The 56,654-nt window shown below is 67.5% G+C and carries 52 protein-coding genes and 1 tRNA gene (1 of these 53 only partly in view); 20 read left to right on the top strand and 33 right to left on the bottom strand.

The features are described from left to right. The 3 genes from thrS to F787_RS0101750 all read right to left on the bottom strand — a co-directional run. Positions 1 to 1,602, bottom strand: the 5' portion of a protein-coding gene (gene thrS / locus F787_RS0101740) for a threonine--tRNA ligase (RefSeq protein ID WP_028491132.1). Its footprint begins 321 nt before the window's first position; 1,602 of the gene's 1,923 nt are visible here — the first part of the coding sequence; the start codon lies at positions 1,600 to 1,602; the stop codon falls past the left edge of the window. A 156-nt stretch (positions 1,603 to 1,758) separates the two neighbouring features. Further along, complete coding sequence (locus tag F787_RS0101745; RefSeq protein WP_081694065.1) at positions 1,759 to 2,604, bottom strand: flagellar motor protein MotB; 846 nt, start codon at positions 2,602 to 2,604, stop codon at positions 1,759 to 1,761. Then, a complete protein-coding gene (locus tag F787_RS0101750) occupies positions 2,605 to 3,414 on the bottom strand; it encodes a motility protein A (RefSeq protein WP_018869315.1) in 810 nt (269 codons plus the stop codon). Between the two features lie 103 nt (positions 3,415 to 3,517). Here F787_RS0101750 and F787_RS0101755 point away from each other — a divergent pair, with 103 nt between their 5' ends. Beyond that, a complete protein-coding gene (locus tag F787_RS0101755) occupies positions 3,518 to 4,513 on the top strand; it encodes a serine/threonine protein kinase (RefSeq protein WP_028491134.1) in 996 nt (331 codons plus the stop codon). 36 nt (positions 4,514 to 4,549) lie between these two features. Here the strand turns inward: F787_RS0101755 and ppk2 are convergent, their stop codons facing one another. Continuing rightward, positions 4,550 to 5,383, bottom strand: coding sequence for a polyphosphate kinase 2 (ppk2, locus tag F787_RS0101760; protein WP_028491135.1), 834 nt, complete (start codon positions 5,381 to 5,383; stop codon positions 4,550 to 4,552). 138 nt (positions 5,384 to 5,521) lie between these two features. On the opposite strand from ppk2, the gene F787_RS0101765 reads away from it, so the two are divergent. Both F787_RS0101765 and F787_RS0101770 read left to right on the top strand, forming a co-directional pair. Beyond that, complete coding sequence (locus F787_RS0101765; RefSeq protein ID WP_018869312.1) at positions 5,522 to 6,046, top strand: NfeD family protein; 525 nt, start codon at positions 5,522 to 5,524, stop codon at positions 6,044 to 6,046. Next, on the top strand, positions 6,043 to 7,038 hold the full coding sequence (locus tag F787_RS0101770; RefSeq protein ID WP_028491136.1) for an SPFH domain-containing protein: 996 nt from the start codon (positions 6,043 to 6,045) through the stop codon (positions 7,036 to 7,038). The genes F787_RS0101765 and F787_RS0101770 overlap by 4 nt, the downstream gene beginning before the upstream one ends. 66 nt (positions 7,039 to 7,104) lie before the next feature. Here the strand turns inward: F787_RS0101770 and F787_RS0101775 are convergent, their stop codons facing one another. Next, complete coding sequence (locus tag F787_RS0101775) at positions 7,105 to 8,184, bottom strand: biotin/lipoate A/B protein ligase family protein (protein ID WP_028491137.1); 1,080 nt, start codon at positions 8,182 to 8,184, stop codon at positions 7,105 to 7,107. Positions 8,185 to 8,250: 66 nt separating this feature from the next. Next, entirely contained in the window at positions 8,251 to 10,404 is a 2,154-nt protein-coding gene (locus tag F787_RS0101780; RefSeq protein WP_028491138.1) for a TonB-dependent siderophore receptor, read from the bottom strand. 146 nt (positions 10,405 to 10,550) lie between these two features. Here F787_RS0101780 and F787_RS0101785 point away from each other — a divergent pair, with 146 nt between their 5' ends. The 3 genes from F787_RS0101785 to F787_RS0101795 are packed head-to-tail and all read left to right on the top strand — an operon-like array spanning position 10,551 to position 13,036. Further along, complete coding sequence (locus F787_RS0101785) at positions 10,551 to 11,051, top strand: RimK/LysX family protein (RefSeq protein ID WP_028491139.1); 501 nt, start codon at positions 10,551 to 10,553, stop codon at positions 11,049 to 11,051. Then, positions 11,048 to 11,953 (top strand): 30S ribosomal protein S6--L-glutamate ligase, encoded by a 906-nt coding sequence (gene rimK / locus F787_RS0101790; protein WP_018869307.1) that lies wholly within the window; start codon positions 11,048 to 11,050, stop codon positions 11,951 to 11,953. Before F787_RS0101785 ends, rimK begins: the two co-directional genes overlap by 4 nt. Further along, positions 11,954 to 13,036, top strand: coding sequence for a succinylglutamate desuccinylase/aspartoacylase family protein (locus F787_RS0101795; RefSeq protein ID WP_018869306.1), 1,083 nt, complete (start codon positions 11,954 to 11,956; stop codon positions 13,034 to 13,036). A 26-nt stretch (positions 13,037 to 13,062) separates the two neighbouring features. Here the strand turns inward: F787_RS0101795 and F787_RS0101800 are convergent, their stop codons facing one another. Next, positions 13,063 to 13,656, bottom strand: coding sequence for a CBS domain-containing protein (locus tag F787_RS0101800; RefSeq protein WP_018869305.1), 594 nt, complete (start codon positions 13,654 to 13,656; stop codon positions 13,063 to 13,065). 428 nt (positions 13,657 to 14,084) lie between these two features. Between F787_RS0101800 and F787_RS0101805 the strand changes: the two genes are divergently transcribed. From F787_RS0101805 to F787_RS0101815, 3 genes are read left to right on the top strand one after another with little or no spacing between them, the layout of a single operon-like run. Then, a complete protein-coding gene (locus F787_RS0101805; RefSeq protein ID WP_028491140.1) occupies positions 14,085 to 16,808 on the top strand; it encodes an EAL domain-containing protein in 2,724 nt (907 codons plus the stop codon). A gap of 15 nt (positions 16,809 to 16,823) precedes the next feature. Next, positions 16,824 to 18,539: an ATPase domain-containing protein gene (locus F787_RS0101810; RefSeq protein WP_028491141.1), complete on the top strand. Its 1,716-nt coding sequence runs from the start codon at positions 16,824 to 16,826 to the stop codon at positions 18,537 to 18,539. Continuing rightward, on the top strand, positions 18,536 to 18,847 hold the full coding sequence (locus F787_RS0101815; protein WP_028491142.1) for a circadian clock KaiB family protein: 312 nt from the start codon (positions 18,536 to 18,538) through the stop codon (positions 18,845 to 18,847). The genes F787_RS0101810 and F787_RS0101815 overlap by 4 nt, the downstream gene beginning before the upstream one ends. A gap of 9 nt (positions 18,848 to 18,856) precedes the next feature. Here F787_RS0101815 and F787_RS0101820 read toward each other — a convergent pair. After that, a tRNA-Arg gene (locus F787_RS0101820) sits at positions 18,857 to 18,933 on the bottom strand. 164 nt (positions 18,934 to 19,097) lie between these two features. On the opposite strand from F787_RS0101820, the gene F787_RS0101825 reads away from it, so the two are divergent. After that, on the top strand, positions 19,098 to 19,430 hold the full coding sequence (locus tag F787_RS0101825; RefSeq protein WP_018870782.1) for a hypothetical protein: 333 nt from the start codon (positions 19,098 to 19,100) through the stop codon (positions 19,428 to 19,430). 9 nt (positions 19,431 to 19,439) lie between these two features. Here the strand turns inward: F787_RS0101825 and F787_RS0101830 are convergent, their stop codons facing one another. Further along, a complete protein-coding gene (locus F787_RS0101830) occupies positions 19,440 to 20,141 on the bottom strand; it encodes an arylesterase (protein ID WP_028491143.1) in 702 nt (233 codons plus the stop codon). Here F787_RS0101830 and F787_RS0101835 point away from each other — a divergent pair. Further along, on the top strand, positions 20,140 to 20,850 hold the full coding sequence (locus F787_RS0101835; RefSeq protein WP_019590269.1) for an ABC transporter ATP-binding protein: 711 nt from the start codon (positions 20,140 to 20,142) through the stop codon (positions 20,848 to 20,850). The genes F787_RS0101830 and F787_RS0101835 overlap by 2 nt on opposite strands. Beyond that, on the top strand, positions 20,847 to 23,366 hold the full coding sequence (locus tag F787_RS0101840) for an ABC transporter permease (RefSeq protein ID WP_028491144.1): 2,520 nt from the start codon (positions 20,847 to 20,849) through the stop codon (positions 23,364 to 23,366). Before F787_RS0101835 ends, F787_RS0101840 begins: the two co-directional genes overlap by 4 nt. 9 nt (positions 23,367 to 23,375) lie before the next feature. Here the strand turns inward: F787_RS0101840 and F787_RS0101845 are convergent, their stop codons facing one another. Then, positions 23,376 to 24,254 (bottom strand): undecaprenyl-diphosphate phosphatase, encoded by an 879-nt coding sequence (locus F787_RS0101845; RefSeq protein ID WP_028491145.1) that lies wholly within the window; start codon positions 24,252 to 24,254, stop codon positions 23,376 to 23,378. A 101-nt stretch (positions 24,255 to 24,355) separates the two neighbouring features. On the opposite strand from F787_RS0101845, the gene F787_RS0101850 reads away from it, so the two are divergent. Next, positions 24,356 to 26,062, top strand: coding sequence for an ExeM/NucH family extracellular endonuclease (locus F787_RS0101850; protein WP_042805568.1), 1,707 nt, complete (start codon positions 24,356 to 24,358; stop codon positions 26,060 to 26,062). An 8-nt stretch (positions 26,063 to 26,070) separates the two neighbouring features. Here the strand turns inward: F787_RS0101850 and F787_RS0101855 are convergent, their stop codons facing one another. The 9 genes from F787_RS0101855 to F787_RS0101895 form a co-directional block, all read right to left on the bottom strand. After that, positions 26,071 to 26,970: a mechanosensitive ion channel family protein gene (locus F787_RS0101855; RefSeq protein ID WP_028491147.1), complete on the bottom strand. Its 900-nt coding sequence runs from the start codon at positions 26,968 to 26,970 to the stop codon at positions 26,071 to 26,073. A 9-nt stretch (positions 26,971 to 26,979) separates the two neighbouring features. After that, a complete protein-coding gene (locus tag F787_RS0101860; protein WP_028491148.1) occupies positions 26,980 to 27,792 on the bottom strand; it encodes a hypothetical protein in 813 nt (270 codons plus the stop codon). 93 nt (positions 27,793 to 27,885) lie between these two features. Continuing rightward, a complete protein-coding gene (locus F787_RS0101865) occupies positions 27,886 to 28,965 on the bottom strand; it encodes a PA0069 family radical SAM protein (RefSeq protein WP_028491149.1) in 1,080 nt (359 codons plus the stop codon). Further along, entirely contained in the window at positions 28,955 to 29,335 is a 381-nt protein-coding gene (locus F787_RS0101870; RefSeq protein ID WP_028491150.1) for a DUF1992 domain-containing protein, read from the bottom strand. The genes F787_RS0101865 and F787_RS0101870 overlap by 11 nt, the downstream gene beginning before the upstream one ends. A gap of 4 nt (positions 29,336 to 29,339) precedes the next feature. Beyond that, positions 29,340 to 29,825 (bottom strand): hypothetical protein, encoded by a 486-nt coding sequence (locus F787_RS0101875; RefSeq protein ID WP_026279570.1) that lies wholly within the window; start codon positions 29,823 to 29,825, stop codon positions 29,340 to 29,342. 101 nt (positions 29,826 to 29,926) lie between these two features. Then, positions 29,927 to 30,961 (bottom strand): dihydroorotase, encoded by a 1,035-nt coding sequence (gene pyrC / locus F787_RS0101880; RefSeq protein ID WP_028491151.1) that lies wholly within the window; start codon positions 30,959 to 30,961, stop codon positions 29,927 to 29,929. 12 nt (positions 30,962 to 30,973) lie between these two features. Next, on the bottom strand, positions 30,974 to 31,240 hold the full coding sequence (locus tag F787_RS0101885; RefSeq protein ID WP_028491152.1) for a DUF167 domain-containing protein: 267 nt from the start codon (positions 31,238 to 31,240) through the stop codon (positions 30,974 to 30,976). Between the two features lie 6 nt (positions 31,241 to 31,246). Next, a complete protein-coding gene (locus F787_RS0101890) occupies positions 31,247 to 31,993 on the bottom strand; it encodes a class I SAM-dependent methyltransferase (RefSeq protein ID WP_018870769.1) in 747 nt (248 codons plus the stop codon). 74 nt (positions 31,994 to 32,067) lie between these two features. Beyond that, positions 32,068 to 35,403 (bottom strand): bifunctional diguanylate cyclase/phosphodiesterase, encoded by a 3,336-nt coding sequence (locus F787_RS0101895; RefSeq protein WP_028491153.1) that lies wholly within the window; start codon positions 35,401 to 35,403, stop codon positions 32,068 to 32,070. 252 nt (positions 35,404 to 35,655) lie between these two features. On the opposite strand from F787_RS0101895, the gene F787_RS0101900 reads away from it, so the two are divergent. Both F787_RS0101900 and F787_RS0101905 read left to right on the top strand, forming a co-directional pair. Next, on the top strand, positions 35,656 to 35,880 hold the full coding sequence (locus F787_RS0101900; RefSeq protein ID WP_018870767.1) for a hypothetical protein: 225 nt from the start codon (positions 35,656 to 35,658) through the stop codon (positions 35,878 to 35,880). A 28-nt stretch (positions 35,881 to 35,908) separates the two neighbouring features. Continuing rightward, on the top strand, positions 35,909 to 36,112 hold the full coding sequence (locus tag F787_RS0101905; RefSeq protein ID WP_026300836.1) for a hypothetical protein: 204 nt from the start codon (positions 35,909 to 35,911) through the stop codon (positions 36,110 to 36,112). Between the two features lie 61 nt (positions 36,113 to 36,173). Here the strand turns inward: F787_RS0101905 and F787_RS0101910 are convergent, their stop codons facing one another. The 7 genes from F787_RS0101910 to F787_RS0101940 all read right to left on the bottom strand — a co-directional run bounded on the left by F787_RS0101910 (position 36,174) and on the right by F787_RS0101940 (position 43,684). Beyond that, positions 36,174 to 38,249, bottom strand: a complete 2,076-nt coding sequence (locus tag F787_RS0101910) for a DUF1631 family protein (protein ID WP_028491154.1) — start codon at positions 38,247 to 38,249, stop codon at positions 36,174 to 36,176. Positions 38,250 to 38,280: 31 nt separating this feature from the next. Next, the gene (locus F787_RS0101915) at positions 38,281 to 38,610 is read right to left on the bottom strand and encodes a non-heme iron oxygenase ferredoxin subunit (protein WP_018870764.1); all 330 of its coding nucleotides are present in this window, start codon (positions 38,608 to 38,610) and stop codon (positions 38,281 to 38,283) included. Positions 38,611 to 38,646: 36 nt separating this feature from the next. Further along, positions 38,647 to 38,976 carry a hypothetical protein gene (locus F787_RS0101920; protein ID WP_018870763.1) on the bottom strand — a complete coding sequence of 110 codons (330 nt, stop codon included), beginning with the start codon at positions 38,974 to 38,976 and terminating at the stop codon, positions 38,647 to 38,649. Between the two features lie 107 nt (positions 38,977 to 39,083). Continuing rightward, positions 39,084 to 39,794: a sensor histidine kinase KdpD gene (locus F787_RS0101925; RefSeq protein ID WP_028491155.1), complete on the bottom strand. Its 711-nt coding sequence runs from the start codon at positions 39,792 to 39,794 to the stop codon at positions 39,084 to 39,086. Continuing rightward, positions 39,791 to 41,059 (bottom strand): tetratricopeptide repeat-containing response regulator, encoded by a 1,269-nt coding sequence (locus F787_RS0101930; protein ID WP_028491156.1) that lies wholly within the window; start codon positions 41,057 to 41,059, stop codon positions 39,791 to 39,793. The genes F787_RS0101925 and F787_RS0101930 overlap by 4 nt, the downstream gene beginning before the upstream one ends. 384 nt (positions 41,060 to 41,443) lie before the next feature. After that, complete coding sequence (locus F787_RS0101935; protein WP_028491157.1) at positions 41,444 to 42,970, bottom strand: BCCT family transporter; 1,527 nt, start codon at positions 42,968 to 42,970, stop codon at positions 41,444 to 41,446. A gap of 51 nt (positions 42,971 to 43,021) precedes the next feature. After that, positions 43,022 to 43,684, bottom strand: a complete 663-nt coding sequence (locus tag F787_RS0101940; protein WP_028491158.1) for a TVP38/TMEM64 family protein — start codon at positions 43,682 to 43,684, stop codon at positions 43,022 to 43,024. Positions 43,685 to 43,751: 67 nt separating this feature from the next. Between F787_RS0101940 and F787_RS0101945 the strand changes: the two genes are divergently transcribed. The 4 genes from F787_RS0101945 (at position 43,752) to F787_RS0101960 (ending at position 48,658) form a co-directional block, all read left to right on the top strand. After that, positions 43,752 to 44,231, top strand: a complete 480-nt coding sequence (locus F787_RS0101945; protein ID WP_028491159.1) for a DUF302 domain-containing protein — start codon at positions 43,752 to 43,754, stop codon at positions 44,229 to 44,231. Between the two features lie 129 nt (positions 44,232 to 44,360). Beyond that, positions 44,361 to 45,566 (top strand): tryptophan synthase subunit beta, encoded by a 1,206-nt coding sequence (gene trpB / locus F787_RS0101950; protein ID WP_028491160.1) that lies wholly within the window; start codon positions 44,361 to 44,363, stop codon positions 45,564 to 45,566. Between the two features lie 93 nt (positions 45,567 to 45,659). Then, positions 45,660 to 47,294: a BCCT family transporter gene (locus F787_RS0101955; RefSeq protein WP_028491161.1), complete on the top strand. Its 1,635-nt coding sequence runs from the start codon at positions 45,660 to 45,662 to the stop codon at positions 47,292 to 47,294. A 140-nt stretch (positions 47,295 to 47,434) separates the two neighbouring features. Further along, positions 47,435 to 48,658, top strand: a complete 1,224-nt coding sequence (locus tag F787_RS0101960; RefSeq protein ID WP_019591308.1) for a bifunctional alpha/beta hydrolase/OsmC family protein — start codon at positions 47,435 to 47,437, stop codon at positions 48,656 to 48,658. On the opposite strand, the gene F787_RS0101965 is transcribed toward F787_RS0101960, so the two are convergent. Both F787_RS0101965 and F787_RS0101970 read right to left on the bottom strand, forming a co-directional pair. Beyond that, complete coding sequence (locus tag F787_RS0101965; RefSeq protein ID WP_019590289.1) at positions 48,633 to 48,938, bottom strand: hypothetical protein; 306 nt, start codon at positions 48,936 to 48,938, stop codon at positions 48,633 to 48,635. The genes F787_RS0101960 and F787_RS0101965 overlap by 26 nt on opposite strands. A 53-nt stretch (positions 48,939 to 48,991) precedes the next feature. Then, complete coding sequence (locus F787_RS0101970) at positions 48,992 to 49,828, bottom strand: alpha/beta hydrolase (RefSeq protein WP_019021945.1); 837 nt, start codon at positions 49,826 to 49,828, stop codon at positions 48,992 to 48,994. Between the two features lie 86 nt (positions 49,829 to 49,914). Here F787_RS0101970 and F787_RS0101975 point away from each other — a divergent pair, with 86 nt between their 5' ends. Continuing rightward, complete coding sequence (locus F787_RS0101975) at positions 49,915 to 52,170, top strand: bifunctional (p)ppGpp synthetase/guanosine-3',5'-bis(diphosphate) 3'-pyrophosphohydrolase (RefSeq protein ID WP_028491162.1); 2,256 nt, start codon at positions 49,915 to 49,917, stop codon at positions 52,168 to 52,170. Here the strand turns inward: F787_RS0101975 and F787_RS0101980 are convergent. The 5 genes from F787_RS0101980 to F787_RS0102000 form a co-directional block, all read right to left on the bottom strand. Beyond that, a complete protein-coding gene (locus F787_RS0101980) occupies positions 52,109 to 52,432 on the bottom strand; it encodes a flagellar protein FliT (RefSeq protein WP_028491163.1) in 324 nt (107 codons plus the stop codon). The genes F787_RS0101975 and F787_RS0101980 overlap by 62 nt on opposite strands. A gap of 5 nt (positions 52,433 to 52,437) precedes the next feature. Beyond that, positions 52,438 to 52,860 carry a flagellar export chaperone FliS gene (gene fliS / locus F787_RS0101985; protein WP_028491164.1) on the bottom strand — a complete coding sequence of 141 codons (423 nt, stop codon included), beginning with the start codon at positions 52,858 to 52,860 and terminating at the stop codon, positions 52,438 to 52,440. Between the two features lie 33 nt (positions 52,861 to 52,893). Further along, positions 52,894 to 54,225 (bottom strand): flagellar filament capping protein FliD, encoded by a 1,332-nt coding sequence (gene fliD / locus F787_RS0101990; protein WP_028491165.1) that lies wholly within the window; start codon positions 54,223 to 54,225, stop codon positions 52,894 to 52,896. 283 nt (positions 54,226 to 54,508) lie between these two features. Then, positions 54,509 to 54,964: a flagellar protein FlaG gene (locus tag F787_RS17090; RefSeq protein WP_231373384.1), complete on the bottom strand. Its 456-nt coding sequence runs from the start codon at positions 54,962 to 54,964 to the stop codon at positions 54,509 to 54,511. Between the two features lie 71 nt (positions 54,965 to 55,035). Beyond that, positions 55,036 to 56,271, bottom strand: coding sequence for a flagellin (locus tag F787_RS0102000; RefSeq protein WP_028491167.1), 1,236 nt, complete (start codon positions 56,269 to 56,271; stop codon positions 55,036 to 55,038). Positions 56,272 to 56,654 lie beyond the last annotated feature (383 nt).

Here is a 56,654-nt window from a genome sequence, read left to right on the forward strand (position 1 = left end):
GAAATGCCCGGCGTAGTGCTCGATCAGCACGCCGAAGAAGCGTTCCACCGATCCCAGCAGGGCGCGATGGATCATGATCGGCCGGCGCCGCTCATTGTCCTCGGCGACGTACTCCATGTCGAAACGCTCGGGCAGATTGAAGTCGAGCTGAATGGTGGAACACTGCCACTGGCGACCGATCGCGTCGTGGATCTTGATGTCGATCTTGGGACCGTAGAACGCACCGCCACCTTCGTCCAGGGTGTATTCCAGCCCCTTCTTCTCGATCGCGCCGCGCAGGGCCCGGGTCGCGTGATCCCAGATCTCGTCCGACCCGACCGCATCATCCGGCCGGGTCGACAGGTTCACGTCGAAATCCTCGAAGCCGAAGGTCCGCAGGGTCTCCAGCGTGAGGTCGATGACGCCCATGACCTCGTCCTCGATCTGATCCTCGCGACAGAAGATGTGGGCGTCGTCCTGGGTGAACCCGCGCACGCGCATCAGGCCGTGCAGCGCCCCGGACATCTCGCGCCGGTACACCGTGCCCATCTCGCCCCAGCGGATCGGCAGATCGCGATAGGAATGCAGCCGGTCCTTGTACATCAGCACATGGAACGGGCAGTTCATCGGCTTGAGCTGGAACGCCTGGTGCTCGTCCTGCATCGGCTCGTACATCGAGTCGGCATAGAACTCGGCGTGGCCGGAGGTGTGCCACAGCTCCAGGTTGGCGATATGCGGGGACACGACGAAGTCGTAGCCGGCCTTCTCGTGCATCTCGTACCAGAAGTTCTCGATCTCGCGGCGGATGCGCGCGCCCTTCGGGTGCCAGAACACCAGACCGCCGCCGGCCTCGTCCTGGATGGAGAACAGGTCCAGCTCCGCGCCGATCTTGCGATGGTCACGGCGTTCGGCTTCCTTCAGGCGATGAAGATGCTCCTCCAGCTGCTGCTTGTTCGGCCACGCGGTGCCATAGATGCGCTGCAGCATCTCGTTGTCGGAATCGCCGCGCCAGTACGCCCCGGCCACGCTGGTCAGCTTGAAGGCCTTCAGCTTGCCGGTGGACGGGATGTGCGGGCCCCGGCACAGGTCGATGAAATCGCCCTGACGGTACAGCGAGATGGTCTCGCCCTGCGGGATGGATTCGATGATCTCGGCCTTGTACTCCTCACCCATGTTGCGGAAGTACTCCACCGCTTCGTCGCGGTCCATGGTCGAGCGCTCCACCGGCAGATCCTGCTTCGCCAGCTCCTTCATGCGCTTCTCGATCTTTTCCAGATCTTCCGGCGTGAAGCCGCGGTCATACGCGAAGTCGTAGTAGAACCCGTTCTCGATGGTCGGGCCGATGGTCACCTGGGCATCGGGAAAGAGTTCCTTGACCGCCTGCGCCATCAGATGCGCGGTGGAGTGGCGGATGATCTCCACGCCTTCCGGATCGCGGTCGGTGACGATCGCGACCTCGGCGTCGTCGTCGATCTCGTGGCGCACGTCCACCAGTTCGCCATTCACCTTGCCGGCGACGGCCGCCTTCGCCAGGCCGGTGCCGATATCCTTCGCCACGTCCATGATGGTGACGGGTTGATCGAACTCGCGGCGGCTGCCGTCGGGGAGGGATACTGCAGGCATTGCGAAACTCCTTCGCCGACCCATACGCGGGGTCGAACGTCGCTGATTCAGAAAATGAAATAAATTCGGATAACCTTCATGCAAAGGTTATCACGAACCCTGCCCGCCCCGACACGAATCCCGTGCCGACGGCAGGGCGGCACCCCTGTGCCGCGGCTAACCATCCGGCGTTCCGTCGGCCTCGGGCACGGCCTCATCCAGCGGCACCGGCCCATTCGTCCCCCTGTCTCCCTCGATGATATCGGTCGATCCCCCGCCCGGATCGGCGTCGTCATCATCCATCAGCAGCACGTCCACCCGCCGGTTGCGGGCGCGGCTTTCGGCATCCACGTTCGGGCGCAGCGGGCGGGTATCCGCATGGCCGGTGGCACGCATGCGGGCCGGCTCCACCCCGGTGTCCTCCATCACGTGCACCACCGAGACCGCCCGCGCGGTGGACAGATCCCAGTTGGAACGGAAACGTTCGCTGCGGATCGGCAGATCGTCGGTATGCCCGGCAATCACCATCTGGCCCGGGGTCTCGGCCAGCACTTCGGCCACCCGTTCCAGCACCGGCACGAAGTCCACGTTCAGGTCCTTTTCACCGATCTCGAAGGCGGCCTGCTCCTCGAAGCGCAGCAGGATACCGGCGTCGTCTTCCGCCATGTCGATCAGCCCCTGCTCGAGCTCGTCCTGCAGGGCCTCGCGCAGGGCCTCGGTGATCTCGTCCTGCTCGCGGTATTCCGGTTCGGGTTCCGGCTCCTCGACGGTGCGCGGCTCCGGCGAGCGGCCTTCGAGGTCGATAACGGTGGGTTCCGGAATGGCGGGCACTTCCTCCTGCACCTCGGTGGAGCCCAGCACCTCGCGCAGCGAATCGGCCATCTGCTCGTACTTCTCCGCGTCGATGGTGGAAAACGCGTAAAGCATCACGAAGAACACCACCAGCACCGCCATCAGATCGGCGAAGGTGGTCATCCAGCGCGGTGCGCCGCCCTCGCCTTTCTTGCTCCTGCGCACGGCCATCTACGAAGACGACCCCTGAGGCTGCCCCTCGGCCTGTCCCTGCTTTTCGAGCTCCTCGGCCGCCTTCTCGCGCTGCTTGCTGGGCAGGTACGGGAGCAGCATCTCCTCGATCATGCGCGAATTGAAGCCCTGGTGGATGCAGTTGACCGCATCCACGATCAGGTTCCGGGTGATGTGTTCGGAGCGCGCCCGCATTTCCAGATTGTCCGCGATGGGCAGAGCCACAAGCTGCGCGAAGATCGCGCCGTAAAGCGTTGTCAGAAGTGCCACCGCCATGCCGGGGCCGACCGCTTCCGGGCTCTCCAGGTTGCCCAGCATCTGCACCAGCCCGACCAGGGTTCCGATCATGCCGAAGGCGGGCGCCTGCTCGCCGATGGACCGGAACACCTTCTGTCCGGTCTCGTGACGCTCCAGCGACAGCTCCAGATCCTCGCGCAGCACGTGCTGGATACGCTCGGGCTCGAAGCCGTCCACCGACAGCTGCAGGGCCTTGGCGTAGAACTCGTTGGGGGTCTCCTCGTCCTCCAGTGCCAGCAGCCCCTTCTTGCGCGCGACCTGCGCCAGTTCCTTGGTGCGCTCGATCAGGGCACGGGGGTCATCCTCCTGGTGATAGAGGGTCTTCACCGCCACGCGGAACGAGCTCATCACGTGGCGGAAGGGGAACTTGATGAACGTGGCGGCCATGGTGCCGCCAAACACGATCAGCACCGCCGGAAGATGCCAGAAATCCGCCGCCTGACCGCTCAGGACAATGGCGCCGAAGATCACCGCCAGCCCCAGCACCACGCCGAAAAGAGTTGCCTTGTCCAAGTGGGACTCCGCAGAAAAAGACCTGGATGGAATGGCGTCATCCTAATATATGCGCTCGACCCGTGCGCGGCCGCACGGGTCGCGGCTGTGTCACAATCGCGCCATGAGCAGCCACCCCTACGACGCCCTGACCCCCGAATGCATCCTGGATGCGGTGGAATCCACCGGCCTGCGCTGCGACGGGCGGCTGCTGGAGCTCAATTCCTTCGAGAACCGGGTCTACCAGATCGGCACCGAGGGGGACGACGGCCGCTCGATCCCGGTGATCGGCAAGTTCTACCGCCCCGGGCGCTGGTCGGATGCCGCCATCCGCGAGGAGCACGCATTCGCCCTCGAGCTGGCGGCGGCGGAGATCCCGGTGGTCGCCCCCCTGCCCGATGCCGACGGCGAGACCTTCCACGAACACGCCGGCTTCCGCTTCGCGCTGTACCCGCAGCGCGGGGGCCGCAGTCCCGATCTGGAACAGCCCGAGGTGCTGGAACGCATCGGACGCTTCATCGGCCGCATCCACACCGTCGGCGCCGCCGCCCCGTTCCTGCATCGCGAGGTCATGGACCTTACCGGTCTGGCCACCGCGGCCCGCGAAGATGTCCTGTCCGGCGAGCATCTGCCGCCGGAGCTGGTATCGGTCTATCGCGACCTCAGTGCCGACCTGATCGAGCGTCTGCGGGACTTCGAGCCGATACTGGGCGAAGTCCCGGCGATCCGGCTGCACGGCGACACCCATCGCGGCAACCTGCTGTGGACCGATGCCGGCCCGCATTTCGTCGACCTCGACGACGCCCGCACCGGGCCCGCGGTGCAGGATCTGTGGATGTTCCTGTCCGGGGATACGCCGACCATGACCGGACAGCTGCTGGACCTGCTGGAGGGATACGAGGACTTTCGTCCCTTCGACCGCCGCGAGCTGGCCCTGATCGCCCCGCTGCGGGCCCTGCGCATCCTGCGCCACGCCGCCTGGCTCGCCCGGCGCGCGGATGACCCGGCCTTTGTCCAGGGCTTCCCGGTGTTCTACACGCCCCGTTTCTGGGAGGAGCACATCCTCACGCTGCGCGAGCAGCGCGCCGCCCTGGACGAGCCGCCCCTGGCACTGCCCTGAGCCGGGCCGCTTTCCGGCTCGGCCGCGTTCGCCGGGTCAGTAGCGTGCGGGGATGTATTTGCCGGTCAGCAGCGGGCCGCGCGCGTCCTGATCGTTGGCCCACACGCGGGGTTCCAGCTCCGGTTTCTCGGGTGGATGGTCGCTGTAAGGGATATTCTCGAGGATATCCGCGATGCAGTTGAGCCGCGCGTGGCGCTTGATGTCCGCATCCACCATGCGCCAGGGGGCATGCGCGGTATCGGTATGGCGCAGCATGTCGTCCTTGGCCTTCGAGAACTCGTGCCACAGCTCCCGGGACTTCAGATCCATGGGCGAGAGCTTCCAGCGCTTGACGGGGTCCTCCACCCGCGCCTGAAAGCGGCGTTCCTGCTCCTGCTCGCTGACCGAGAACCAGTACTTGTACAGCTCGATGCCGTCTTCCACCAGCAGCCGCTCGAACGTCGGACAGGCATCGAGAAAGCGCTGCACCTCTTCTTCCGAGGCGAAGCCCATCACCCGCTCGACCCCGGCCCGGTTGTACCAGGAACGGTCGAACAGCACGATCTCGCCCGCCGTGGGCAGATGCGCGGCATAACGCTGGAAATACCACTGCCCGCGTTCGTGGTCCGAGGGTTTCCCCAGCGCGACGGTGCGCACGATGCGCGGGTTGCTCTTCTCCATGATGCGCTTGATCACCCCGCCCTTGCCGGCCGCGTCGCGGCCCTCGAACAGGATCACCACGCGGCGGCCTTCGGCCTTCACGCAGCGCTGCAGCTTGACCAGCTCCACCTGCAGTCGCCGCAGCTCGCGTTCATAGACCTTGCGCCGCAACACGCCTTCCTTGTTGTAGTCCTCGGCATCAAAGCGCCGCAGGCGTTCCCCGTCCGCCATCTGCTATCTCCGGCCATCGCAAACCCTGAGTATGACAGCCCGTGCGGGGCGCGGGCATCCACTCGGGACCGTGACCATGCATTGCAAGCCCGCGCCGAGTCGGGCAGGGTCGAACCACGCAACGGAAGGAACCGAATCATGGCCGACATCGCCTCCTGGGCCGGGGCCCTCGATCCCTGGCAGATCTGGCTGCTCGCCGCCCTGCTGATCCTGATCATCGACCTCGCCATCCTCGGCGGGCTGATGTCGGGCGGTGGCGGCATCACCCTTGTACTGGCCGGCGGCGCCCTCGGTGCCATGGTGGCCGCGGCCTTCGGTGCCGAACTGGCCGGCCAGCTCAGCGCCGGCGTGGTCGGCATGATCCTGGCCGGCGCCCTGGCGTTCTGGGTCGGCCGCCGCTGGGCCGGCCGCCCGCAGCAGGGGCCGCCCGATGACCCCCGGGTGCGCAACGAGATCCTGCACCTCGAACCCTACAATGGAGGGCTCGGCGTGCGCGTGCTGGGCGATGCCTACCCCGCCCGGCCCGAGGATCCGCAGCAGACCCTGCAGGAAGGCGACGCCGTGCGCATCCAGCGTTTCCAGGGCATCACCGCCGTGGTCCGCCCGGCCGGCGACGACCCCGGCACCCACTCCAGCCACACCAACGAAGGGAATCCCGCATGAATACGCTCATCACCCTCATCGCCATCGCCGTCCTCGTGGCGGTCTTCCTCAGCATGGGGATCACCATGATCCCGCAGCGCCGCGCCCAGGTGATCGAACGCCTCGGCAAGTACCACCGCACCCTGGAGCCGGGCCTGAACCTGATCATCCCGTTCATCGACCGTCCCCGGGCGATCACGATCCTCACCTTCAAGAACGACCAGCCGGTGGTCCGCACCGAGGACAAGATCGACATGCGCGAGGTCGTGCTGGACTTCCCCAGCCAGTCGGTGATCACCCAGGACAACGTCGGCGTGCAGATCGACGGCGTGCTCTACTACCAGATCATGGACCCGCAGGCCGCGGTCTACGGCACCGAGAACCTGGTGCTGGCGATCCAGACCCTCGCCCAGACCTCGCTGCGCTCCGAGATCGGCACCATGGAGCTGGACAAGATCTTCGAGTCGCGCCAGGAGATCAACGCGCGCCTGCAGACGGTGATGGACGAGGCCGGCAACAAATGGGGCCTGAAGGTGAACCGCGTGGAGATCCGCGACATCGACACCCCGCAGGAGATCCGCGAGGCGATGAACCAGCAGATGGTCGCCGAGCGCAACCGCCGCGCCACCGTGCGCGAGGCCGAGGGCTACAAGGAAGCCGAGATCCAGAAGGCCGAGGGTGACAAGCAGGCGGAGATCGCCAAGGCCGAGGGCCAGAAACAGGCCGCCATCCTGGTGGCCCAGGGCGAGAAGGAGGCCATCCAGAACGTCATGGCCGCCCTCGAGGGCAAGGCCGAGGACCCGATGGCCGGCGTGCAGTACCTGATCGCGCAGCGCTACATCGAGATGCTGCCCGAACTGGCCAAACAGGGCGACCGGGTGTTCGTGCCGATGGAAGGCACCGCCCTGCTGGGATCACTGGGCGGCATGCGCGACCTGTTCGGTGCCGGAGCCATGTCCAGTGTCGACAGCCCGGCCGCGCCGGTGACCGGCTCCCCGACGCAGGGCAGCTGACGCCGCGCGCCACGGCTCGCCCATGGCGGCCGGCTCCGGAAACGGACCGGCCGCCGCAGCCTTTCCTCAGTGCGGTTCGTGGTGACGGGCTGCCAGAATCGCCGCCGCCACATCCGCAGGTTCAATGCCGGGGGCATCCAGCCCCACTCCGGACATGGCCGTGGCCACCGCATCCTGCAGCACCGGCTCCTCCAGCGGGATCCCCTGCAGGGCCTCCGCGACCCGGTCCATGCCGTCCTCGGGGAACACCGTGAAGTCGCCGGACAGCAGGAGATCGGCGATCTCGTCATCCTTTTCCATCAGCTGCGCGCGGATCAGCCCGCCGGCCGCCTTGTGCGCGCCTTCGGTCAGATGCGTGCCCGCGGCGATCTTGACCCCCATCTCCACGAACTTGCGCCCCTTGCGATAGGTCCACTCGGGATCCGCCAGGGCCTGCACCTGTTCATCGATGGCGGCAGCCTCCTCGGCCGTCGGCTCGCTCATCTCGACGTCCACGTCCAGCTCCTCACCGATCCGCTTGAGGAATGCCTCGCGCACCGTCTCGCGCGGCGGCTTCTCGCCCAGCTCGCGGGTCAGCGTGGTGATGTAATCCTCCATGCCGGCACGCAGCTTGTCGCGGAACTTCTCCGACGGCACCTTCAGGCACTGCGCCATGGTCGCGGTGTCGAAATCGAACATGAAACTGCCGACCATCACGGTGGCATCGCCGATGCTGGCCGCACCCGTCCCGCCGATCTTGCGCCCGTCGACGTGGATGTCGTTCACCGGACGAAAGGTCGCGTTGACCCCCAGATCCTGATAGGTGTGGATCACCGGATCGATGAACTTCTGATAGATCTGCGAGACGATGCGCGGGGCCTTCGCGCTCGGGTAGATGAAGTGGAAGAACATCTGGTCGCGGTCCAGATACACCGCGCCGCCCCCCACATGCCGGCGCACGATGGGGAGGTTCTGTTCCTCGCAGTACTCCTCGTCCACCTCCAGGGCGATCTCCTGATGCAGCCCCACGCAGACGTAGGGATCATCCGGATTTACCAGCGTCAGCACCGGATCGTCGTCCGGCCCCATCGCCTCGGCCACGCCGTGGTACACGGCCTGGGAACGCAGTGCGGGCTGCTGCCCGAAATCGATCACGCGCAAACGCATCTTCCTTCCTCTGATCGAGCGGGGCCGCGGCCCCGGTATCCATGACGGCTCCGGTCGCGGGCCGGATCAGAACTCAGCGTACCAGACCACGCCGAAGCTGCGGCCGGGGGCGAGGATCTCCTGCGCGCCACGCGCCGGGTCGATCTGATCCTCGCGCTGGCCGGTCACGTGCTCGCGGTAGGCCTTGTCGGCAATGTTGTTCACCTGGAAGGTCAGCTCGTTGTGGCGCAGCAGACCGGACGGCTGAAAACGATAGCCCACCAGCAAGTCGCCGGTCGCGAAGCCGGAGGTCTCGCGTTCGGTGTTATCCGTGAAGCGGTCCGCCGTGCGATCCTGGCGCGCCACCGCACGCAGCCGGCCTTCCCACTGCCAGCCCTGCTCCACCGAGCGGCGCAGCGCGATGCTGGCCTCCGGCGGCGGCATCTCCGCCAGCGGCTCGTCGAACCGGCTGTCGCGGTTCTCGCCGCGGATCCAGGTGCCGGTGAACTCGCCGGTCACGTGTTCGGTGAACGGGCGCTGGACCTGCAGCTCGACCCCGCGGATGCGCGCCTCGTCGAGGTTGACCGTCTGGCGCTGGCCCGCCTCCGGAACCACGCCGCCGATGTAGTCGCGGATCCGGCTCTCGTAGGCGGAGACCATGTAGCTGAAGCCCTGCAGATTGCCGCGCGCCCCGATCTCGAGGGTCCGGTTGCGCTCGGGATCCAGCTGCGGATCAGCCTGCCAGAAGTTGCCGTCGCTGTAGGGGTAGGTCAGGAACCGTTCGATCAGGCTGGCCGAACGGTAGCCTTCGGACAGACTTACATAGGGATTGACCTCCTCGCGCAGGTCCCAGTTGAAGCCGGCGGACCAGCTCAGGTTGTGATCCACCTTCCGCAGATCCCCGTCAGCACCGAAAACGGCATCGGCATCGCCTTCCACGCGGTCGTAGCGCACCCCGAAGTTCAGGGTGCCGGCATCGAGGAAGGTCTCGTGCTGCACGAACACGCCCTGCGAATCGATCTGACCGTCGTCGATCAGATCCATGAACAGCGCGTCATCGTCATTCGGCCGGAAATCCTGGTTCACGTTACCGATATAGGAATCCGGACTGGCCCGCAGACGCCAGTACTCGGCGCCGACCAGCAGGATCTGGTTGTCGGTCGGGAACAGCTCGGTCTGGATGCGCGCCCCGTCGGTGGTGAAATCAGTGTCCGAGACGCGGTAGTCCCGCCCCAGCGCATGGCTCCAGTCGTAGTTGCCGCGCGAGAGCTCCTGACGGTACACCGAGGCCTCGACGCGAGGCGCCCAGGCCCCGCCAAAATCGCCCTGGTAGGTCGCCTCCAGCAGATCCCGGGTCTGCGTCGGCGTGTAATGGGTATTCAGCCCCTGAGGCGGCGCCTGCATCCGCAGAGCTGCTTCATCCGGATCATTGGGATCAAGGTTGGCCGGATCCATGGGGTTGAACGTCCGCGACGCCAGATACCACACGTCCTCGCGCTCGTCGCGCTGGGCACGGAAACCGAGTTCGTGATCCGGCGTCAGGCGCGTGCGATAACGCAGGTGATAGGCCTCCTGGCGGGTACCGCTGTCGTCCAGGCGGTCACCGTCGCCCATGCGGTAGTCACCGGTATCCAGATAGGCGGTGGAGAAGTCCAGCACGTGGCGTTCGTTGGAGGCCGTCACGCCCAGCGCCGTGCGCAGTCCGCGATCCACCGAGCTGTACCCCAGGCGACTCCAGGCGTTCATCTCCTCTTCTTCGGTGAAATCGCCGCTGCGGGTGATGATGTTGATCACCCCGCCCATCGCGCCGGAACCGTAGAGCACCGAACTCGGGCCGCGCACGATCTCGATGCGTTCGATCAGGTCCATGTTCACGTAGGAGGCGAGCGAGCCGCGCGCCGGCGGCTGCATCGCGTTGACCCGCACGCCGTCCACCAGCACCAGGACCTGGTCACGCTTGAGCCCGCGGATGATCGGGTCCTGCCCCACCGAACCGTCCACCGCGGTGGCCAGGCCCGCCTCGCCGCGCAGCAGGTCTCCCACGCCCACCCCCGGGCGGTTGCGGATTTCGTCGCGGTCGATGACCGTGACCGATGCCGGCGTATCCTCGATCAGGGTCTCATAGCCGGTGGCCGTGACCGATACCGGTGCCAGCTCCACGGCCTCGTCCTGGGCCAGGGCCGCGCCCGGCAGGGCCAGCAGCGTGGCCAGCGTCGTCTTCCCGATGGTACGTTGCGTCATGGTGATCTCCCCCGTTCCGAAGCCGCGCAATTTAGGCACCTGACGGCCGGGCCGCAAACCGATCCCCACAGCTCACATGGACTTCATCAGGAGACGTTGATGTACTGCAATCGGCTGTACCCGGAAATCGGGCCCCCGAGGGGCGGATGAAGACCCGTCCGGTACTGGGCTGGCGCGAGTGGGTGGGGCTGCCGGAACTGGGGCTCGACTGGATCAAGTGCAAGGTCGACACCGGCGCGCGCAGCTCGGCGCTGCACGCGTTCGCGATCGAAACCTTCGAACGTGACGGATGCGAGTGGGTCCGCTTCGGCATGCACCCGCGCCAGCACGACAGCACGACCGAGACCTGGTGCGAGGCCCCGGTGCTGGATGTACGCCCGGTCACCGATTCCGGTGGCCACCAGAGCGACCGCTACTTCATCCGTACGCCCGTACGCATCGGGGAATCGCTGCTGCCGGTAGATCTGTCCCTGACCGCTCGCGATACCATGCTGTTTCGCATGCTGCTCGGGCGCGAGGCGATGCGGGGCCGGTTTCTGGTCGACCCCGGCGCATCCTTCGCCCTGGGGAAACCCCCGGAGCAGCCCGACAACCTGCAGCAGGACCACGACGACGAACCCGCAACCAGCCCCCGGGAAACCCCATGAAGATCGGCATCCTGTCGCGCAACGCCAAGCTCTACTCCACCCGCCGCCTGGTCGAGGCCGCCCAGGAACGCGAGCACGAAGTGCGGGTGGTGGACCCGCTGCGCTGCTACATGAACATCACCGCGCACAACCCGCAGATCCACTACAAGGGCGACATCCTCGATGAATTCAACGCGGTGATCCCGCGCATCGGGGCCTCGATCACCTTTTACGGCACGGCGGTGCTGCGCCAGTTCGAGATGATGAACGTCTACCCGCTGAACGAATCGGTGGGCATCTCGCGCTCGCGCGACAAGCTGCGCAGCCTGCAGCTGCTGTCGCGCCGCGGCATAGGACTGCCGGTCACCGGCTTCGCCCACTCGCCGGACGACATCGAGGACCTGCTGGACACGGTCGGCGGCACCCCCTGCGTGATCAAGCTGCTGGAGGGCACCCAGGGGCTGGGCGTGGTGCTGGCCGAGACCAAGCAGGCGGCCGAAAGCGTGATCCAGGCATTCATGGGGCTCAAGCAGCACATCCTGGTGCAGGAATACATCAAGGAGGCGAAAGGGGCGGATGTCCGCTGCTTCGTGATCGGCGACAAGGTCGTCGCGTCGATGAAGCGCCAGGCGAAGGAAGGCGAGTTCCGCTCCAACCTGCATCGCGGCGGCAGCGCCGCGCTTTGCCGCATCACCCCGGAGGAACGCGCCACCGCGGTGCGCGCGGCCAAGGTGATGGGCCTGAACGTGTGCGGCGTCGATCTGCTGCGTTCCAATCACGGCGCGGTGGTCATGGAGGTCAATTCGTCGCCCGGGCTCGAGGGCATCGAGGCCGCCTCGGGCAAGGACGTCGCCGGGATGATCATCGATTTCATCCAGAAGAACGCCAAGCCCAACCGCACCAAGACCAAGGGTCGCGGCTGAATGGCCGGACTGCCGCGGGCCCGCCGCAACCGCCCGGTCACGCTGGGCGACACCACCGTGCAGCCGGGCGAACGGCGCACGGTCGAACTGGAAGTCGGCAGCCTGTACACCCATACCCCGGCGCACATGCCGGTGCAGGTGGTCTGCGGCCGGCAGAAGGGGCCCGTGCTGTTCGTCAGCGCCGCCATCCACGGCGACGAGATCAACGGCGTCGAGATCATCCGGCGCCTGCTCAAGGTGCCGGCCCTGCGGCGGATGAAGGGCACGTTGCTGGCGGTGCCGGTGGTCAACATGCACGGCTTCATCAACCAGAGCCGCTACCTGCCCGACCGGCGCGATCTCAACCGCGTCTTCCCCGGATCCCGCAAGGGCTCGCTGGGGGCCCGGGTCGCACGCCTGTTCATGCGCGAGATCGTGCACAACAGCACCCACGGCATCGACCTGCACACCGGCGCGATCCACCGCTCCAACCTGCCGCAGATCCGCGCCAACCTGGACCACCGCGAGACCCGCGAGATGGCGCAGGCCTTCGGCGCACCGGTGATCCTCAACTCGGCCCTGCGCGACGGCTCCCTGCGCGAGGCCGCCGCGGAGCGGCAGGTCCCCATCCTGCTGTACGAGGCCGGCGAGGCCCTGCGCTTCGACGAGCTCTCCATCCGCGGCGGGGTTCACGGGATCATCGAGGTCATGCGCTATCTGGGCATGCTGCCGGCGCCGCCCCGCCAGCGGCGGCGCAAGGAGCCAGTGATGGCGCGTTCCGCCAGCTGGGTACGCGCACCGGAAAGCGGCATCCTGCGGATCTTCGTGCGCGAAGGGGACCGCGTAACCCGCGACCAGACCCTTCTGGCGATCGTCTCCGACCCGTTCGGCGAACGCGAGACCGAGATCCGCGCCCCGGTATCGGGGATCGTGATCGGCCAGTTGCGCCTGCCCCTGGTGAACGAAGGCGACGCGGTCTTCCACATCGCCCAGTTCCACCGCACCGACATCGCCGTGGAACGCCTCGAAACCTTTCAGGAGGACCTCGAGGCGCCGGGCTACCCCTACGCAGACGGCGGCAACGGGCGCGGCGAAGGCCCCTGAGAGGCCTCCGCCCCTGCCCCGACGGCTCAGGACGCCAGCGACCGCTCCAGCTCGGCGAACGACTGGGCCGGCCCTTCGGGGGACACATCCACCCCCAGCTGGCGCCCGATCTGGGTGGCCGAGAACAGCCCGCACACGGCCTCGCTGCCATCATCCCGGCGCAGCACCACCAGGGCATGCTGACGACCCGATTTCTTCAGGGTCCGGACCACGTCGCCCACTCGCGAATGCTCGACCTTGTCCAGATCCATCGCTTCCAGCTCGCTGACCCTGCTCATTACGTGCTTCACTTCCACCGCCTCGCGGGGGATCCCCTCTTCCTGGGCCGCCCGCACCGGGCCCTCGCCCATGATGTCGCGGGCCGTCACCACACCCTTCACCGAGTCCTGCGCATCGACCACCAGCAACAGACGGACCCCGGCGTGGATCATCCGCTGCAGCGCCTCGTCGGCCCGCATGTCCGCCATGGTCGTCACCGCCGGCACCTTGCGCAGATCGGTCATGGCGCGATCCGCCGGTGAATCCGGTGTCACCCGCGGCGCCAGGACACCGTCGCAACGCAGCACGGCGGTATCCGCGGACAGCGGACGAGTCTGGATGGGGGCAAAGCTGTTGTTCATGAACCGCTCCTTGACGTGGTTGCACGGCCCTCGCGCGAACCCCGCACGAAGGTCATTCCTCTGGAGTGTAGTCAGAAATCTTGCGTCCAGTGTCATTCTGGACGCAGACCCGCTCAGGATCCCCGCAGGCACGAGAGAAACCGGCCGGCGGTGAAACCAATCACAGAGCAGCAGGATGGATCTGTGGGCTACCAACCCTGCAATGCGTCCACCGCCAACGTGGAAGTGACTCGACGGTCACGCATCGGGTCCTGTAATGTTGTGACACAGGTCTCATACAAGGTTTGTAGCAAAATGACCCGCAACCGTTGCCAGCTCCTGCAGGAGCCGGGTCACCCGGCTGACGTCACCCACGCAGCGATGCCCCGTTGCTTTACGACCTCCATAGACGCACGTTTCAGCGACGGCGCCGCACCGGAGCGGCCATCTTGATCCCGGACGGTCTTGCCAGCGTTGATGTGTGCCTGCTCACGGCACTGATCGCCGGTCCCCTTTCCGGCGTCCTCGCGGCACTCGCTTTCCGGCTGTTGTTTCGCCGCATGAAGGCCTCCGAACGAACGCTAAAAATCAGGCTGGAAGAGTACCGGCAGGCTGCCTCGCAGGCCCTGGTGCCCATCGGAGAGCAGGCAGACAAAACCGATCTCGCAGCGACGCTCCGCCGGATGCTCCACTCTTCGGGGGAGACTTCCGCGCAGTTGCGGGCGCAGAAGGAGCTCCTCCAGCACCTCCACGACCTCCTGGAAAATAGCGAAGATCTGTGCGGCATCGCCGATGCCGATTACCGCTACATATGGGCCAACCGCGCCTACCGCGAACATTACGGGCTGACTGACGGGGAGCTCGTGGGGCGTTCACTGCCCGAAATACTGGGCGCGGATTATTTCGAGCAAACGGTCAAACCCTGTCTGGATCGCTGCCTGGGCGGGGAGACTGTGAGGTACGAGACCGAGCGCACCACGACCGATGGCCAGCGCCGTCGACTCCGGGTGAACTACTATCCGCTTGGCCCTGGTCTCGACCGGAAACAGCGGGCGGGAGCGGTCATTACCGACGTCACCGACCTGCGTACGGCCGAGAACGAACTGCAACGCCAGGCCCACCTGATCGAGATGGCCGGCCAGATCGCCCGCGTCGGCGGCTGGTCAGTATATCTCGATGACGGGCGAATCGCCTGGTCACCGGTGGTCGCCGAGATCCATGGCATGCCAGCGGGTTACGCCCCGCCGATCGAGGAGGGGATCAACTTCTACGCGCCCGAGTCGCGCGACCGGATCCGCACCCTGTTCAACGACTGCATCGAACGGAGGCTCCCCTACGACGAAGAGCTGGCCATCATTGACACCGAAGGACAGCGCAAATGGGTACGTGCACTGGGCGAACCGCTTTTTGATGCTGAAGGCCGCATCGTGGGGGCCCAGGGGGCCTTCCAGGATCTGACCCGCCACCGCGAACGTGAGCGCCAGCTCCACCGGTTCCGCCACATTATCGAGCAGAGCCCGGCGGCGGTCGCCGTCACCGACCTGGAAGGCCAAATCGAATACGTGAACCCGGCCTTCGAACGGGTCTCCGGCTATTCCAGAGATGAGCTGTTGGGCCAGACACCGGCCCGGATCCAGAGCGGCAACACGCCGGACGAGGTCTATCGGGATCTTTGGGGCACCATCACCGCCGGGGAGACGTGGACCGGAGAGATCCAGAACCGGCGCAAGGACGGAACCCTGTTCTGGGAACAGGATGTCATTTCGCCGCTCAAGGACGAACAGGGTCGGGTCATCAACTACGTGGCGATCAAGCAGGACATCACCTCCCTGAAGAAGGCCGAGGAGCAACTTCGCCGGCTCGCCTTCGAGGACGCCCTGACCGGACTGCTGTCACGTTCTGGCTTCGAACGGGCGCTGCAGGAACGGATCGATGGGGAGCACTGGCATCCGGCCGGTATCCTGGTGATCACGGACATCGCGGCACTGCGCGACATCAACGAGTCTTACGGCTACGAGGCCGGCGACTGGCTGCTGAAGGAATTCGGGCAGCGTCTGAAAGGACAGGGGGGCGACCACGGCCTGGCGGGCCGGATCGGCGGCGACGAATTCGTTGTCTTCCTCCCCGAACCCCGCGAGCCGCCGGAACTCGAGCTGGGCGAGCTGCACGCCGCATTGACCGCGCCCTTCGCGATGCACGGCGCGGAGTTCGAGGTCGCGATTCGCATGGGCTTTACTCGTATGGGTACCCGGCGTCGCACGGCGGAGGATCTGCTGCACGAGGCGGAGCTCGCCCAGTTCCGCAACCATGCCGAGGCCTCCCAGCTCTGGTCGGCGTTCACCCGTCAACTGCTCGAGGAAACCCAGCAGCGCATCGACCTCACGCGCGATCTGCGTCAGGCCCTCAACGAGGACCAGCTCGAACTCCACTTCCAGCCCAAGGTGGACCTGGCCAGTGGCCGGCTGGTGTCCTGCGAGGCGCTGCTGCGCTGGAATCACCCCGAGCGCGGCCTGCTCCCGCCGGACCTGTTCATCAGCCTGGCCGAGCAGAGTCAGCAAATCACCGCAGTGGGCGACTGGGCGCTCGCGCGGGCCTGCCAGCATCTGCGCGAATGGCGCGATGCGGGCCTGGAACCGGTCCGTGTGGCGGTCAACGTGTCGCTGACGCAGTTCGAGGTCGGCAACTTTGCACGACGCGTGCAAAGCATCCTTGAAGAATCGGGGGTCGCCCCCGAGGAACTGGCACTGGAGGTTACGGAAGGGGTGTTCATCGGGCAGTCTCCCGCCCTGTTGCAACAGATACGCGTCCTGCATGAAATGGGCGTGCGCCTGTCCCTGGACGATTTCGGCACCGGCTATTCCTCGCTGCTTTACATCAAGGAATATCCCTTCGACGAGATCAAGATCGACCAGGGCTTCGTGTTCCATCTGCTGGACGAACCTTTCCATCGCCACATCGTGGAGACGGTGGTGACACTGGCCCGGGCGATGGATGCGGAAGTCATTGCCGAAGGCATCGAGTCCGCGCAGGTTGCGGAGGCCCTGCTGGAAATGGGCTGCCCCTTCGGACAGGGCTATTACTACAGCATGCCGCTGGAAGCGGAGGACTTCCGCTGGTTGCTGGAGCAGCGAGGGCGCCTGCCGCTGGGCAGCACTCACCCGCCATCGACCTGAACAACCGGAGTCCGCATGGACCGACCCCAAAACACACTGCAAAAGTTCGAAACCGGCATCGCCGGGCTCGACCGTGCCACTCGCGGCGGCCTGCCCAAAGGCCAGGCGACGCTTGTCCTCGGCCAACCCGCCGCCGGCAAGACCGTGCTGTGTCTGCAGATCCTGGCCCGAGCGGTGGAACAGGGTGAACGCGGCGTTTTCGTGACCTTCGAGGAATCGCCCGAGCAGGTGCGGCGCGACGCCGCCTCGTTCGACTGGGGCGCCGGGCTGCTGGACTCCGAACGCTGGCAGCTGATCGACGCACGCCCGCATCCGGGGGCCGAGGCGGCCGGCGAATTCGACATGGGAGGCTTGCTGAGTGCCGTCACGCCCGCGGCCGACGGCGATGCAGGCTGGGTGATTTTCGACGGCATCGACCAGCTCCTGCAGCTCCAGCCAAACCCGCATGCCGCCATCGAGCAGATCCGCCGAATCAACGATCACTGCGAGACCCACGGTCAGGCGGTGCTGATCACCGGCAAGGCACGGGGTGACGGCCCCGCACCGGCCTGGCTGGAGGGCATCGAGTTCCTGTTGTCGTCGAGCCTGCTGCTGTCGGCGCGCGTGGTCCAGCAGAAGCTCAACCGCTCACTGCGCATTACCAAGTATCGGGGAAGCGACCATGTCGCCGACGAAATGCCAATGCTGATCGATGGCGAGGGCATCCAGCTCCCCTACCACGAGGCCCCTCCGATCGGTCAGCCAGCGGCCGGCAGCGAACGGCTGACCACCGGCATCCCGCGTCTGGACAGCCTCCTGGATGGCGGCATCCATCGCGGTTCCAGCCTGCTGATCTCCGGTCGCCCCGGGACCGCCAAGAGCACCCTGGCGGGTACCTTCGCAGAGACCCGGGCAAGGGAAGGCGGACGCGTGCTGTACATCAGTTTCGATGAGCTGGAATCGGCCTACGTGCGCAACCTGACATCGGTGGGGATCGACCTGGCCACCCCGATCGCCCGCGGGGTCGTCCATTTTCAGGATTTTTCCGCCTACGCCTCCAGCGTCACCGAACAATTCCTCGCATTGCGACGCCTCATCGACGGATTCGCTCCCGACTGTCTGATCATCGATCCGGTCTCCGCCTTGCTGAAAGCCAGTGCCACCGAAGGCGCCCATCTGGCGACCGAGCAGCTGACCGATCTGGCCCGGCGACGCGGCATCACCACCGTCCTGACCGCACTGAGCGGTGTAGAGGACCCGGAGGGAGAAGCCACCCTGGGCCATGTCTCCACGTTGGCCGATACCTGGATTGTCGTCGGTTACAACGAACGCGGGGGCGAACGTAACCGGTCGCTGTCCATCGTGAAATCGCGCGGTTCGGCTCACTCCAATCAGCAGCGCGAACTAATCCTGTCCGACAGCGGACTGGACCTCGCGGATGTTTACGCATCCGGCTCGGAGGTGCTGATGGGGACGGCGCGCGCGATGAAGGAACGCGAGGATCAGGAGCGGGAGCGCCAGCGACAGCTGGAACGCGAACGTCGGCGCCTGGACCTGGAACAGCGCATCCTGCAGGCGGAGAAAGAACAACAGCGCCTGGAGGCCGAACGCGACCACCTGGATCGGACAAGCGGCGAGACGGATCGTCTGGAACACGATTATCACGAAGAAATCCGCCGCCGCCGGGACCCGGATCACGATCCGGAACCCTTCAAAGAAGGTCAGCATGCCGACGGAGGAAAACAGCATTGAACGAGAATCAGGACCATCGCGAAGCCTCCATCCCCGTGCTGACCCTCTTCGTAACCGGATCGGCACCCCGCTCGCAGCGCGCGCGGGCCAACCTCGCCCGAATGCTGGAGCAAATCGGCCGCTCCGACATGCAACCTCAGGAGGTCGATCTTCTAGAACAGCCCGAACAGGGCATCACCCAGTCGGTGTTCGCCACGCCATCACTGCTGAAGACCGACACCCATGGCGAAGTCTCCGTGCTCTACGGGGATCTGTCCGAGGAGGAGAAGCTGCGGCGGTTCCTGGCCGAACTGGGAACCGACGGGTAAACCGGAAGATGGCGTCCCCGGCAGGATTCGAACCTGCGACCTACCCCTTAGGAGGGGGTTGCTCTGTCCAGCTGAGCTACGGAGACGCGGGCGGGAAACCGGATTATACGCGTGGCAGACAGCATGTCGAAAACGCCGCCCGGTTCGCCTGCAAGCAGGCTCCTGCCATTCCGCTCGCATCGGGTGCGATTCAAACTTAACGGGGCGGCACGGGGTGGCGCCCCGCGCGCCGGCGAACTAATGTACGGTCATGGAGAAGCTGAACTCGGAGCAAACCGGCCGTCTGATCGATCTGCTGTGCCCGCTGGTAGGGGTGCGTGGCGAGGTGGACGGACATGTGGTTGAACTGGTCGACATCCTCGACGAGGGGCCGGGCGGTCAGCCGGGCATCGCGCTGATGGATGCCGGCGTGGACCGCAGCATCCAGACCAATCAGTACGGTGATCCGCTGTCGCGCCATTCCCGGGTGCGGACCCTGCCGTTGCTGAGCGAGGTGGAACCCGATCTGCACCCGGTGCTGCGCGCGCTGATCCCGGCCGAGGTGCTGCAGCGCTGCCGCGAGGAACTGCGCCCCGAAGACTGAACCGGTGCCTCAGTCCCGGTTGCCATTCAGCGTTTCCCGGGCTTCGACCTGCTCCAGCAGCGGTTCCAGTTCCGGCCAGACATTCTCCAGCAGCTGCGGCTGCGCCTCGGCCGACGGATGGATCCCGTCGTCATGCATCATCACCTCGTCGTCGGCGATCCCGTCCAGAAAGAACGGTTCGAAGGCCAGCTCGCGTTCTTCCGCCAGGTCCCGGAACACCGCCTCGAAGCGGTCCGTATACTGGGGACCGTAGTTGGGCGGAATGCGGATGCCCAGCAACAGGGTCTTCGCGCCCGCGGCGTCGATGGCATCCAGCATGGCCTCGAGGTTCTCGCGCATGGCGGCGGGCGCCAGCCCGCGCAGGCCATCATTGCCGCCCAGTTCCAGGATGACGACATCCGGCTCGACGCGTTCCAGCTCGTCCGGGAGGCGCTGCCGGCCGCCGGCCGTGGTCTCGCCGCTGATCGAGGCGTTGTGCACCCGCCAGTGGCCATCCCGCGCTTCGAGGCGATCTTCCAGCAGGGCCACCCAGCTTTCGTCCTCGCTCATGCCCCACGCCGCGCTGAGCGAATCGCCGAACACCAGCAGGCCATGGGTGTCGTCCTCCGGGGCCTTGTGGGCAGAATTCTCCGCCGGCGGGGAATTCGCGGCGAGCGGAAGACTCAACAGCAGGGCAAGATACCCAAAGACCAGCAACGGGAAACGCGACATGGATGCATCCTCGCAAGCAGTACTGGAAGCCACGGACCTGCGCCAGCGGGTGGAGGGTCCCAGCGGCACGCTGGACATCCTTCGCGGCGTGTCCCTGGCGGTCAACCCGGGCGAGACGGTCGCCATCCTCGGCGCCTCCGGCTCGGGCAAGTCGACCCTTCTGGGCCTTCTCGCGGGTCTTGACGCCCCCAGTGGCGGAGAAGTTCGCCTGCTGGGCAAGACGATCAGCGAACTGGACGAGGACGGCCGCGCGGCCCTGCGCGCCGGACGGGTCGGTTTCGTGTTCCAGTCGTTCCAGCTGCTGCCGGCCCTGACCGCACTGGAAAACGTCCTCCTGCCGCTGGAGCTCAACCCGGAACACGCGCAGCAGCCGGCCGCGGAGCTGACCCGCCGCGCCCACGAGGCGCTGGAGCGCGTGGGACTGACCGAGCGCGCGCGCCACTATCCGCACCAGCTCTCTGGCGGCGAGCAGCAGCGCGTGGCGATCGCGCGGGCGATCGTCGACCGGCCGGCCATCCTGTTCGCCGACGAGCCCACCGGCAACCTCGACGGGCGCACCGGCGAACGCATCATCGAACACCTGTTCGCCCTCACCGACGATCCCGAACCCGGCCACGTCCCCGCTGCCCTGCTGCTGGTCACCCACGACCCCGAACTGGCGCAGCGCTGCGACCGCATCATCCGCATCCAGGACGGGGTCCTGGCATGAGTCCGGCGTCCGGACTGCATCATCCGCTGCGCCAGCTGCGGGGATGGCTGCGAGGCACCCGCCAGGAGTGGCGTTCGGCCGAACTGCGGGTACTGGCCGCCGCCCTGGTGGTGGCAGTGGCCGCGGTAGCTGCCGTCGGCTTCTTCACCGACCGCGTCGACCGCGGCATGGCCGACGAGGCGGCCTCCCTGCTGGGCGGGGACCTGTCGGTGGTCGCGCGCGACCCGATCCCCGACGAGTGGGTGGAAGAAGCCCGGGAACGTGGGCTGGAACAGGTACGCACGGCCGCCCTGCCCTCGGTGCTGTTCGGCGCGGAGGACCGCTCGCGACTGAGTTCCCTGCGCGCGGTGGGTCCCGACTGGCCGCTGGTGGGCGAGGCCCGCATCCGCGATGCCGAGGGCCGGGAACGGGCCGTCACCGAGGGACCGGAGTCCGGCGAGGCCTGGCTGGAGAGCAGCCTGCTGAACGACCTCGGTCTGGAACCGGGGGATACGGTCACCGTCGGACGCCGGGATCTGGAGATCACCGCGGTCCTGACCCTGGAACCCGACCGCGGCAGTGCGCTCACCGATCTCGCACCGCGGCTGCTGCTCGCCTACCAGGACCTGGAATCGACCGAACTGATCGGCCCCGGCAGCCGGGTGCGCTACCAGTTCCACCTGCGCGGGGCGGACAACGCGGTGGCCGGGTTCGAACAGTGGCTGGAACCACGTCTGGAATCCGGGCAGCGCGTCCAGGGCCTGGAGGACGCCAGTCCGGAGCTGCGCGCGGCGATCGAGCGCGCCGAGCGCTTCCTCGGCCTGGCGTCGCTGATGGCCGTGCTGCTGGCCGGGGCCGCGATCGCGGTGGCGGCGCATCACTTTGCCCAGCGCCGCGCCGACTCGGCGGCGATCATGCGCGCCCTGGGGGCCAGTGCGCGGCGGGTGCTGGCGGTGTATTTCGGGCGTGTGCTGCTGGTCGCCCTGATCGCCTCGCTGATCGGGCTGGCCATCGGCTTCGCCGCGCAGTTCGTGCTCGCCGCCCTGCTCGGGGACTGGCTGGACGCCGATCTGCCCGCACCCGGCCTGCGACCGGTGGTCGCCGGACTGGGCGTCGGCCTGATCACCGCCGCCGGCTTCGCCCTGCCGGCGATGCTGCGCATCGGACAGGTCCCGCCGCTGCGGGTGCTGCGCCGCGACATCGGCCTGCCCTCGGCCTCGGTGTGGCTGTCGGGCGGGCTGGCGGTGGCGGCCTTCGGCGCCCTGCTTTGGTGGCAGGCGGCCGATGCGCAGCTCGCCCTGTGGGTCCTGCTGGGCACGGCCGGGGCCCTGCTGATCCTCGGCCTGCTGGGGGCGGCCCTGGTCCTGGCGGTACGCCCGCTGCGTGACCGCGGCGGCATCGCGCTGCGTTTCGGCCTGGCCAATCTGGCGCGACGCGGCGGGCTCAGTGCAGTGCAGCTGGTGGCCTTCAGCGTGGGCATCCTCGCGCTGCTGCTGCTGGCGATCGTGCGCGTCGATCTGCTGGAGGCCTGGGATGCCAGCATCCCCGAGGATGCGCCCAACCACTTCTACGTGAACATCCAGCCGGGAGAGCAGGACCGGTTGGCCGAACGCATGGTCGAGGCCGGGCTGGAACGTCCGCAGATGGACCCGATGATCCGCGGCCGACTGGTCGCCATCAACGACCTGCCGGTGGGTCCCGAGGACTTCGACGACGAGCGCACCCGACGCCTGCTGGACCGCGAGTTCAACCTGTCCTACGCGGAACAGCCACCGGAGCACAACCCGGTGGTGGAAGGCCACTGGACCCTTGACCAGCCGGATTCCGACGGGCTCTCGGTGGAGGCCGGGCTGATGGAACGCCTGGGGCTGGAACTGGGCGACAGCCTGACCTTCCGCATCGGCGGACGCGCGGTGCGCGGGACCATCACGAACGTGCGCGAGGTCAACTGGGACAGCTTCCGGGTGAACTTCTTCGTCACCGGCGCTCCCGCCCTGCTGGGCGAGCAGCCGCGCACCTATATCACCGCGTTCCGCCTGCCGGAGGACATGCACGACGCCCAGAGCCGCTGGCTGCGCGATTTCCCGGCGGTCACCGCGATCGATGTCAGCGCGATCCTGGAGCGCGTGCGCGACATCATCGAACAGGCCACGCGCGCCGTGGAGTACGTATTCCTGTTCACCCTGGTGGCCGGACTGACGGTGCTGTTCGCCGCGGTCCAGGCAACCCGCGACGTCCGCCGGCGCGAGGCCGCGCTGCTGCGCACCCTGGGCGCACGGCGCCGCGACATCCGCAACGCGCTGCTGGCCGAGTTCGGAACCCTGGGCTTTCTCGCCGGGCTGCTGGCGGCGATCATCGCCACCGCGATCGGGGCTCTGCTGGCCTGGCAGGTGTTCGACTTCGACTACCGCATCAACCCGATGACGTTCGTCTACGGGATTGGCGGCGGCACCCTCGGCATCGCACTGGCCGGGTGGCTGGGAACCCGGCGGGTGCTGGATCAGGCACCGCTCACGGTGCTGCGCGGGCCGGAGTGACGCGGTGGTTCAGTGGCCGTACATCACGCCGGTATCGAGGAACCCGAACAGCACGAGGAAGGCCAGGATCCACACATAGATGGAGAACACCTTCAGGCTGGAGCGATAGAGGAAGAACAGCACCATCTTCAGCGACACCACGCCGACCACCGCGGAGACCACGAACCCGGTGATCAGCGCGGACCATGGCAGATCGCCCAGGCCGTCGTGGTTGAACACGTCCAGCGACTGCACGGCGGTGGCCGCGAGGATGGTCGGGATCGCGAGGAAGAAGCTGTATTCCGCCGCCCAGCGCCGCTTGAGCCCGCTGAACAGGCCGAACACGATGGTCATGCCACTGCGGCTGAGCCCCGGCACCAGGGCAAAGCCCTGGGCCACGCCGATCACCGTCGCGATGCGCGGGTTCAGCCTGCGCAGCCCCAGCGGGCGCCGGCTCAGGCGGTCGGTCCACCACAGCAGCACGCCGGTCAGGGTCAGGGTCCCGGCGATCAGCACCGGGTTGGCGAACACCTGCTCGAAGGCCGCCTTGAGGGTAAAGCCCACCGCGGCGGTCGCGGCCACCGACAGCACGCACAGCATCGCCAGGCGGAAGAACAGCATCTCGCGCCGCGCCTCGCCGCGCCGCGCGGCCCACTGCCAGCTCTCGCGCAGGATGCCGCCGGAGAGCTGCCACAGGCTGCGGCGAAACACATAGACGATCGACACCAGCGTGCCCACATGCACCACCAGATCGAACAGGATCATCTCCGGGCTTTCGGGCGGCGGCAGTTCGTGGCCCTGGCCGATCAGCCAGTGCTGGGTGAGCACCAGGTGCGCGGTTGAACTCACCGGCACGAACATGAAAATACCCTGTACGATCCCCAGCAGGGTCGCGATCCAGATCGCCATGGCCGTTCGCTCTTGTCCGCGGGCGGGAAAGGCGCCGCAGTATACGGAAATCACACCACGAAATCGCCGGGCGCCGTCACACGCCCGCCAGGGAAGAAACCATGCATGCACCGACCCGCCACACCCCGCGCGCCGTGCGGAACCCTCGCGCCACCACCGCCGCCCTGATCCTGCTGCTGGCCCCGGTCCTGCCGGGGGCGGCCGCCGCCGACTGTCCCGCCCCACCGGCCGACGAACGCATGGCCCTCGACGAGCTGCGCGCCGGCGCGGTGGACGAGGATCAACCCGTGGTCGCCGAGGGCACGGTCAGCGGCGTGTTCCACGGCGAGGACGCGCTGGGCGGGTTCTATCTGCAGGACGATGCGACCGACCCGCCCACCGGGCTGTTCGTGTACGCCCCGGACCACGCGGACACCGACCTGGCACCCGGCGACCGGGTACAGGTCCATGCCCGTTTCGGCCGCCACCACGGCCGCCCGCAGCTGTCCCAAGTGCAGGCACTGGAGCGCTGCCGGCGCGGCGAACCCCCGCAGGCCGTGACCCTGCGCCTGCCGGAAGACGCCGATCGGCTGGAGGCCCTGGAAGACGTGCGCGTGCGTTTCGACCAGACCCTGACGGTCACCGCCAATCGCGAACTGGCGCGCTACGGCAGCCTCGACCTTGCCGCCGGCGGGCGCCTGCGCCACCCGGGCCAGACCGGGGCCTTCGGTGATCCGGATGCCGGCGACGGCGACGCGGACCGCCGCATCGTGCTGGACGACGGCAGCTACCGCGCCCGACCCGACCCGGTGCCGTATCTGGACGACCACGGCACCCGCCGCGTCGGCAGTCGGGTGGGGGGCCTGACCGGCATCCTGACCCACGCCTTCGATGCCCACCGCGTGCATCCGGTGGATCCGCCGCAATGGGAGGACGGGGAACGCCCCGATCCGCCGCCCGAGCCCGGCGACGACACCCTGCGCATCGCGACCGCGAACCTGGAGAACGACTTCGTCACCCTGGGCGAGCGCGGCGCGCAGGATCCCGCCGAACGCGAACGCCAGACCGCCAAGCTGGACGCCCAGCTCGCGGGCCTGGCGATGGACGTCCTCGCATTCGTGGAGCTGGAGAACCGCCCCGCCGCCGGCCGCGAGCTGCGCGAGCGGGTGGATGCCCTGGACGAGCGCACAAACATGCGCAAGGCCGCCCACCCCGACAGCGGGTCCGACGCCATCCAGGTCGGCCTGCTCTACGACCGCGAGCGGGTAGAACTGCTGGACACCGCGGCCGACGGGGATGCGGTCCACCATCGCCCGCCGCTGCTGGGCTGGTTCCGTTCACGCGACGGCGGCGAGCCCTTCGGCGTGGTGGCCGTGCACTTCAAGGCCAAGACCGGCTGTCCGGAGCACGGAGACATCGACCGCGGTCAGGGCTGCTGGAACCAGCGCCGCACCGAGCAGGCCGAGCGCCTGGCGGAGTGGATCGCCCGGCAGCGCGAGGCCAGACCGGACGACCCGCCGGTGATCATCGCCGGCGATCTCAACAGCTACGCCGCCGAAGACCCGCTGGCCGCCCTGCGCGCGGCCGGCAAGCAGGACCTGGTGGCCACGGATCCGGAGACCATCCACACCTACGTGTTCCGCGGCCGCTCGGGGCAGCTGGATTACCTGCTCGGCCCGGAGGCGCTGGCCGCGCGGGTCGTGGCCGCCGACACCTGGCCGGTGAACGCCGACGAACCCGTGTTCCTCGGCTTCGACGGCGCCCATCCGGCCGACGGCCCCTGGCGCGCTTCCGACCACGACCCGGTGTGGCTCGATCTGCGCCCGTAGGCCGCCGGTCAGCGATTACCGGGGGTATTGTCCACCGGCGGGACCTCGGGCCCGGGCGCCGGCTCGTCTCCGGAGACCACACGCACCGGGAAGGGGGCGCCGGTCAGCGAACCCAGGGTGCGCTGCGGGAACGGGATCTCGATGCCGGCCTCGTCGAAGGCCTTTTTCACCGCGATGTGCATGCGATTGCGCAGGTCGAGGAAGTTTTCCCGCTTCGCCCAGACCGAGAACTGCAGTTTCAGTGCCGAGTCACCGAATTCGAGGAAGATGAACAGCGGGCGCGGCTCCTCCAGACACAGCGGTTCGCGATCGGCCACGTCCGTCAGGATCTCGCGCACCCGCACGATGTCGGCGTGATAGGCGACGCCGATCTGCATGTCCAGGCGCCGGATCGGAAAGCGCGTGAGGTTGGTCAGCTGCGATTTCACCAGGGTCTCGTTGGGTACCCGCACCATCAGGTTCTCGAAGGTGCGCAGCTTGACCGACAGCATGTCGATTGACAGCACCTCGCCGGTCACGTCGCCCACCCGGACCACGTCGCCCACCGCGAACGGGCGCTCGCCGATCAGGAACAGGCCCGAGATCAGGTTGGAGGCGGAGGTCTGCGAGGCAAAGCCGATGGCCACCGTCAGGATGCCCGCGGCCCCCAGCAGCACGGTCAGGTCGAAGCCCAGCTCGCGCAGGGCCGATACCCCGGCCAGCACCAGCACCAGGTAGAAACCGATGCGTCGCACCAGCATCGCCTGCTGGGCGTCCAGATGGCGCCCCGCGACCCGGATCAGGGTGCGCGACACCACCCGCGCGAGCAGCAGCCCCACCCCCAGATAGATCGCCGCGCGGACCCAGGCGAGCACCGCGTCGGCGGTCATCAGCTCCACACTGCGCGCGATCCAGGAACCCTCTTCCATCTCGCCCCCCTACTGGAACAGTGCGCTGAACGCGCGCAGGCTGAAGCGGCTGCCACCCGATTCACGCGGTTCGGCCACCCGCCGCGCGCGGGGCGACTCGGCCGGCGGACCCTCGCCCAGCTTGACCTCGGCCAGGTCCCGTTCGGGCTCGTGCTGTACCCGCACCGCCGAAGTCCACAGGCGGCCGCGCGCGTCCGCATACACCGGCAGGCGCGGCACCGGCAGCTTGATGCGCTCCAGCAGCAGGGTGTCGCGGGCGGCATTGTGCACCGTCAGCGGCGTCAGCACGCGATGGGCGCGCTCGGGCACGTCTTCGAGGGTCATGCGCGCCTGGGTGCGGCTGGCATAGCACAGCTCGCCCTCCACCGTGTTCGGGCCGAACCAGGTATCGGAGGCGGGATACGCGGGGAACTCGTGGAGCCGGGTCTCTCCCAGCCGCAGCTGCACCCAGGCGGGCGTGCTCACATACAGGGTGACCTCGCCGCCCGCGGGCACATGGAACGGCGCCTCCGGACGACTGACCACCGGCCGGTCGGCCAGGGCCACGGCCAGCGTGGCCGTCGCCCCGCCGGGGGTGCCGGCAAACCGCCGCTGCTCCGCCGGTTTCTCGGGCACCGGCTCGCGCGCCGGGATCTCGCGCCGGAAACCGCTTTCCTCCGGATCCCGCTCGCGCGCCAGCCACAGGTCCCACTCATCGGCGCAGCGTTTCAGCCACAGGTCCAGCGGCCCGATCGCCCAGTGCCCGGTGGTCCCGGGCGGCAGCTCCACCGGACCCCACCAGCCGGCATCCTCACCGGAATTCGAATGTACGCGTACGCCCATGGGACCCTCCCTCTCCGGGCCACTGTAGCGCGAAGAAGCGCGCGGCAGAAGCGACCCGCCGGCCCGACCACGCCCCGGCACCGGGGGAGCGGCTCAGAACAGGTCCAGCTGCCGGTCGTCGGCCGGCCGCGCAGGCGCCGGGGGGCGAAACTGCGAGCAATCGAGCTGCCCGGACCAGCGGTCCAGCCCGTGGCGGCGCCGCGCGAGGGCAAAGCGCTGTCCCAGCAGATCGGCCCACGCCCCGGAGCCCCGCATGCGCTGGCCAAAGCTGGAATCGTAGACCCGCCCGCCGTGCGCTTCGCGCAGGCGGGCCAGTACGTGCTCCGCCTTCAGCGGTTCGTGGGTCCGCAGCCACTCCTCGAACAGCCCCGCCACCTCGCGCGGCAGGCGCAGCAGTACGTAGTCGGCCGACACCGCGCCGGCCGCGGCCGCCGCCTCCAGCAGGGCCTCGGTCTCGCCATCCGTGAGCACCGGAATCAGCGGCGCCACCAGCACGCTGACCGGAACCCCGGCCGCGGTCAGTCGCCGAATGGTCTCCAGGCGCCGCTGCGGCGCCGCGGCACGCGGTTCCAGGCGACGGGACAGACCCCGGTCCAGAGTAGTCAGCGACACCGCCACCTGTGCCAGCCCGGCGCGGCCCATCGGCCCCAGCAGGTCGAGATCGCGTTCCACCAGCGCCGACTTGGTGACGATGGACACCGGATGGCCGGTCTCCGCCAGCACCTCCAGCAGCTCGCGGGTGACCCGCCATTCGCGCTCCACCGGCTGGTAGGCATCGGTGTTGATGCCCAGCGCGACCGGCGACGGCCGGTAGTTGCGCGCGCCCAGTTCGCGCCGCAGCACGACCGCCGCGCCGGTCTTCACGTACAGCCGGCTCTCGAAGTCCAGTCCGGGCGACAGCCCCACATAGGCATGCGCCGGCCGCGCGAAACAGTAGGCGCAGCCATGTTCGCAGCCCCGATAGGGGTTGATGGACAGGGTGAACGGAACATCCGGCGAGTCGTTGCGCACCAGCAGGCTGCGCGGCGTCTCCGGGGTCACTTCGGTGCGCAGCGCCGGGGCGGCTTCGTCGTCCCCGACCCAGCCGTCGTCCACGGGTTCGCGCTGCAGGGGTTCATAGCGGGCGGCCGGCCGGCTGGCGCTACCCCGGCCGCGCGGTGGCTCACTCGCCATCGAGCCTTGCGCACAGGGCCCGGAAATACCCGGACTCGGTGGCCAGCCCGGCATCGCCACCGGTGCGCCCGCGCTCGCGCGCCAGTCGGTCCAGCAGCACACGCAGACGGCGCGAATGGCGTTCCCGGCCCTCGGGGTCCTCGGCCTCGCGCAGCAGGGCCTCCACCGAGGCGATCTCGCCGCGCAGCCGGACCTCTTCCGGCACGTAGCCGGCGTTCTTCATGATGCGAAACGCCATGCGCATGTCTTCCGGCACGTCGCGGTTGTCATCCAGCTCCAGCGGCCGCCCGGCCCCGGGCAGATCATCAAACTCCCCGCGCCGCGCGGCATCGGCCAGCTGCGCCTCGATCTGCGCCTCGTTCAGCAACATGGCGTCAGACGGCACCGCCCTGCTGGGCGACCGGCAGCATCCACAGCGTCAGCGACAGCAGGATGGCCGTCAGGCTCACCCCGAAGATCGGCAGCATCATCACGCCGGCCAGTGGTTCACGCCGGAACAGCCGGATGCCCATGCCGCCCAGGCTGATCGCCCAGCCCACGGCCACGAAGAACGACAGGGCGTTGATCTCCCAGGTCCACAGGGCAATCAGGCCCAGCGGCAGGCCCAGGTTGAGTACCACCAGCCCCATCTCCTGAGAGCCCGCGGCCTTGCCGGCCGACAGGGCGTAGGCATAGGCGGCCCAGATCATCATCAGGCCGAAGCCCAGGGCACCGGCCGCGGGCGACTCCAGCGGGGCGCGCAGGATGGCCGCACCCGCCGGCTCCAGCTGCACGCCAAGCCCGATGATGGCCGCGGCCACCCCCAGGCTGATCAGCAGCCAGAACCAGAGGGTTCCGCGCTGCACTTCAGGTTCGGTCACACTGTCCCGCACGTTGACTCCTTGCGAAAACGCATTGAAAGGTTCTGGTCGGAGAGACCGCGCCAACCGCCCCGTGGTTCAAACCGGGGGCGGTGCGGACTTCACTCCGCCACCCGCCAGGCGATGGTCTCGCCCGCCCGCAGGGGTACACCCGGATCGTGTCCGAACAGGACCGCCTCGGGCACCGTCCATTCCGCGCGCTCCAGGGTGATGGTGCCGGTGTTGCGCGGCATGCCGTAGAAATCGGCACCATGATGACTGGCGAAGCCCTCCAGGCGGTCCAGCGCGCCGGCCGCCGCGAAGGCCTCGGCGTACAGCTCGATGGCCGCATGCGCGGAATAGATGCCCGCGCAACCGCAGGCCGACTCCTTGGCGTGGCGCGGATGCGGTGCGGAATCGGTCCCGAGGAAGAAACGCGGGTGCCCGCTGGTCGCCGCCCGCACCAATGCTTCCCGGTGACGCTCGCGTTTGAGGATCGGCAGGCAGAAATGATGCGGCCGCATGCCGCCGGCAAACAGCGCATTGCGGTTGTACAGCAGGTGCTGCGGGGTGATGGTCGCGCCCACGTTATTCGGCGCGGATTCCACGAAGGACACCGCCGCCTCGGTCGTCACGTGTTCCAGCACGATGCGCAGCCCGGGGAAGTCGCGCACCAGGCCCTGCAGGTGCCGTTCGATGAACACCGCCTCGCGGTCAAAGATGTCCACGTCCGGGTCGGTGACCTCGCCGTGGATCAGCAGCGGCAGCCCGGCCCGCTCCATCGCCTCGAACACCGGGTAGCAACGGCGGATGTCGGTGACCCCGCTGGCGGAATGCGTGGTGGCCCCCGCCGGGTACAGCTTCACCGCATGGACAAAGCCGGATTGCCGCGCCGCATCGATCATCCCGGGCGTGGTCTCCTCGGTCAGATAGAGCGTCATCAGCGGCTCGAAGTCGGCCTCGTCCGGGAGTGCCGCGAGGATGCGGTCGCGGTACGCGGCCGCCGCATCCACCGAGGTCACCGGGGGCTTGAGGTTCGGCATCACGATCGCCCGGCGAAAGCGCCGCACGGTGTCCGGCAGCACCGAGGCGAGGATGTCCCCGTCGCGCAGATGCAGGTGCCAGTCGTCGGGACGGGTCAGCGTCAGGCGTTCCATCAGTAATCCTTGTCAGCCAGCGAAATGTTCGCGCAGTGCGGCCTCGCCCCGGCCCTCGACCTCCACAGTCTTGTCGCGGCCGGTCTGGCCGCTCACCACCCGCACCGAATCCGCCGGCAGCCCCAGTTCGGCCGCCAGCAGGCGTTCGACGGCCCGGTTGGCGCGCCCCTTTTCCGGCGCGGCCCGGACTCGCAGTTTGAGGGCGTCGCCCATCCAGCCCACCACCGCATCCTCGCGGGCACCGGGGGAGACGCGCAGCTTCAGTCGGGCCAGGGCCACGCGGTATCAGGCCGGACGCGTGGCCATGTAGGCGGAGAAGACCCCCAGCTGCACTTCACGGTGGACGTCCTCGAAGCCCACCGATTCCAGCGTCTCCATGATCTCCTCCGGGGGCACGCACTGGTCAATGGTTTCCCAGAAATACCGCATCAGAGTATGCCCGTCCGGATCACGTGTCAGCACACGGCTGAGAAACGGGATGAAATCGCGGAAGTAGAAACGGGCCATGACCATCTGCCGCTTCGTCCGCGGACGCGAGACCTCGAGGATCATGCAGCGCCCGCCGGGCTTGAGCGCGCGAAAGTACTCCGCAAACGCCTCGCGCAGATCCCGCACGTGACGCAGACCGTAGCCCATGTACACGCGGTCGAACTGCTCGCTGGCGACCGGCAGATCCTCGGCCAGCCCCTGGATGAAGCGCGAATTCAGCTTGCCCCGCGCCACATCGATCATCCCGCGCGACGGATCCACGCAGGTGATGCGCTCATCGCCGGTGATCTTGCGGATCTCTTCGGCCACCGGCCCGGTCCCGGTCGCCACATCCAGGACCTCCATGTCCGGCTGCAGACCGGACTGCTTGAGCGAGTAGCGGCGATACGCCTGCCCCGTACCCAGAAAACCGAACCGCAGGATCCGGTCGTAGTAGGGCGCGGTGCGGTCGAACAGGTCGTCGACGAATGCGCGCTTGTTGCTTTCGTCCCCGTAATAGTCCTTGAGGACAGGATGCGGTTTCCGCTCCGGATCGGTTTCCATCGGTTCTGCTCTCCCCTGTGCCCGGTGCCGGGCCGGCCCAACAAGCCGCGAAGTGTACCAATTCCCGGCGCGCCTCACCCCCCCTGTTCGGAGGTGGTCAGAACGTCGCGCTCGAATTCCGCCACCGGTAGCGGCCGGCTGGCAAAGTAGCCCTGATAAAAATCGCAGCTCAGCGCACACAGCGCCTCCAGCTGTTCGGCGGTCTCCACGCCCTCGGCCACCACGGTCAGCCCCAGCCCGTGCGCCATCGCCACGATCGCGGTGGTGATCGACTGGTCATGCACGTCATCCTCGTGCACCACTCCGGCGATGCCGTCGACGAAGCTCTTGTCGATCTTGAGGGTGTCCACCGCAAAGCTCTTCAGCTGCGACAGCGAGGAATAGCCCGTGCCGAAGTCATCCACGGCGAAATGCACGCCCCGCCCCCGCAGCGATTCCAGAATGCGACGGGCCCGCTCGGCATCCGCCATCAGCGCGGACTCGGTGATCTCCAGCTCCAGGCATTCCGGCGGCAGTCCGTGCTCGTCCAGGGTGGCGGCGACCTGTTCATCCAGCGCCATCCGTCGGAACTGCAGCGCAGACACATTCACCGCCAGCCGGATCGGAGGATAACCCGCGTCCAGCCAGGCCCGTCCCTGCCGGATCACCTCCTGCAGGACCCAGGTGCCCAGCTCCACGATCAGGCCGGTCTTCTCCGCGACCGGGATGAAACGACCGGGCGACACGCGCCCCAGCACCGGATCGTTCCAGCGCAGCAGGGCCTCGGCCCCGATCAGGCGCCCCGTCGCGATCTCGTACTGCGGCTGGTAATGGACCTCCAGGTGGTCATGCTCCATCGCGCGGCGCAGACGCGAGCTGAGATCGATGCGCTCGCGCGCCGCCTCGGTATAGGCGTCCGAGTAGTAACGATACGACCCGCGCCCCTCTTCCTTGGCGCGCGACAGCGCGGTGCCCGCCTGCTGCAGCAGCGCCTCGGAACCGGCCCCGTGATCCGGGAACAGCGCGATCCCGACGGTCGCCACCACCTCGACCTCGACTCCGTTGCCCAGGTCACAGGGCTCGGCCAGGTGGCGGATCATGGATTCGGCAATCATGCCGGCGTCGTCCGGGTGGGCCAGATTCTCCACCACCACCGCGAATTCGTCCCCGGCCAGCCGCGCCACGGTATCGGTTCCGCGGCGCTCGCGCTGCAGCCGGATGGCCGCGCTGCGCAGCAGGGCATCGCCGGCGGCGTGGCCGTGGCTGTCATTGACGTCCTTGAAGCGGTCGAGATCCACGATCAGCAGCGCCAGCACCCCGTTGCGCCGCCGCATCAGCGAGATGCCATGGCCCAGACGTGCCAGCAGCAGGCGACGGTTGGGCAGCTCGGTCAGCGGATCATGATGCGCCAGGTAGTCCAGCTCCTCCTCCGAGGCCTTGATCCGCGAGATATCGGCGAACACCGACACGTAATGCGTGAGCCGGCCCTGCGGGTCGTGCACCGCCGTGATGCTCTGCAGCTCGGGGAACACCTCGCCGTTCTTGCGCCGGTTCCAGATCTCCCCCTGCCAGTGTCCGTAGAGCTCCAGCTGGCGGAACATGTTCTGGTAGAAGGTGCGGTCATGCCGGCCGGACTGGAACATCTTCGGCGTGCGCCCGATCACTTCGTCCTGGGTATAGCCCATCAGCTCGGTGAACGCGCGGTTCACCGACAGGATGTGCGCCGTACTGTCGGTGATCACGACGCCCTCGCGGGTATTCTCGAACACCACCGACGCCAGGCGCCGGCGTTCCTCCTCCTCCCGGCGCCGGGTGATGTCCTCCACCGTGACCACAACGCGGTCCAGGCTGCCGTCCGCGTGGCGAGTACACTTCAGGGAGAGGTGCGCCACCATCACGCTGCCATCCGCCCGCAGCAGGCGCTTTTCCACGTCATAGCCGTCGCGCCGGCCTTCACGCATCTCGCGATCCAGATCGGCACCCAGGGAACGGTCCTCGGGGTGCGCAAGGCGGTCCCAGTCGAGCTTCGCCAGTTCTTCCGGCCGGTAACCCAGCATGTCGCCCAGGCAGTCGTTGACGCGCTCCCAGCCCTGACCACCCGGCCCTGACACCGCCATGCCCACGAACGGCATGTCGAAGAACACCCGCAACAGGCGGTCCTGTTCCGAATGCGACTGCATCAGCCGCAGGTTGCGCTGAAGCCATTGCTGACGCCCCACCAGCGCCCCGGCGCCGGCCATCAGCAACCAGACCAGCAACAGGGCTCCGCCGGTCCATGCCGCCTGCCGATGCGCCCCGGCCACCAGGGGCGCGCGATCCCGCTTGACCACTACCGACCAGTCATCGAGCTCGAGGCCACGCACCGCCGCCAGACGACCATTATCCTCCTCGCCCAGCGATCCGATCTGCACCGCCTCGCCGGAACCGCTGCGCAGCAGGCGGCTTTCCAGCTGCGCAAACTCCGCCGGGGGTTCCACGCGCCGGGCGGACTCACCGTCCAGCCGCATCACCACCGGCGCGCGGTCGGACGGATGACTGACCAGCCAGGTGGCCGCATCCCCGTCTTCCAGGTCGATGGCGGCCCCGAGCAGCGGAGCCAGGCGATCCAGATCGGCGGAAAACAGCACCACCGCCAGCGGTTCCGAGTTGCGATCGCCGGGATGATGCAAAGGCGCGGCCCAGTGCAGCCGGGTCGTCCCTGCGTCGTCCACGGCGTCCACGTGCGCCCGGCTGACGACTCCGCTCTGCATCGCTTCCACGCGGGCCGCTCTGGCCGCGGCCCGCTGGAAGGACTCATCCCCCGCAACCAGCAGTTCCGCGTGTTCCTCCGCCCCCAGGATCGCCACGGAGCGATAACCGTAGGCCGTCCGGATCGCCTGCAGGCGGTTCTCCAGCGTGGTGCGCGCGACCTCGGAGTCGTGGCGCTGCAACGAGCGGACAAACGCGGTGAAACCGCGCGCATCCGCCAGGATTCGAGCATCTCCGGCGCGCTCCGCCATCCACCGATCCACCAGCCCGCCCTTGAGAAAGGCAGTGGCCCGCAATTCTTCGCGCACCTGCTGATCCGCGGTGGCCTGAGCGATATGGAACGTGCCGAAGGCGACACCACCGACCGAACCGGCGACCGCCACCGCGAGGGCGACCCAGACCCAGGGCTGGCGACCGCGCAGCAGTGTCAGACCGCCGCCGTTACGCGTCCGCGCGCCCCGACGGACCCCGAATGTCCGCATGGCCAGGTACAGCAGTCCGCCACTCACCCAGACGAACCCCAGGCCCTTCAGCAGACTGACCCGGGTCAGGCTCGCCTCGATCCCGAAGCTCCACATGAAGAGCATGTCGGACAGCGCGACCCACAGGGAGCCCGCCACGAGATAGCCGAGCGCGATCAGTGCGGCCGGGCTGAGCCGAAACACCGGAGGACGGGAAAACATCAACACCGGACACCGGCTGGAAGACAAGACACGTAACGGGATCCCCTGTGTGAAAACCCCGGCTCTGCGGCCGGTTGAAGAATGGAAGCTTCCCCCTCGACAAGCCCCCCGGCTCGGACGCATGGTCTACGCTCGAATCAGGGGCTTCACGGGAACGGCATACGCCCTTGAGAATTTTACGCCCCCAATCCTGTCACAGTATTGACCTGGATCAAGTCACCAACGCGCGACCATCCGCAAAAGGAGCCGCCCATGGACGTCAAGAACGAGAACGGCATCGTCACGCTGACGCTGGACAAGAAAACGGCCAAAAGCATCACCGAAAACCTGACGGAACTGAATGGCGAGGTCCGCAACGGCGCCCGCGCGCTGTCTTCGGTTCTGCAGCAGGGCGTGTACGAGCTGGACAACGAGTTCCGCCAGCCGCCGCACGCATTCGACGAACATGCGCCGCGCCAGCCCTCGATCGAGGACTGAACCAGCGACTCAAACGGGAGGAATGATCATGAATCTGGTCAAGGCCGAAAACGGCGAAATCGTTATCCGCATGCCCGTCGCCGAAGCCTCGGATGCGCTGTACACCCTGCGCAACCGGGCCGACGAGCTGGACGACTGCGAGGACCTGACCGAGGCCCTCGAAGCCGCCGGCGTACCCATGCCCGAAGAGGAAGACCACCGGCGCTACGAATACATGCCGCCGGTCGACTGACCCGCCGGTTACCCGGTTGTGCCGTGCGGGGCCGCCCCGCACGGCCGGTTTTACGACCCCTTCATCGGATCATTGCGTCCAGCGGGTTATCCTGCGGCAGGATCCGCATCCGGCCCTCGCGCAGCTCCTGTGCCACACCCTGCAGGCTGTGCCGTCGCGCACTCACCCCGTCAAGCGACACGAACAGGAACCGCCGCGTGGCCTCCCCCCGCCATACCAGCGCCATGCGCCGCGCCTCACCGGTGGTGCGGTCGACCATCTCGTACCAGTCTCCCACCCGGGCGCGACTGGCCTCGAACACCCAGGCATCGTCCAGATCGGTGACCAGTTCGGGATCGTCGTCCTCGTAGCGCAGATGCCGCCGATGGCGGATCCGCTCTTGCGGGTCGAACGCCTCGGCGTCCGCCGTGGCCCGCATGCGCGCAAGATGCGCCCGGCCCAGCTGCTCGACGACCCGGCGCAGCCTTTCCGCCTCGACACCGGCCTGCTCGCCCGCCGCCTTGAGCTCTGCCACCCGCGGCTGGATCTCCGCCGGCGTCGCTCCGCGACAGATCGCTTCCACCACGCCGCGGATCGCCCGGCTCACCTCCTCGTCCTCGCCGCCGTCCGCCGCCAGCAGGTCTTCCCAGGCCGCCTCCACGGAATCCGCCGCCGTTTGCGGCAGGGAGGCCCCGGTCTCCAGCACGCAGACGGTCAGCGAACGCCGTGCGCGCGCCGCGCGTTCCTCGGCCTCGAAGGTCTCCGTGCGCGACTCCTGGCGCCGGTGCCAGCGCGCGTCTTCCTCCTCGATCGCGGCCAGCCAGTCCTCCAGCAGCGCGCGCGCACCCTCCCGGTCCATGCTGTCCGCCTCGTGACGCAGGCGCTCGACCGAGTCGCGGATGCGTTGCAGATAGGCGTTCACGCCTTCTTCGCCACCGTCTCCTTCGGCATCGTCCGCCTCCGGACTCACACGGATCCCGGTGTTGATCACGCTGCCGATCCACAGCCGCAGCGGATGGGAGCGATCCCGGAAGAACGACAGATCACGGATCACGACCCGCGCCAGCGCGAACTGCATGTCGGCGATTTCGGCCCGCACGCGCGGATTGAAACCGACCTGGCGGAAGATGTGGTCGAACATCCCCTGCAGCAGGTCGAGAATGAACGGCGTCAGATCTTCCTGACTGCGGGCCTGCTCCGCCGCGGCCGGGGCATTCCCGGAAGCGTCCCCCGCACCGGCATCCCCGTCCGGTCCGGCACCTGCGGGCGCACCCCCCGCTCCGGACGAGCGCGGGCCACTGCCGGTGGCCCGGGCCAGCTCCGCGGCCCAGCGGGCCCAGGCCTCGGGGGCATCCTCCGCTGACGGCATCTCCGGCCCGCCCCGGGCGGACAGCGGACCGAGATCGGCGTCCGGCGGCCGCACTTCGGAACGGCTCGCAGCGGCAGCCGGATAGGCCTGCCAGCTTGCCGAGCTTTCCCGCTCGCGCGCGCCGCCAGCCGCGGTGCCGGCTTCGGGCTCCTCGGTCACCAGGCCGCAGGCATCCACCGTTTCCACCACAAACGCCATCATCGGCGCACCGGAATCGCGCAGACAGCGCAGATAGCCCTGCATCAGGTCGAGAGTCAGCGCGGTGCGCCCGAAATACCGTTCCGCCGCCTCGATCAGTCGCTCGTACCAGTGCAGCGGCGACCACGGCGCCCAGTTGGGATGTTCGAAGCGCCGGTCCTCGCGCGCCGCCTGGACCAGCATGAAATACGAATACCGATTGTTCTCGCGCACCGAGCCCTCGAGCTGGTGGCGCAACGAACGCCGGCTCGACTGGTAGTCATCGAGGATGTGCAGGCCGGAATCTCCGCCCGCAAAGGCGATGCCCGAAAAATCGTAGTGCGGCGGGTACTCGGGATTGCGCAGATCACCCGCCAGGGCGTCGCGGAACTCCTGCAGGATGGGCGTGGCATAGGCCCGCAGCTGCGCTGCCCACTCCAGTGCTTCGCCCTGCTCCTCGCGCCAGGTCGCCCCCTGCTCCCATTGTTCCAGCGTGGTGTTCAGGCAGGCTTCAAGATGATCGACCACCCGCGGGACGATGCCGGCCGCCAGCTCCTCGCGCTGAGTCGCCGACAGCCCCGCGAGGCCCTGCCAGTCGCCATCGGCGGTCATCGCCGCACCCGGGGCGCGCGATCGGACCGGTTCAAGCGTCGCCGCCGATCGGCTGACTGCCGACCTGGATCATCCCGTCCTGCACCCGCACCGGAAATGTCGGAATGGGGTCCTCGGCCGGCGGCGTGAGTGCCTCGCCGGTGTGCAGGTCGAATTCCGCGTCGTGCAGCGGGCAGGTGATGCAGTCGTCGTCGATCGTGCCGCCCGCGATGGGGAATTCTTCGTGCGAACAGAGGTTCTCGAGGGCAAAGTAGCGGCCATCCACGTTGAACACCGCCACTTCGGTATCTCCGGCCTCGAGCAGCCGGTGGTCTCCGGGTTCAATCGAGCCTTCCGGCCCCACGTCGATCCATTCGCTCATGTGCGTCGTCCGCTCGTTGGTCAGTGGATGGCGTTGTCAGTGGCTGGCGTTGGCGGCGGCCGTCGCCTCCGCATTCACTTCGAGCGAACGGCCACTCTCGGGATCATACGAAAACCGGCCGACCAGGCGCACTTCCTCGCCCACGCGGTCGGCGACCGCCGCATCCGGCGAAATCGCAACACGGTTGCGCGGATGATCCTCGATCCAGTAATGCCGCGGATCATCGAAGGACTGGACGCGACCGGTCACCTCCACCATCTCGCCGTCAAACTCCGCTGCGGAGCTGCTCAGCTGATCCAGGGTCACCGGTGCCGTGGTCTCCCCGCCGCAGGCCACCAGCACCAGCCCCAGCAGCGCCCCGGCCAACGCCGGACCGGCATGACGAATCCATCCTGCTTGCATTGATTCTCTCGATTTGGCAGTCAAACAACAGGTTACCCGGCGCCCCGCAAAGGCGCCCGAAACCGCCGCCGCTACAGGGTTTCGGACGGCGGCAGCGCCGGCAGTCTCAGGGTAAAGCGCCCCCCGCCGAGATCCGAATCATTCGACAGCCGGACCGAGCCCGGCGCCCCGTCCGGTGCCGTGTGCAGCTCGGCGATCATCGCGCAGAAATACAGGCCCAGTCCGGTCCGCCCGGCGCCGCGCTCCAGCATCGCCTGATCCTCGGTGGTTCGCGAACCCAGCATGGGCTCCGGGAACCCGGGACCGTCGTCTTCCACCTGCAGCCACAGCTCGCCATCGCGCACCGCGGCCGACAGACGGATGCGAGCGTTGCAGTAACGCACGGTGTTGGTCACCACGTTCTCCAGCACCGCCGTCACCAGTTCCCGATCGAGCACCCATTCCAGGTCCTCGTCGCAGTCGATTTCGGCCGTCACCCCGCTGTGATCCATCAGCGGCTTGCTGGACGCCCAGTAGTCCTCCAGCAGTTCGATCACCAGCAGCGGGCGAAAACGCGGGGTGTAGAGCCCCTGCTGGTTGCGGTACAGCGTGAGCATCTGTACCAGGCTGTCGTGCACGCGATGGGCCTCGTACTGCAGTCGCGCGATGGTCTGCTCGTCGCAGTTGCACTCGCCGGTCTCCGGGTCCCGCAGCGCCTCCAGCGAATTCATCGCCATCCCCAGCGAGTTCTTCATGTCGTGGATGGAAATGGCAATGACGGTACCGAAATCGATGCTCTTCATGTCTCCCCCGGGCCGCCGTTCGATGTCCGCAGGCTCCGCGCGCGTTCGCCCTCACCTGCCTGCTCCAGCAGGTCCGGCAGCACCTCGCGCAGCGCCGGCGGCGGTGATCCGGCTGCCATGGCCGCATCCAGCTGGCCGAGCAACCCCGCGCGATCCACCGCCACACCGGCCAGCAGCAGGCGCAGACGCGTCACCACGACCCACCAGTGCACTTCCGGATGACCGCGGTAATCACTCTCCAGGCTCTGCAGTTTGGTCCGCGCCTCGCGGGTCGCCCCGCGCGCGATCAATGCCTCCAGTTGATACGCCATGTCACCCGGATGCGGTATCTGCATCTGGGTCGCCAGGGCCATCGCATGGCGCCAGGCCCGTGCGGCGCGCTCGTATTCCCCCTGCGCCAGGGCCAGCCGCCCCAGCGCCCGCTGCCGCGCCAGCGACTTGGGCGAGCGTTCCGCCGCCGCGACCAGCACGTCCAGCGCCTCGCGCTCGCGGCCGGTGCGTTCCAGCACGAACGCCAGCCGATCATGCGCCGGCATGTAATACGGCGTCGCCGCAATGGCCGCTCGATACGCCTCCTCGGCAGCCGCAAGGTCCCCCTCGGCTTCGGCCACCTCGCCCAGACGCACCTGGGCCCAGGGCGGCGTGGTCTCGCCCGTCACCGCACGGGCGGCCTCGGCCGCCACGCCCGGCTCGCCCTCGGCCAGGGCCAGATCGCTGCGCAGGCGCTGCAGGTCGGCGGCACGCCCCTCCCCGGCTTCCAGCATGCGTTCGGCCTCGGCCCGCGCCTGTGCGAACTCGCCACGACGCCAGTACGGATCCAGCGCGCGCAGCGGATCCCGCCGCCGCAGGGCGCGCTGCAGCCGCACCACCAGCAGTTCGCGGTTGAAGGGCTTGGACAGGTAGGCATCGGGGCCGCTCTCCAGCGCCCCCATGACCATCTCGTTGCTGTTCTCGGCGGTGACCATCACGAACACCGTGGCCGGCCCGACCCAGCCCTGTTCACGGGCCCGGTCCAGTACCTGCTGGCCGTCCGGCCCGTCGCCCAGGTTGTAGTCGCACAGCACGATGTCGTAGCGACGCCGTTCCAGCTTGTCCAGCGCATCCACGCCATCGCGCGCGAGATCGATGTCCTCGAAGCCGGAGGTCAGCAGCATCTCGCGCAGGGTCGCCCGCATGTTGGCGAAATCGTCCACCACCAGCACCGCCAGGCGCGACAGCGGGCGCCCGGCAGAGCCGGCACGGGAAGGGGGAGCGGCGGTCGACATGCGCGCAGTGTGGCGCAGCCGACCGCCGAAACCAAGGGAAACACTGATCAATGTACACGCTCGCGTTGGCACCCCGGGTTTTCCGAGACAAGGCGCGGTACGCAGCCGGTAGTGGTTCTACCGGCAAGGGCCGCAACGCAGGATCGGGGAACCCGGGGTGCCAACCCCCACAAGTTATTAAATGCAGGGGCTCGGCCGCCCGTTGTTGATCAAAAACGGGCGCGCGCACGGCGTTGCGGCTCCCTTGTGCAGAATGACTGCACGGCGGTCGCCGCGCCTTGTTCGCACGCAAAAGCGACTCGAGCGCGAGCGTGTACATTGATCAGTGTTTCCCAAGACCCGGAACAGGGACTTGTCCCGTACCCGCCGACGCATCAGGCCGCGTCAGTACGGGGCGGCCGTCTCGCCCTGCAGTGCCCGGGTCAGGTTCACGCAGGCGAACAGCAGGATGATCGCCACCGGCAGTCCCGCGGTGATCGCCCCGGTCTGCAGCCCGTCCAGGGCCATCTCGCCGCCCACGATCAGCAGGGTCGCCGCCACCGCGCCCTCGGTGATGCCCCAGATCACCCGCTGACGCTTGGGCGAGCGCGTGCTCCCGCGCGAGACCAGCGCGTCGATCACGTGGGTCCCGGACCCCGACGAGGTGATGAAATAGGTCGCGATCAGGATGGTCGCCAGCCCCGAGGCCAGATGGAACAGCGGCAGCTGCTCCAGCGTGGCGTACAGCGCAATGGTCGTGTCCTCGGCCACCGCCGCCGCGATCCCCGCGCCGTCTCCGAACAGCTCGAAATGCAGCGCCGTGCCGCCGAACACCGCCAGCCACACGAACACGAAAAGGGACGGCAGCAGCAGCACGCCGGCAATGAACTCGCGGATGGTGCGCCCGCGCGAGACCCGCGCGATGAAGATCCCGACGAACGGCGACCAGGCGATCCACCAGGCCCAGTAGAAGATGGTCCAGCTCTTCTGCCACTCGGCCTCCTGCATCGCGCCTGCGGTCAGACTCAGCTGCACGATGTGGTTGAGATACTCACCGATGGAGTCGAGGAAGAAGCGGATGATGAACAGCGTCGGGCCGGCGAGCAGCACGAACAGCAGCAGTGCCGTGGCCAGCCACAGGTTGGCCAGGCTCATCCATTTCAGCCCGCGGTCCAGCCCGGAGATCACGGCCATCACCGCGACGAAGGTGATCGCCCCGATGATCCCCACCTGGAACCAGCCGGACACCGGCATGCCGAACAGCACGTTGAGGCCGGTGTTCAGCTGCATCGCGCCGAAGCCCAGCGAGGTCGCCAGCCCGAACAGCGTGCCGAACACCGCGAGGATGTCGATCACGTGCCCGATCGGCCCGTAGATCCGGTCCCCCAGCATTGGATAGAAGATCGAGCGGATCGTCAGCGGCAGGCCCTTGCGGAACGAGAAATACGCCACCGACAGGCCCAGCACCACGTACACCGCCCAGGCATGCAGGCCCCAGTGAAAGAAGGTGAAGGCCATCGCTTCGCCGGCCGCTTCCTGGGTCTCGCCTTCGCCGAACGGCGGGTTCTGGTAGTGCAGCATCGGCTCGGCCACGCTCCAGAAGATCAGGCCGATCCCCATCCCCGCGCCGAACAGCAGCGAGAACCAGGCCATGAAGCTGAACTCCGGGCGGTCCTCGGTATTCCCGAGGCGAATCCGCCCGTACGGACTGAGCGCCAGCCAGACCAGAAAGGCAAGGAAGACGGTCACCGCCAGGATGTAGATCCAGCCCAGATACTCGGTGATGAACCCGTGGATCGCGGCAAAGGTCAGCGAGGCCGTCTCGGTGAAGATGACCCCGAACAGCACGAAGGTCAGCACCACGATGGATGACGCGGTGAACACCACCGGATTCACGGTGGCGAAGAACGCATGCGATCGTCCGAATATCATTCGTTCTCTCTCAGGTTTGTGCGTAGATCCGCTGGCCGCGCAGCCGTGCCGTCAGGCCCCGCCCGAGCGACGGTAATGCTGCCGCAGCCAGCCCCCGACCGCCAGCAGCAGCGCCAGCACGCCCAGCGGCACCAGGGTCCAGGGCTGCAGTGCGTCGCCGTCCTCAATGGCCTCCGCCGCCCCGTAAAGCACGCTGGAATACACACCCCATTTCACGCACAGCCCCAGGGTCGTGGCCAGCACGAAGGTCGCGCGGGGCAGGCCCAGCATGCCCCCGGCATAATTGATGACGGAATGCGGGAACCCCGGGAAGGTACGCATCGCCATCAGATTCAGGAAGTCGCCGTGCCGACGCAGGGCCTCCACCAGCCAGGGATGGTGCCGCAGCGGGCCGCGATCCGCACCCAGACGACCCGCGAGCAAGTACCCGCCCAGCGCGCCCGCGACACTGCCGGTCACCAGCAACGGGACCGCGATCCATGGCGCCACGAACGGCGCAATCAGCCACACCACCAGACTGCCCGGCAGCGCGAAGGTGAACAGGATCGCCATCAGCACCACCAGCCCCGCGAGCCGCCAGGGATCGCCGGTAAGCCGGCGCCCCGTCTCCAGGATCCATTCCGGATCACCGACGCCGATGCCCAGCCCGATCCCGAGCACTACCAGCCCGCCCAGCAACAGCGGACCGGCATGCTCTTTCAGGGAACTCGCCATGGTCTTTTCAGGCCCGACGGGCGTATCGTGGGAATGCTGACGACAAAAACAGCGAGGAGAGAGAGCAATGCAGAACCGTTTCCTGTTGGGGGCCATCATCGGCCTGATCGCCGGTATCGTCCTGGCCTTTGCCTATGCGTACAACGCCGCGCCCGGACTGATGATCGTCGAGGACGAAAGCCAGTATGGCTACGCCGAGACCATCGAGCGCATCGAGACCGCGGCCGAAGCCGAAGGCTGGGCGGTCCCGACCAAGCACGACCTGAGCGGCACCGTGGGCGAACATGGATACGACGTCGCCCCGGTGACGGTCCTCGAACTGTGCCAGCCGGATCACGCCGGGAACCTCCTGAGCGAGGAAGACAACTATCTGGTGACCTCCATGATGCCCTGCCGCGTCTCGGTCTACGAACGCGCTGACGGTACCGTCATCGTATCGCGCATGAACACCAGTCTGGTGGCGCGGGTGTTCGGCGGCAGCATCGCCGAGATCATGGCCGAAGCCACCGAGGACAACGAACGCATCCTCGAAAGCGTGCTGCAGTAAACCGGCCCCGGCGCCCGGCCCGGCCGGGCGCCCTCCCCGCCCGCTTGTCCGCACGAGCGGCAACCACGATGATAGGCCCTCTCACGGAGATCCACGGCGGCCCGCGCCGCCCCCGGCCACGAGACTGCCATGTCGTACCTCAAGGACTTTCCGAATGCCGAAGGCTATTTCGGTGATTTTGGCGGCGCCTTCCTGCCACCGGAACTCGAATCCCATTTCGCCGAGATCGAGCGCGCCTGGCGTCAGCTGGCGCTGTCGGCGGACTTCCTGCAGGAACTTCGCTACATCCGCCGGCATTACCAGGGCCGCCCCACCCCGGTCTACTACGCGCGCAACCTCAGCCGCGAGGCCGGCGCGCATATCTACCTCAAGCGCGAGGACCTCAACCACTCCGGGGCGCACAAGCTCAATCACTGCATGGGCGAGGCCCTGCTCGCGCGGCACATGGGCAAGAAAAAGCTGATCGCGGAGACCGGTGCCGGCCAGCACGGCGTCGCCCTGGCCACCGCGGCGGCCTGCTTCGGCATGGAATGCGAGATCCACATGGGCGAGATCGACATCGAAAAGGAAGCGCCCAACGTCACCCGCATGAAGCTGATGGGGGCCAGAGTCGTCCCGGTGTCCTTCGGCGGGCGCAGCCTCAAGGAAGCGGTGGACTCCGCGTTCCAGTCCTATCTCTCGCAGGCCGACGACGCCCTGTTCGCGATCGGCTCGGTGGTCGGCCCGCACCCGTTCCCGATGATGGTGCGCAACTTCCAGTCGGTGGTGGGGATCGAGGCGCGCGAGCAGTACCAGGAACTGACCGACGGCCAGCTGCCGGAGCAGGTGGTCGCCTGCGTGGGGGGCGGGTCCAACGCGATGGGCATGTTCGCCGGGTTCATCGAGGATCCCGAGGTGCAGCTCAACGGTGTGGAGCCACTGGGTCGCGGCAGCGAACCCGGGCAGCACTCCGCCACCATGACCTTCGGCAAGCCTGGGATGCTGCACGGATTCAAGTGCATGCTGCTGAGCGACGACGAGGGCAACCCGGCCCCGGTGCATTCGATCGCCTCCGGACTGGACTACCCCGGCGTCGGCCCCGAACACTCGTATCTGAAGACCACCGGGCGGGCCGCCTACCACGCGGTGGATGACGATTCGGCCCTGGACGCCTTCTACCGCCTGTCGCGCACCGAGGGGATCATCCCCGCGCTGGAAAGCGCCCATGCGGTGGCCTGGGCGGTGCAGCACGGGCAGGCCCACCCCGGCAGCACCGTGCTGGTCAATCTCTCCGGCCGTGGCGACAAGGACATCGACTACGTGGCCCGTACCTTTGGCCACGGCGACTCCGCCTGAAACACGAACGGACCCCCAAAACGCCATACGGATTGAGGTTTAAGGTGCGGCCGTGCAATCATCCCGAGGTCACCAAACAAGGGAGGTAGCGGGGTGAACGACCAAGACGATCTGCAAAAACAAAAAGAAGAGCTGGAAAAGGCCTACGACACCGATCACGAGATCGGTGAGCAGAACATCAATCCCCTCGGACTGGACCTGCACAACCCGGTTTTCGTGGTCAGCGCCGGCCTGATCCTGCTGTTCGTGATCGGGGCCCTGCTGTTTCCCGACCAGGCCAATGACAGTCTGGGTGCCACCCAGACGTGGATTCAGGAGACCTTCGACTGGCTGTTCCTCTCGGCCGGCAACCTGTTTGTCCTCTTCGCCCTCGCCCTGATCCTCCTGCCGATCGGGCGCATCCGTATCGGCGGCCAGGACGCCAAACCCGACTTCGGGCTGCTGTCCTGGTTCTCCATGCTGTTCGCCGCGGGCATGGGTATCGGCCTGATGTTCTGGGCCGTGGCGGAACCGGTGGGCTACTTCACCGAATGGTTCGGCACCCCGCTGGGGATCGAAGGCGGCACCGAGGCCTCCAAGCAAGCCGCGCTGGGCGCCACCATGTATCACTGGGGCCTGCATCCCTGGGCGGTCTACGCCATCGTCGGCCTGGCACTGGCCTTCTTCGCCTACAACAAGGGGCTGCCGCTGACCATCCGTTCGGCGTTCTACCCGATTCTGGGCGAGCGCGTCTGGGGCCCGTTCGGCCACGTGATCGACACCCTGGCGGTGCTCGCCACGCTGTTCGGTCTCGCCACCTCGCTGGGTCTGGGGGCGCAGCAGGCGGCCTCCGGCCTGGACTTCCTGTTCGACGGCATCGACGGCGGACTGGGCACGCAGCTGGCGGTGATCATCGGCATCACCGTGATCGCCCTGCTCTCGGTCATGCGCGGCATCGACGGCGGGGTGAAGGTGCTGAGCAACCTCAACCTGATCGTCGCCGGGCTGCTCATGCTGTTCGTGATGATCTTCGGCGGCTTCATCGCCTTCCTCGCCAACACCGGCACCACGCTCTCGGCCTATGCCCAGTACATCATCCCGCTGAGCAACCCGGTCGGGCGCGAGGACGAGACCTTCTACCACAGCTGGACCATCTTCTTCTGGGCGTGGTGGATCTCCTGGTCGCCGTTCGTCGGCATGTTCATCGCGCGCGTCTCGCGCGGGCGTACGGTGCGCCAGTTCGTCACCGCCGTGCTGATCGTACCCACGCTGGTCACCGTCATCTGGATGAGCGTGTTCGGCGGCACCGGCATCGATCAGGTGCGCGACGGCATCGGCGCGCTGGCCGACGAGGGCATCACCGACTCCTCGCTGGCGCTGTTCCAGATGCTGCAGAACCTGCCGCTGGCCGCGCTCACCTCGTTCCTGGCCGTGGTGCTGGTGCTGGTGTTCTTCGTGACCTCCTCGGACTCCGGTTCGCTGGTCATCGACAGCATCACCTCCGGCGGCAAGACCGACGCCCCGCAGTCGCAGCGCCTGTTCTGGGCCACCGTCGAGGGCCTGATCGCCGCCGTGCTGCTGGCCGTCGGCGGAGCCGCCGCCCTGTCGGCCCTCCAGGCCGGCGCGGTCAGTACGGGTCTGCCGTTCATGATCGTGCTTCTGGTCATGTCGGTCAGCCTGCTGATGGGGCTGTTCCACGAGCTGAAGCTGATCCGGCTGGCCGAAGCCGAAGCAGCCGGCAAGGCGTAGAACCGGCCTGCCCCGCTGCCCGCTCCGTGTCCCGGAGCGGGCCAGGCCACCCGCCGGGAGCGTCTTCCGGCGGGTTTTTTGTTTTCCGGGATCCGGCCGACATCCGGGCCGATCCCGGCACGGATACAGGAGGTCGCTACATGCGCCGAGAACGCGTCGAATTTCCGGGCCACCAGGGCCAGATGCTGGCCGGGCGAATCGACCGCCCCACCGGGCCCGTCCGGGCCTGGGCCCTGTTCGCCCACTGCTTTACCTGTGGCAAGGACAATCGCGCCGCCAACCGGATTGCCCGCGGACTGGCCGAGGCCGGGATCGCGACGCTGAGGTTCGATTTCACCGGACTGGGCGACAGCGAGGGCGACTTCGCCAACAGCGGCTTCTCCTCCAATCTGGAGGACCTGCTGGCCGCGGCCGACTACCTGCGCGGGCGAGAGGCCGCCCCCGCCCTGCTGGTTGGCCACAGCCTGGGCGGCGCGGCGGTACTGGGCGTCGCCGGTCGGATTCCAGAATGCCGCGCGGTCGCCACCATCGCCGCCCCGTTCGAGGCCGACAGCGTGCTGGACCACTTCGGCGAGGCGCTAGAGACCATCGAGACCGAAGGCGAGGCGACGGTGAACCTCGCCGGCCGCCCGTTCCGTATCCGGCGGGAGTTCGTCGAGGACCTGCGCAGCCAGACCCAGGCCGAACGCATCCGCGACCTCGACCGGCCGCTGATGATCCTGCACGCTCCGGGCGACACGGTGGTGTCGGTGGACGCGGCGCGGCGCATCTTCGAGACGGCGCGCCATCCAAAGAGCTTCGTGTCACTGGACGATGCCGACCACACCCTGCTCAATCCGGCCGACGCCGAATACGTGGCCGGACTGGTCGCCGCCTGGGGCACACGCTATATCGGCGAAGAACGAGGGGATTCGGCGGACGCGGATGCGCCCGGCGACGGGACCGCAGTGACGGTCGAGGAGACCGGCGACGGCCAGTACCAGCAGGACGTCCGCATCGGCCCGCATCACTTCCTGGCCGACGAACCGCCGGACGTCGGCGGCGATGGCACCGGCCCGAACCCCTACGAGCTACTGCTGGCGTCGCTGGGGGCCTGCACCAGCATGACCCTGCGCATGTACGCCGCGCACAAGCAGCTGCCGCTGGAACGCGTCCGGGTGCATCTGCAGCACGAGAAACTCAAGGGCGAGAACGGCCCGGTCGACCGCATCACCCGCGAGATCACCATCGAGGGCGACCTGGATGCGAAACAGCGCGAACGCATGCTGCAGATCGCCGATCGCTGTCCGGTACACCGCACCCTGCACGGCGAGGTGCAGGTGGAGACCCGGGAACGGTCTACAGGTACTTCAGACGCGCGCTGAGGCTGTCCACGTCGGAGACGACATCCTGCAGAGTCGTGCCGCCATCGGAGGAACCGACCACCACGCCCCGGCCGGACACCGGAATGATGCTGTCAATCTGGAAGCGACCGGCGGTTCCGCGCAGGAAACATTCCTCGTCGAAGAACAGGGTGTCGCCTTCGGGGCCGATCGTATCCGCCTCGAGGGTTTCGTATCCGATCAGTCCGGGCAGGTCTTCCCGTCCGCCGATCTCGATCGGTTCGATGGACTGTTTTTCGGCATCGATCAGCAGTGCTTTCATGGCTTTCTCCCGTGCAGCAAGTAGTGGTGAATCGTGATGGACCCGGCGCGACCTCAGGGCGTTCCGCCACGCAGCAGGCCGGCCGCGGCGAGGAAATCCTGCAACCCGCGGGTGTAAAGCGACCCGGACCGCAGGAAGCCGTCGTTGTGGCCGCCGCACAGGCCCAGGATCGGCGGGGTGCCCGGGGCCGCCGCCTGCAGGCGGCGCGCATGCTCGAAGGGCACGATCTCGTCCTCGCGCGCATGCACCAGCAGCAGCGGTGCTTCCAGGCGCCGGACATGTTCGAGGACCGGATACGGATGGCGGATCAGCCAGCGTACCGGCAGGAACGGGTAGATCTCCGCCCCCAGATCCGCCGCCGAAGTGAACGCGGACTCCAGGATCACCGCACCGGGTTCGCGCTCCGCCGCCAGGCGCGCCGCCACCGCCGCCCCCAGCGAGCGGCCGAACACCACGATGTCCTCCGTCGCGTAGCCGCGTTCCTCGCGCAGATAGTCCCAGGCGGCCTCGGCGTCGGCGTGCAGCCCCGGCGCATCCGGCCGGCCCGAGGAACGGCCGTAGCCGCGATAATCGATGATCAGCACCGCGAGCCCCACCTCGTGGAACCGCTGCAGCGAATGCAGGCGATGCCCGATGTTGCCCGCATTGCCATGGAAGAACAGCAGCACCGGGGCATCCTCCTCCGGCCCCGGCAGATACCAGCCGTGCAGGCGCACGTCCGCCTCCGGCTCCAGCCACACCTCCTCGAAGTCCAGCCCGGCATCCGCGGGCGTGGAGGTCACGTCGCGCGAGGGCATGTAAATCAGGCGGTCCTGGGTCAGATAGACGGTCGCCACCAGCACGGCGTAACCCGTCGCGAGCAGGATGAGGAACCGGATCACATTGGCCATGCCCATGATCCTGAACATCCCCGTCGCCCTCCGCAACTCGGGTACAATGGGCGCGTCCCATCCCCGCGCCCCACACGGTCCTCGCGATGCGCCATTCCCTGCTGACCAACACTGAACTCCTCGGCCTGGATCGTGACCGGCTGCTCCAGCGTCTGGCCGGCGACACCGCCCCGGACGATGCCCTCGCCTCCGCACTGGACCGCGCGCTGGAGTCGGTGGACGCCGCCGGTCTGGAGGCGCATGCGCTGGATGTCGCCGAGATCCTGCGCCACCTCAACGTCGACCGTCAGACCCTGATCGCCACCCTGCTGGTCCCGGTCTTTCTCGCTGGCCACGCCGACGCAAAGGCCCTGCGCCGGGACTACGGCGAACGCGTCGCGCAGCTCACCGAGAACGTCTCCGCACTGGTCCGCCGCCGCTTCGAGACCCCGGCCGGCCGGCCCGAACAGGCCGAGCGCCTGCGCCGCATGCTGATGGCCATGGTCGACGACGTGCGCGCGGTGCTGATCAAGCTGGCGTTCCGCGTGCAGCACCTGCGCCTGGTGGTCAAGGAACCCGACGCCAGTGCCCGCGCGCTGGCACAGGAGACCCTGGACGTGATCGCCCCGCTGGCCAACCGGCTGGGCGTGGGCCAGCTCAAGTGGGAGATGGAAGATCTCTCGCTGCGCATCCTCGAACCGGAGACCTACCGCGATATCGCGCGCGGGCTGGAGGAGAACCGCACCGAGCGCGAGGAATACGTCGCCCGCTTCACCCGGATGCTGGAAAAGCACCTGGCCGATGCGGGGATCGAGGCCCGGGTGTTCGGCCGGCCCAAGCACATCTACAGCATCTGGAAGAAGATGCAGCGCAAGAACACCTCGCTGTCCGAGCTGTACGACCTGCGCGCCACGCGCGTGATCGTGGACCGGCTGGCGACCTGCTACACCGTGCTGGGCGTGGTGCACAACCACTGGCGCCACCTGCCCGGCGAGTTCGACGACTACATCGCCAACCCCAAGGACAACGGCTACCAGTCCCTGCACACCGCGGTGGTGGGACCGGAGGGCAAAGTCGTGGAAGTGCAGATCCGCACCCGCGAGATGGACGAGTTCGCCGAACTCGGGGTCGCCGCCCACTGGCGCTACAAGGAAGGCGGACGCGAGGATCGCGCCCTGAACCAGGCCATCACCTCGCTGCGCCAGCTACTGGAGAACGACGGCTCCGACCAGAACCTGCTCGACGAGATCCAGAGCGAGCCGCTGCACCAGCGCGTGTTCGTACTGACCCCGCAGGGCGACGTGCTGGACCTCGCCCAGGGCGCCACGCCGCTGGATTTCGCCTACGCCGTGCACACCGAGGTGGGCCACCGCTGCCGCGGCGCCAAGGTCGACGGGCGCATCGTCCCGCTCACCTACCGCCTGCGCTCCGGCGAACGCGTCGAGGTCCTCACCACGCGCGAGGGCGGCCCCAGCCGCGACTGGCTCAACCCCAACCTCGGCTATCTCAACACCTCCCGGGCGCGGGCCAAGGTGCGCACCTGGTTCCGCCAGCAGCATCAGGACGAGCACCTCGCCACCGGCAAGCAGCTGTTCGACCGCGAATGCCAGCGTCTCGGACTGCACGAACGCATCCCCGATCTCGACCGCGACGAACTCGCGCGGCAGATGAAATACCCCGGGTTCGACGAGCTGATGATCGCGCTGGGCGCCGGCGACATCACCACGGGACAGATCGCCGGACGCCTGGCGCAGATGATCCGCGAGCGCCGCGAACGCGACAAGAGCCGCGAGGAGGCGCCCGCCGCGCCGAGCCCCCGTCGCCGCGAGGGCCGCCGCGATGGCGACGCCGCGGATCACAACGCCGAGGACATCCGCATCCGCGGGGTCGGCGGTCTGCTCACCACCCGCGCGCAGTGCTGCGACCCGCAGCCCGGGGACCCGATCATCGGCTTCATCACCCGCGGCGCCGGGGTCTCGGTGCACCGCGACGACTGCCCGAACATCCTGCACCTGCCGGAGGACAAGCGCGCACGCCTGATCCCGGTCAGCTGGGGCGACGAACCCGAGACAGAGATCGTGTCGCTGGAACTGGAGGCGCAGGACCGCCCAGGGCTGTTCGCCGAGGTCGGCGGGGTATTCTCGCAGAGCGGGATCAACCTGCTGCGGGTCAACACGCAGACCGATCCGGAGGATCGCAGCGTGCGCATGGAACTGGAGGCGGAGGTCTCCGACCTGGGCGAACTGAGCGGCCTGTTCGACCGCCTGCATTCACTGGATAACGTGTACGAGGTGCGCCGGGTCAGCCCCGGCGGGTGTTCTGATACGCCCCCACCGCCCGCTGGCCCTGACGCAGGCCCTTGATCTCGCGCGCGGTCTCGGAGCGCCGTTCGGCCAGCCCCGGCACCGTGGCCGCATAGAACTCGGACAACCGCTCCAGCGCCGCGCGCACGTCGGCGTCGACGCCCGGCGGAGGGCGGTCTCCGCTGCTCGCCGTGGCACGCTGGATCAGCGCGCGCGCCTCCTCATCCAGCGCGGGCAGGGATTCCCAGTCCTCGGCATCCCGGGCCGCCTGCAGGCGACCCAGGACATCATCCAGCGCACTCGCCAGCGAACGGGGGTCCAAGACGGTCAGCTGGCGCGGGATGCGGACGCGTTGCGGTATTCCGGCGGGATCTCGTCCCAGCCTGCCTTGATCTCGCGCAGCAGCTTCGACACCTCGTCCAGCCGCTCCGGATCATTGTGCAGGTTGGCCTCGGTCAGGCGGCGCAGCATGTAGGAATACAGCGCGGCCAGGCGCTCGGCCAGCTCCGGATTGTGCTTGTCATCCAGCATCGAGCGCAGCGAGTCGATGATGTCGATCGCCTTGCCGATGCGCTCGCCCTTGTAGGCGATATTTCCCGCCTTCATCGCACCCTTGGCCACCGCGATGCGCTCCAGCGCCCCCTCGAACAGCATCTGCACCAGACGGTGCGGATCCGCGACCTGCACCTCGGACAGCATGCCCGCCTGGCGGTAGGAATCGACGTTCTTTCTCGTGTTCATGCCGTACATGCTCGCCTCCGTTCGGTGACCCCGCAAGGTCTATTAACCCATACTGTTCAGGCCGGCCAGCTGCTGCTGCAGGTAATCCCCTGTCTGCTGCATCTGGGCCACGGCCGTATCCATGCTGGAGAACTGGCGTACCAGGCGGGACTCCAGCCGTTCGATCCGGTCATCCAGCCGTTCACGCTGGTCATCGACCCGCGACTGCTCGTTCTGCAACCCGTCCTGACGGACCTGGAACAAACCCTCGCGCCCGGTGATCCCCTCCAGCGTGTCTTCCACCCCGCCGGCCAGGTCGCGCACCGCCGCGGCGATGTCGTCGAAACCCTCGCGCTCCATCGCATCGTCGAACCGCTGCGTATCGAACTGCAGCGTCCCGTCACGCTGGGTCGTGATGCCGAGATCCGCGAAGGTCTGGTTGTTGATGCCCTCGACCGCGGAACGGTCCACCAGCGCATTGCTCAGACGGCTGCGTGCACTGCGTACGGTGGAATCCCCGGTCAAAACCGACGCTTCGTTTTCTTCCACGTCAAAGCTGGTCAGCTCGTTGACCTCGCCGACCATCGAGTTATACGCCTCGACGAACGACTCCAGCTGATTGCGCAGTTCCCCTCGATCCTCGCTGACGGACACCCGCGTGGAACCCTCGGCTTCCAGGTCGATGGACAGGCCCTCGATGGTGTCCTCCAGCGTGTTGCTCGGGCTGGTGATGGCCATCCCGTTGATCACGGCCTCGGCATCCTGGGCCTGCACCATCTCGGTCTGGTTCTCCAGACGCTGCAGATCCGCATCACCGTCCACGGTCACCGAGATGGTGTTCTCCGTTCCGGTGCGCTCGGCGGTCATCGTCAGGCGCGGACCGTCACCGTCGTTCACGATGGAGGCAGTCACGCCGGCATCCGCGTCATTGATCGCGTTGCGCAGATCACGCAGGGAATCCTCATCCCCCACGTCGATGGTCACCTCGTCTTCTTCATCATCGCCCACCTGGATGGTGAAGGTTCCGGCGCCGACCTTGTCGCTCGACTCCTCGAACAGCCCGGAATCGGAGGCCACCGTCTGCGCCCGGGCCAGCTGGTTGACCTCCAGGTCGAAATCCCCGTTCGGCGCATCGCCGGTGACGAACACACTGGCCACGTCGTCGTTCGTCAGCGACACCGACTGCTCGGGCTCGAACTCGGCCAGACTCGACACGGCCGAACCGATCCCGTCCATGGTGTTGCTGATCTGCCCGTAGGCGGAGATCTCCGCCTCGATGCGTTCCTCGCGCTCGTTCAGCCGGGCCTCGCGCGGCGCACGCTGCGAATTCACCAGATCGCCCACGATCTGATTGAGATCCAGCCCGGAACCGACACCGAGAGAACTGATGGCCATGATCGTTACCTTCCTGCCCGCTGCGCGGGTGTCCCGTCGTTTCTGACCAGGTTAACGGCCCTTCTGCCGAAAACTTGAGCGGATGAATCATTATGGACCCAAGCCTGCCCCCGCGGGTCATCCTCGAATGAGAAGAGTCACTGTAGGAGCGGCTTTAGCCGCGAAAACGACCACCATGTGGCCCCCACATCCACATTCGCGCGCAAGCGCGCTCCTACAAGGACCGGGCCAGCGCAATAACGCCTTCGACGCAGCAAGAACAATGCCGCCAGGCCCGAACCGCTCATGCCTTGTCGACAAATCCCGTGCCGCCAAGATCCCGTTCGTTCTCGAAATGCTCCGCCAGGGCCAGCATCTGTTCCGGCGGGATCTGGCGGATGATCTCGTCGCGGTCACCGTCCATCACCGTAATCACGGTGCGGCCAGTGGAATCGTCGACACTGAATTCCAGCGAGCGCTTGCTGTTCTGCAGATACGCATTGATCGACTCGACCACCGGTCCGAGGTCCTCCGCGGACGGCGATTCGCCCGCATCCCGCCCGGACGAACCGGAAGCGTCCTGCCGCCCCTCGGACAGGCTGCCCGCCGGCGCGGCATCTCCCTTCCGCTCGACCGGCGCGCTGCCGCCCAGCGTGTCCGGGACCCCGGAAGGCGATTGCCCGCTCCCCGATTCCCCCGAAAGCGATGGCTGCGTGTAACTCGCCGATCCGGACAGATTGTTGTTGATCATGTCAGTCATGGAAAGGCCTCCACGGACCCTCCCCGGAGCCAGAACGGACCCCGGGGCGGCCTCATGCCGTATATGTCAGTTTACTGCAGCAGCCCCAGGACATTCTGCGGCACCGCATTGGCCTGCGACAGCACCGAGATGCCGGCCTGCTGCAGGACCTGCGCACGGGTCAGTTCCGCGGTCTCGGCGGCAAAATCCGCGTCCATGATCCGCGACCGCGCATCCGACAGGTTCTCCGCCCCGATCTCGAGGTTGGAGATCGTGCTCTCGAACCGGGTCTGCACCGCACCCAGCTCGGAACGCAGCGAGTTCACCTGGTCCAGCGCGCCGTCCAGGGCGCCGATCGCCTGGGTGGCATTCTCGCGGCTGGTCACGCTGATGTCGGTGAGATTGATCTCCTGACGCTCAGCATCATTTCCGAAAATCGCGGGATCCTCGTCGCCGTCAGTGATCGTACCCCCGGATACCTCCAGGGTATCGGTATCGAAAGCGGCCGTTACCGCCACCGTGGTTTCACCCTGATCGTTCACCCGGATCGAGGCCTCGAGCCCGGCGTCCCGGAATTTGTCGGCATCGTCTTCGCCGCTACTTGCGACCTGGCTGATGGCCGCATTGATGGTACGCACCACGTCATCGAAGGTCTCCGCGCCGCTGATGTCGATTCCTGGGGAATTCTCGTCACCGCCGATCCCCTCAATATCAGCGAACTCCGAAATGCTCGTGCCATCAATGGTGATCTCGATATTGCCGGCAAAGCCCTCCACGTCGGCCGCCTTCACCGCACCATCCCCGGCGACCTCCTGAGCCCCCAGCTGCGTGGTCCGGGAATCGACATTCTGAACGGAGATCATCTGCCCCTGATTCGCACCCACCTGGAAGAACAGATCATCGGCCGATCCGTCCAGAATGTTCTGCCCATTGAACTCGGTGTTGTTCGCGATCCGACCGACCTCGTCCATCAACTGCTGGACCTCATCATTGAGGGCCTGACGGTCCGACGGCGAGTTGGAATCGTTCGCTGCCTGCACGGCCAGCTCGCGCGCCCGCTGCAGCGAATCGCTCACCGTATTCAGCGCCCCCTCCGCGGTCTGCGCCAGCGAAATCCCGTCGTTCGAGTTGCGCACTGCCTGATTGAGGCCGTTGATCTGCGACGTAAAGCGCTCAGAGATCGCGAGCCCGGCGGCGTCGTCCTTCGCGCTGTTGATCCGGAGACCGGACGACAGGCGTTCCAGACTCTGGGCCAGCGCGCTCTGGGAGTTGTTCAGATTGCGCTGGGCATTCAGTGACATCACGTTCGTGTTGATGACCTGAGACATGGCTGTTTCTCCTCGTTCCATGCGGCCCCGAGGCGGGGCCAACAGCCCCGTTACGGGGGCCAACCGCGCGGACAGTAATCCGCTCCTGACTTCGGTAACGGCCGCGCGGCAAGCACCTTTAGCCTCACCGGCAAATTTTTTCCGCCCCGCCCCGGCGCACCATGTCGCGCCGAAACTCCCTCCCCCCGGATTCTGGCCGACCCCGGCGGAAATCTCCTGCCGCCCCCGCCCCCGGCCCCTGTGGGAGCGCGCTCGCGCGCGAAACCCGCACCCGCCCAAACCACCGGCCTTCACGATCTCCCCCACCACAAAAAAGGCCCGCCCCGATCACTCGGGGCGGGCCCTGGGATGGCCCGCGGCACGGGCCCGGAGGAAACCTCCTT

Source organism: Thioalkalivibrio sp. ALE19 (assembly GCF_000428605.1).
Taxonomy (GTDB): Bacteria; Pseudomonadota; Gammaproteobacteria; order Ectothiorhodospirales; family Ectothiorhodospiraceae; genus Thioalkalivibrio.

Bases quoted from the DNA above. Each gene is read 5' to 3' on its own strand.
- F787_RS0101930 (WP_028491156.1), bottom strand. From the start codon at position 41,059: ATGTCGACCGCCGCTCCCCCTTCCCGTGCCGGCTCTGCCGGGCGCCCG.
- F787_RS0101810 (WP_028491141.1), top strand. From the start codon at position 16,824: ATGGACCGACCCCAAAACACACTGCAAAAGTTCGAAACCGGCATCGCC.
- F787_RS0101860 (WP_028491148.1), bottom strand. From the start codon at position 27,792: ATGGGCGTACGCGTACATTCGAATTCCGGTGAGGATGCCGGCTGGTGG.
- F787_RS0102000 (WP_028491167.1), bottom strand. From the start codon at position 56,271: ATGTCTCAGGTCATCAACACGAACGTGATGTCACTGAATGCCCAGCGC.
- F787_RS0101945 (WP_028491159.1), top strand. From the start codon at position 43,752: ATGCAGAACCGTTTCCTGTTGGGGGCCATCATCGGCCTGATCGCCGGT.
- F787_RS0101845 (WP_028491145.1), bottom strand. From the start codon at position 24,254: ATGGCGATCTGGATCGCGACCCTGCTGGGGATCGTACAGGGTATTTTC.
- F787_RS0101850 (WP_042805568.1), top strand. From the start codon at position 24,356: ATGCATGCACCGACCCGCCACACCCCGCGCGCCGTGCGGAACCCTCGC.
- F787_RS0101905 (WP_026300836.1), top strand. From the start codon at position 35,909: ATGAATCTGGTCAAGGCCGAAAACGGCGAAATCGTTATCCGCATGCCC.
- F787_RS0101830 (WP_028491143.1), bottom strand. From the start codon at position 20,141: ATGTCGCGTTTCCCGTTGCTGGTCTTTGGGTATCTTGCCCTGCTGTTG.
- F787_RS0101890 (WP_018870769.1), bottom strand. From the start codon at position 31,993: ATGGAAACCGATCCGGAGCGGAAACCGCATCCTGTCCTCAAGGACTAT.
- F787_RS0101960 (WP_019591308.1), top strand. From the start codon at position 47,435: ATGCGCCGAGAACGCGTCGAATTTCCGGGCCACCAGGGCCAGATGCTG.
- F787_RS17090 (WP_231373384.1), bottom strand. From the start codon at position 54,964: ATGACTGACATGATCAACAACAATCTGTCCGGATCGGCGAGTTACACG.
- F787_RS0101865 (WP_028491149.1), bottom strand. From the start codon at position 28,965: ATGGCGAGTGAGCCACCGCGCGGCCGGGGTAGCGCCAGCCGGCCGGCC.
- F787_RS0101855 (WP_028491147.1), bottom strand. From the start codon at position 26,970: ATGGAAGAGGGTTCCTGGATCGCGCGCAGTGTGGAGCTGATGACCGCC.
- F787_RS0101940 (WP_028491158.1), bottom strand. From the start codon at position 43,684: ATGGCGAGTTCCCTGAAAGAGCATGCCGGTCCGCTGTTGCTGGGCGGG.
- F787_RS0101965 (WP_019590289.1), bottom strand. From the start codon at position 48,938: ATGAAAGCACTGCTGATCGATGCCGAAAAACAGTCCATCGAACCGATC.
- F787_RS0101745 (WP_081694065.1), bottom strand. From the start codon at position 2,604: ATGGCCGTGCGCAGGAGCAAGAAAGGCGAGGGCGGCGCACCGCGCTGG.
- F787_RS0101970 (WP_019021945.1), bottom strand. From the start codon at position 49,828: ATGGCCAATGTGATCCGGTTCCTCATCCTGCTCGCGACGGGTTACGCC.
- F787_RS0101765 (WP_018869312.1), top strand. From the start codon at position 5,522: ATGGCCGACATCGCCTCCTGGGCCGGGGCCCTCGATCCCTGGCAGATC.
- fliS (WP_028491164.1), bottom strand. From the start codon at position 52,860: ATGTACGGCATGAACACGAGAAAGAACGTCGATTCCTACCGCCAGGCG.
- F787_RS0101775 (WP_028491137.1), bottom strand. From the start codon at position 8,184: ATGCGTTTGCGCGTGATCGATTTCGGGCAGCAGCCCGCACTGCGTTCC.
- fliD (WP_028491165.1), bottom strand. From the start codon at position 54,225: ATGGCCATCAGTTCTCTCGGTGTCGGTTCCGGGCTGGATCTCAATCAG.
- F787_RS0101870 (WP_028491150.1), bottom strand. From the start codon at position 29,335: ATGTTGCTGAACGAGGCGCAGATCGAGGCGCAGCTGGCCGATGCCGCG.
- F787_RS0101785 (WP_028491139.1), top strand. From the start codon at position 10,551: ATGAAGACCCGTCCGGTACTGGGCTGGCGCGAGTGGGTGGGGCTGCCG.
- F787_RS0101795 (WP_018869306.1), top strand. From the start codon at position 11,954: ATGGCCGGACTGCCGCGGGCCCGCCGCAACCGCCCGGTCACGCTGGGC.
- F787_RS0101900 (WP_018870767.1), top strand. From the start codon at position 35,656: ATGGACGTCAAGAACGAGAACGGCATCGTCACGCTGACGCTGGACAAG.
- F787_RS0101910 (WP_028491154.1), bottom strand. From the start codon at position 38,249: ATGACCGCCGATGGCGACTGGCAGGGCCTCGCGGGGCTGTCGGCGACT.
- ppk2 (WP_028491135.1), bottom strand. From the start codon at position 5,383: ATGGCGGACGGGGAACGCCTGCGGCGCTTTGATGCCGAGGACTACAAC.
- rimK (WP_018869307.1), top strand. From the start codon at position 11,048: ATGAAGATCGGCATCCTGTCGCGCAACGCCAAGCTCTACTCCACCCGC.
- F787_RS0101915 (WP_018870764.1), bottom strand. From the start codon at position 38,610: ATGAGCGAATGGATCGACGTGGGGCCGGAAGGCTCGATTGAACCCGGA.
- F787_RS0101835 (WP_019590269.1), top strand. From the start codon at position 20,140: ATGGATGCATCCTCGCAAGCAGTACTGGAAGCCACGGACCTGCGCCAG.
- F787_RS0101840 (WP_028491144.1), top strand. From the start codon at position 20,847: ATGAGTCCGGCGTCCGGACTGCATCATCCGCTGCGCCAGCTGCGGGGA.
- F787_RS0101780 (WP_028491138.1), bottom strand. From the start codon at position 10,404: ATGACGCAACGTACCATCGGGAAGACGACGCTGGCCACGCTGCTGGCC.
- F787_RS0101925 (WP_028491155.1), bottom strand. From the start codon at position 39,794: ATGAAGAGCATCGATTTCGGTACCGTCATTGCCATTTCCATCCACGAC.
- F787_RS0101975 (WP_028491162.1), top strand. From the start codon at position 49,915: ATGCGCCATTCCCTGCTGACCAACACTGAACTCCTCGGCCTGGATCGT.
- F787_RS0101895 (WP_028491153.1), bottom strand. From the start codon at position 35,403: ATGTTTTCCCGTCCTCCGGTGTTTCGGCTCAGCCCGGCCGCACTGATC.
- F787_RS0101825 (WP_018870782.1), top strand. From the start codon at position 19,098: ATGGAGAAGCTGAACTCGGAGCAAACCGGCCGTCTGATCGATCTGCTG.
- F787_RS0101800 (WP_018869305.1), bottom strand. From the start codon at position 13,656: ATGAACAACAGCTTTGCCCCCATCCAGACTCGTCCGCTGTCCGCGGAT.
- trpB (WP_028491160.1), top strand. From the start codon at position 44,361: ATGTCGTACCTCAAGGACTTTCCGAATGCCGAAGGCTATTTCGGTGAT.
- F787_RS0101935 (WP_028491157.1), bottom strand. From the start codon at position 42,970: ATGATATTCGGACGATCGCATGCGTTCTTCGCCACCGTGAATCCGGTG.
- pyrC (WP_028491151.1), bottom strand. From the start codon at position 30,961: ATGGAACGCCTGACGCTGACCCGTCCCGACGACTGGCACCTGCATCTG.
- F787_RS0101755 (WP_028491134.1), top strand. From the start codon at position 3,518: ATGAGCAGCCACCCCTACGACGCCCTGACCCCCGAATGCATCCTGGAT.
- F787_RS0101770 (WP_028491136.1), top strand. From the start codon at position 6,043: ATGAATACGCTCATCACCCTCATCGCCATCGCCGTCCTCGTGGCGGTC.